The organism is Ensifer sp. NM-2 (assembly GCF_003024455.1).
In the GTDB taxonomy this organism is placed as follows: Bacteria; Pseudomonadota; Alphaproteobacteria; order Rhizobiales; family Rhizobiaceae; genus Ensifer; species Ensifer canadensis.
The window spans coordinates 1-53,716 of the sequence record NZ_PVZR01000015.1 but is presented as its reverse complement, the minus strand read 5'-3'; the positions used below and the strand labels follow the sequence as shown (position 1 = coordinate 53,716).

Annotated in this window: 58 protein-coding genes, 1 tRNA gene, 2 pseudogenes and 1 riboswitch; of the genes and pseudogenes, 30 read left to right on the top strand and 31 right to left on the bottom strand. The window is 62.3% G+C overall.

The window, feature by feature from the left end; genetic code table 11:
• Positions 1 to 50: 50 nt before the first annotated feature.
• Both C6558_RS25495 and C6558_RS25490 read right to left on the bottom strand, forming a co-directional pair.
• Positions 51 to 317: a hypothetical protein gene (locus C6558_RS25495; RefSeq protein ID WP_025427909.1), complete on the bottom strand. Its 267-nt coding sequence runs from the start codon at positions 315 to 317 to the stop codon at positions 51 to 53.
• 338 nt (positions 318 to 655) lie between these two features.
• Entirely contained in the window at positions 656 to 1,279 is a 624-nt protein-coding gene (locus tag C6558_RS25490) for a DUF1236 domain-containing protein (RefSeq protein ID WP_025427908.1), read from the bottom strand.
• Between the two features lie 243 nt (positions 1,280 to 1,522).
• Here C6558_RS25490 and C6558_RS40360 point away from each other — a divergent pair, with 243 nt between their 5' ends.
• Both C6558_RS40360 and C6558_RS25485 read left to right on the top strand, forming a co-directional pair.
• A complete protein-coding gene (locus C6558_RS40360) occupies positions 1,523 to 1,687 on the top strand; it encodes a hypothetical protein (RefSeq protein WP_198956840.1) in 165 nt (54 codons plus the stop codon).
• A gap of 271 nt (positions 1,688 to 1,958) precedes the next feature.
• Positions 1,959 to 2,600: an MBL fold metallo-hydrolase gene (locus tag C6558_RS25485; protein WP_025427907.1), complete on the top strand. Its 642-nt coding sequence runs from the start codon at positions 1,959 to 1,961 to the stop codon at positions 2,598 to 2,600.
• 106 nt (positions 2,601 to 2,706) lie between these two features.
• Here C6558_RS25485 and C6558_RS25480 read toward each other — a convergent pair whose 3' ends face one another.
• Both C6558_RS25480 and C6558_RS25475 read right to left on the bottom strand, forming a co-directional pair.
• Entirely contained in the window at positions 2,707 to 3,159 is a 453-nt protein-coding gene (locus C6558_RS25480; protein WP_025427906.1) for a BA14K family protein, read from the bottom strand.
• Positions 3,160 to 3,301: 142 nt separating this feature from the next.
• Positions 3,302 to 3,517, bottom strand: coding sequence for a cold-shock protein (locus C6558_RS25475; RefSeq protein WP_025427905.1), 216 nt, complete (start codon positions 3,515 to 3,517; stop codon positions 3,302 to 3,304).
• A gap of 219 nt (positions 3,518 to 3,736) precedes the next feature.
• Between C6558_RS25475 and C6558_RS39725 the strand changes: the two genes are divergently transcribed.
• The gene (locus tag C6558_RS39725; RefSeq protein WP_128090426.1) at positions 3,737 to 4,144 is read left to right on the top strand and encodes a hypothetical protein; all 408 of its coding nucleotides are present in this window, start codon (positions 3,737 to 3,739) and stop codon (positions 4,142 to 4,144) included.
• A gap of 77 nt (positions 4,145 to 4,221) precedes the next feature.
• Here the strand turns inward: C6558_RS39725 and C6558_RS25465 are convergent, their stop codons facing one another.
• Positions 4,222 to 5,118, bottom strand: coding sequence for a DMT family transporter (locus C6558_RS25465; protein WP_025427904.1), 897 nt, complete (start codon positions 5,116 to 5,118; stop codon positions 4,222 to 4,224).
• 104 nt (positions 5,119 to 5,222) lie between these two features.
• Here C6558_RS25465 and C6558_RS25460 point away from each other — a divergent pair, with 104 nt between their 5' ends.
• A complete protein-coding gene (locus tag C6558_RS25460) occupies positions 5,223 to 5,675 on the top strand; it encodes a hypothetical protein (protein WP_038576303.1) in 453 nt (150 codons plus the stop codon).
• Between the two features lie 35 nt (positions 5,676 to 5,710).
• Here the strand turns inward: C6558_RS25460 and C6558_RS25455 are convergent, their stop codons facing one another.
• The 3 genes from C6558_RS25455 to C6558_RS25445 form a co-directional block, all read right to left on the bottom strand.
• On the bottom strand, positions 5,711 to 6,859 hold the full coding sequence (locus tag C6558_RS25455; protein ID WP_051509213.1) for a PQQ-dependent sugar dehydrogenase: 1,149 nt from the start codon (positions 6,857 to 6,859) through the stop codon (positions 5,711 to 5,713).
• A gap of 125 nt (positions 6,860 to 6,984) precedes the next feature.
• The gene (locus C6558_RS25450; protein WP_025427901.1) at positions 6,985 to 7,653 is read right to left on the bottom strand and encodes a class GN sortase; all 669 of its coding nucleotides are present in this window, start codon (positions 7,651 to 7,653) and stop codon (positions 6,985 to 6,987) included.
• A complete protein-coding gene (locus C6558_RS25445; RefSeq protein WP_057208765.1) occupies positions 7,643 to 9,988 on the bottom strand; it encodes a marine proteobacterial sortase target protein in 2,346 nt (781 codons plus the stop codon). The genes C6558_RS25450 and C6558_RS25445 overlap by 11 nt, the downstream gene beginning before the upstream one ends.
• Positions 9,989 to 10,446: 458 nt before the next feature.
• Between C6558_RS25445 and C6558_RS25440 the strand changes: the two genes are divergently transcribed.
• Positions 10,447 to 11,649, top strand: a complete 1,203-nt coding sequence (locus C6558_RS25440; RefSeq protein WP_084814561.1) for a pyridoxal phosphate-dependent aminotransferase — start codon at positions 10,447 to 10,449, stop codon at positions 11,647 to 11,649.
• 135 nt (positions 11,650 to 11,784) lie between these two features.
• Here the strand turns inward: C6558_RS25440 and C6558_RS25435 are convergent, their stop codons facing one another.
• The 3 genes from C6558_RS25435 to C6558_RS25425 all read right to left on the bottom strand — a co-directional run bounded on the left by C6558_RS25435 (position 11,785) and on the right by C6558_RS25425 (position 13,918).
• Complete coding sequence (locus C6558_RS25435) at positions 11,785 to 12,090, bottom strand: hypothetical protein (RefSeq protein WP_025427898.1); 306 nt, start codon at positions 12,088 to 12,090, stop codon at positions 11,785 to 11,787.
• Positions 12,091 to 12,266: 176 nt separating this feature from the next.
• On the bottom strand, positions 12,267 to 13,133 hold the full coding sequence (locus tag C6558_RS25430) for an NAD(P)-dependent oxidoreductase (RefSeq protein WP_057221059.1): 867 nt from the start codon (positions 13,131 to 13,133) through the stop codon (positions 12,267 to 12,269).
• A 23-nt stretch (positions 13,134 to 13,156) separates the two neighbouring features.
• Positions 13,157 to 13,918: an SDR family oxidoreductase gene (locus tag C6558_RS25425; RefSeq protein ID WP_025427896.1), complete on the bottom strand. Its 762-nt coding sequence runs from the start codon at positions 13,916 to 13,918 to the stop codon at positions 13,157 to 13,159.
• A gap of 114 nt (positions 13,919 to 14,032) precedes the next feature.
• On the opposite strand from C6558_RS25425, the gene C6558_RS25420 reads away from it, so the two are divergent.
• From C6558_RS25420 to C6558_RS25410, 3 genes are all read left to right on the top strand, one after another.
• Positions 14,033 to 14,938, top strand: coding sequence for a LysR substrate-binding domain-containing protein (locus C6558_RS25420; RefSeq protein ID WP_025427895.1), 906 nt, complete (start codon positions 14,033 to 14,035; stop codon positions 14,936 to 14,938).
• A 93-nt stretch (positions 14,939 to 15,031) separates the two neighbouring features.
• Complete coding sequence (locus tag C6558_RS25415) at positions 15,032 to 15,790, top strand: AraC family transcriptional regulator (RefSeq protein ID WP_025427894.1); 759 nt, start codon at positions 15,032 to 15,034, stop codon at positions 15,788 to 15,790.
• A gap of 30 nt (positions 15,791 to 15,820) precedes the next feature.
• Entirely contained in the window at positions 15,821 to 16,582 is a 762-nt protein-coding gene (locus C6558_RS25410) for a sulfite exporter TauE/SafE family protein (RefSeq protein WP_025427893.1), read from the top strand.
• A gap of 74 nt (positions 16,583 to 16,656) precedes the next feature.
• On the opposite strand, the gene carA is transcribed toward C6558_RS25410, so the two are convergent.
• Positions 16,657 to 17,862, bottom strand: a complete 1,206-nt coding sequence (carA, locus tag C6558_RS25405) for a glutamine-hydrolyzing carbamoyl-phosphate synthase small subunit (RefSeq protein WP_025427892.1) — start codon at positions 17,860 to 17,862, stop codon at positions 16,657 to 16,659.
• A gap of 324 nt (positions 17,863 to 18,186) precedes the next feature.
• Here carA and C6558_RS25400 point away from each other — a divergent pair, with 324 nt between their 5' ends.
• Positions 18,187 to 18,636 carry a GatB/YqeY domain-containing protein gene (locus C6558_RS25400; RefSeq protein ID WP_025427891.1) on the top strand — a complete coding sequence of 150 codons (450 nt, stop codon included), beginning with the start codon at positions 18,187 to 18,189 and terminating at the stop codon, positions 18,634 to 18,636.
• Here C6558_RS25400 and C6558_RS25395 read toward each other — a convergent pair.
• A complete protein-coding gene (locus C6558_RS25395) occupies positions 18,617 to 18,874 on the bottom strand; it encodes a hypothetical protein (RefSeq protein WP_025427890.1) in 258 nt (85 codons plus the stop codon). The genes C6558_RS25400 and C6558_RS25395 overlap by 20 nt on opposite strands.
• A 236-nt stretch (positions 18,875 to 19,110) precedes the next feature.
• Between C6558_RS25395 and dnaG the strand changes: the two genes are divergently transcribed.
• Positions 19,111 to 21,129, top strand: coding sequence for a DNA primase (gene dnaG, locus C6558_RS25390; RefSeq protein ID WP_084814562.1), 2,019 nt, complete (start codon positions 19,111 to 19,113; stop codon positions 21,127 to 21,129).
• Positions 21,130 to 21,186: 57 nt separating this feature from the next.
• Here the strand turns inward: dnaG and C6558_RS25385 are convergent, their stop codons facing one another.
• Complete coding sequence (locus tag C6558_RS25385) at positions 21,187 to 22,026, bottom strand: hypothetical protein (protein ID WP_025427888.1); 840 nt, start codon at positions 22,024 to 22,026, stop codon at positions 21,187 to 21,189.
• Between the two features lie 198 nt (positions 22,027 to 22,224).
• On the opposite strand from C6558_RS25385, the gene recQ reads away from it, so the two are divergent.
• The 4 genes and pseudogenes from recQ (at position 22,225) to tdh (ending at position 27,469) form a co-directional block, all read left to right on the top strand.
• Entirely contained in the window at positions 22,225 to 24,102 is a 1,878-nt protein-coding gene (gene recQ, locus C6558_RS25380; RefSeq protein ID WP_025427887.1) for a DNA helicase RecQ, read from the top strand.
• 239 nt (positions 24,103 to 24,341) lie between these two features.
• Positions 24,342 to 24,628: pseudogene (locus C6558_RS25375) on the top strand (GIY-YIG nuclease family protein).
• Between the two features lie 411 nt (positions 24,629 to 25,039).
• Complete coding sequence (locus C6558_RS25370) at positions 25,040 to 26,230, top strand: glycine C-acetyltransferase (protein ID WP_107027890.1); 1,191 nt, start codon at positions 25,040 to 25,042, stop codon at positions 26,228 to 26,230.
• Between the two features lie 204 nt (positions 26,231 to 26,434).
• A complete protein-coding gene (tdh, locus tag C6558_RS25365; protein ID WP_107027889.1) occupies positions 26,435 to 27,469 on the top strand; it encodes an L-threonine 3-dehydrogenase in 1,035 nt (344 codons plus the stop codon).
• Positions 27,470 to 27,636: 167 nt separating this feature from the next.
• Here tdh and C6558_RS25360 read toward each other — a convergent pair whose 3' ends face one another.
• The gene (locus C6558_RS25360; protein ID WP_025427884.1) at positions 27,637 to 28,095 is read right to left on the bottom strand and encodes a hypothetical protein; all 459 of its coding nucleotides are present in this window, start codon (positions 28,093 to 28,095) and stop codon (positions 27,637 to 27,639) included.
• A 320-nt stretch (positions 28,096 to 28,415) separates the two neighbouring features.
• Between C6558_RS25360 and C6558_RS25355 the strand changes: the two genes are divergently transcribed.
• The 3 genes from C6558_RS25355 (at position 28,416) to C6558_RS25340 (ending at position 31,754) form a co-directional block, all read left to right on the top strand.
• Complete coding sequence (locus tag C6558_RS25355; RefSeq protein WP_025427883.1) at positions 28,416 to 28,760, top strand: GFA family protein; 345 nt, start codon at positions 28,416 to 28,418, stop codon at positions 28,758 to 28,760.
• 459 nt (positions 28,761 to 29,219) lie between these two features.
• The gene (rpoD, locus tag C6558_RS25345; RefSeq protein ID WP_025427882.1) at positions 29,220 to 31,277 is read left to right on the top strand and encodes an RNA polymerase sigma factor RpoD; all 2,058 of its coding nucleotides are present in this window, start codon (positions 29,220 to 29,222) and stop codon (positions 31,275 to 31,277) included.
• A gap of 183 nt (positions 31,278 to 31,460) precedes the next feature.
• Positions 31,461 to 31,754, top strand: coding sequence for a GYD domain-containing protein (locus C6558_RS25340; protein ID WP_025427881.1), 294 nt, complete (start codon positions 31,461 to 31,463; stop codon positions 31,752 to 31,754).
• Positions 31,755 to 31,798: 44 nt separating this feature from the next.
• Here C6558_RS25340 and C6558_RS25335 read toward each other — a convergent pair whose 3' ends face one another.
• On the bottom strand, positions 31,799 to 32,593 hold the full coding sequence (locus C6558_RS25335) for a DUF2066 domain-containing protein (protein WP_158268959.1): 795 nt from the start codon (positions 32,591 to 32,593) through the stop codon (positions 31,799 to 31,801).
• Positions 32,594 to 32,627: 34 nt separating this feature from the next.
• Positions 32,628 to 33,041, bottom strand: a complete 414-nt coding sequence (locus C6558_RS25330; protein ID WP_025427879.1) for a lysozyme inhibitor LprI family protein — start codon at positions 33,039 to 33,041, stop codon at positions 32,628 to 32,630.
• Between the two features lie 234 nt (positions 33,042 to 33,275).
• Here C6558_RS25330 and C6558_RS25325 point away from each other — a divergent pair, with 234 nt between their 5' ends.
• Positions 33,276 to 33,845, top strand: a complete 570-nt coding sequence (locus C6558_RS25325; RefSeq protein ID WP_025427878.1) for a transglycosylase SLT domain-containing protein — start codon at positions 33,276 to 33,278, stop codon at positions 33,843 to 33,845.
• 26 nt (positions 33,846 to 33,871) lie between these two features.
• Here the strand turns inward: C6558_RS25325 and C6558_RS25320 are convergent, their stop codons facing one another.
• Entirely contained in the window at positions 33,872 to 34,324 is a 453-nt protein-coding gene (locus C6558_RS25320) for a VOC family protein (RefSeq protein WP_025427877.1), read from the bottom strand.
• 227 nt (positions 34,325 to 34,551) lie between these two features.
• On the opposite strand from C6558_RS25320, the gene C6558_RS25315 reads away from it, so the two are divergent.
• The 4 genes from C6558_RS25315 to C6558_RS25295 all read left to right on the top strand — a co-directional run bounded on the left by C6558_RS25315 (position 34,552) and on the right by C6558_RS25295 (position 36,834).
• Positions 34,552 to 34,905, top strand: a complete 354-nt coding sequence (locus C6558_RS25315) for a DUF1428 domain-containing protein (protein WP_025427876.1) — start codon at positions 34,552 to 34,554, stop codon at positions 34,903 to 34,905.
• Between the two features lie 201 nt (positions 34,906 to 35,106).
• Positions 35,107 to 35,529 (top strand): secondary thiamine-phosphate synthase enzyme YjbQ, encoded by a 423-nt coding sequence (locus C6558_RS25305; protein WP_025427875.1) that lies wholly within the window; start codon positions 35,107 to 35,109, stop codon positions 35,527 to 35,529.
• A gap of 164 nt (positions 35,530 to 35,693) precedes the next feature.
• Positions 35,694 to 36,098: a ketosteroid isomerase-related protein gene (locus tag C6558_RS25300; RefSeq protein WP_025427874.1), complete on the top strand. Its 405-nt coding sequence runs from the start codon at positions 35,694 to 35,696 to the stop codon at positions 36,096 to 36,098.
• Positions 36,099 to 36,435: 337 nt separating this feature from the next.
• A complete protein-coding gene (locus C6558_RS25295) occupies positions 36,436 to 36,834 on the top strand; it encodes a hypothetical protein (protein ID WP_025427873.1) in 399 nt (132 codons plus the stop codon).
• 662 nt (positions 36,835 to 37,496) lie between these two features.
• On the opposite strand, the gene C6558_RS25290 is transcribed toward C6558_RS25295, so the two are convergent.
• The gene (locus tag C6558_RS25290) at positions 37,497 to 38,246 is read right to left on the bottom strand and encodes an SIMPL domain-containing protein (protein ID WP_057210308.1); all 750 of its coding nucleotides are present in this window, start codon (positions 38,244 to 38,246) and stop codon (positions 37,497 to 37,499) included.
• A 161-nt stretch (positions 38,247 to 38,407) separates the two neighbouring features.
• Here C6558_RS25290 and C6558_RS25285 point away from each other — a divergent pair.
• The 3 genes from C6558_RS25285 (at position 38,408) to C6558_RS25270 (ending at position 41,097) form a co-directional block, all read left to right on the top strand.
• A tRNA-Ile gene (locus C6558_RS25285) sits at positions 38,408 to 38,483 on the top strand.
• A gap of 1,063 nt (positions 38,484 to 39,546) precedes the next feature.
• Positions 39,547 to 39,894, top strand: a complete 348-nt coding sequence (locus tag C6558_RS25275; protein ID WP_038576297.1) for a hypothetical protein — start codon at positions 39,547 to 39,549, stop codon at positions 39,892 to 39,894.
• Positions 39,895 to 40,074: 180 nt separating this feature from the next.
• Positions 40,075 to 41,097, top strand: a complete 1,023-nt coding sequence (locus tag C6558_RS25270; RefSeq protein WP_051509175.1) for a glycoside hydrolase family 26 protein — start codon at positions 40,075 to 40,077, stop codon at positions 41,095 to 41,097.
• Positions 41,098 to 41,217: 120 nt separating this feature from the next.
• Here the strand turns inward: C6558_RS25270 and C6558_RS25265 are convergent, their stop codons facing one another.
• The 3 genes from C6558_RS25265 to C6558_RS25255 form a co-directional block, all read right to left on the bottom strand.
• On the bottom strand, positions 41,218 to 41,457 hold the full coding sequence (locus C6558_RS25265) for a DUF982 domain-containing protein (protein WP_025427868.1): 240 nt from the start codon (positions 41,455 to 41,457) through the stop codon (positions 41,218 to 41,220).
• Between the two features lie 298 nt (positions 41,458 to 41,755).
• A complete protein-coding gene (locus C6558_RS25260; RefSeq protein WP_025427867.1) occupies positions 41,756 to 42,466 on the bottom strand; it encodes a GntR family transcriptional regulator in 711 nt (236 codons plus the stop codon).
• A gap of 205 nt (positions 42,467 to 42,671) precedes the next feature.
• A complete protein-coding gene (locus C6558_RS25255; RefSeq protein WP_025427866.1) occupies positions 42,672 to 43,466 on the bottom strand; it encodes a DUF1194 domain-containing protein in 795 nt (264 codons plus the stop codon).
• Positions 43,467 to 43,626: 160 nt separating this feature from the next.
• Here C6558_RS25255 and C6558_RS25250 point away from each other — a divergent pair, with 160 nt between their 5' ends.
• Positions 43,627 to 44,937: a glucoamylase family protein gene (locus tag C6558_RS25250; protein WP_025427865.1), complete on the top strand. Its 1,311-nt coding sequence runs from the start codon at positions 43,627 to 43,629 to the stop codon at positions 44,935 to 44,937.
• A complete protein-coding gene (locus C6558_RS25245) occupies positions 44,934 to 45,797 on the top strand; it encodes a (2Fe-2S)-binding protein (protein ID WP_025427864.1) in 864 nt (287 codons plus the stop codon). Before C6558_RS25250 ends, C6558_RS25245 begins: the two co-directional genes overlap by 4 nt.
• Before the next feature lie 75 nt (positions 45,798 to 45,872).
• Here the strand turns inward: C6558_RS25245 and C6558_RS25240 are convergent, their stop codons facing one another.
• From C6558_RS25240 to C6558_RS25230, 3 genes are all read right to left on the bottom strand, one after another.
• Positions 45,873 to 46,667 (bottom strand): CbtA family protein, encoded by a 795-nt coding sequence (locus tag C6558_RS25240; RefSeq protein ID WP_025427863.1) that lies wholly within the window; start codon positions 46,665 to 46,667, stop codon positions 45,873 to 45,875.
• Between the two features lie 197 nt (positions 46,668 to 46,864).
• On the bottom strand, positions 46,865 to 47,041 hold the full coding sequence (locus C6558_RS25235) for a CbtB-domain containing protein (RefSeq protein WP_025427862.1): 177 nt from the start codon (positions 47,039 to 47,041) through the stop codon (positions 46,865 to 46,867).
• Between the two features lie 42 nt (positions 47,042 to 47,083).
• A riboswitch (cobalamin riboswitch) is annotated at positions 47,084 to 47,353 on the bottom strand.
• Positions 47,352 to 48,044, bottom strand: a complete 693-nt coding sequence (locus C6558_RS25230) for a TetR/AcrR family transcriptional regulator (protein ID WP_025427861.1) — start codon at positions 48,042 to 48,044, stop codon at positions 47,352 to 47,354. Its footprint overlaps the riboswitch before it by 2 nt.
• A 103-nt stretch (positions 48,045 to 48,147) precedes the next feature.
• On the opposite strand from C6558_RS25230, the gene C6558_RS25225 reads away from it, so the two are divergent.
• Positions 48,148 to 48,978: an NAD(P)H-binding protein gene (locus tag C6558_RS25225; RefSeq protein ID WP_025427860.1), complete on the top strand. Its 831-nt coding sequence runs from the start codon at positions 48,148 to 48,150 to the stop codon at positions 48,976 to 48,978.
• Entirely contained in the window at positions 48,975 to 49,454 is a 480-nt protein-coding gene (locus tag C6558_RS25220) for a DUF1772 domain-containing protein (protein ID WP_025427859.1), read from the top strand. The genes C6558_RS25225 and C6558_RS25220 overlap by 4 nt, the downstream gene beginning before the upstream one ends.
• 46 nt (positions 49,455 to 49,500) lie before the next feature.
• Here C6558_RS25220 and C6558_RS25215 read toward each other — a convergent pair whose 3' ends face one another.
• The 4 genes from C6558_RS25215 to C6558_RS25200 form a co-directional block, all read right to left on the bottom strand.
• Positions 49,501 to 50,298 (bottom strand): SDR family NAD(P)-dependent oxidoreductase, encoded by a 798-nt coding sequence (locus tag C6558_RS25215; RefSeq protein ID WP_025427858.1) that lies wholly within the window; start codon positions 50,296 to 50,298, stop codon positions 49,501 to 49,503.
• 110 nt (positions 50,299 to 50,408) lie between these two features.
• On the bottom strand, positions 50,409 to 50,972 hold the full coding sequence (locus C6558_RS25210; protein ID WP_057210270.1) for an SRPBCC family protein: 564 nt from the start codon (positions 50,970 to 50,972) through the stop codon (positions 50,409 to 50,411).
• Positions 50,969 to 51,343 (bottom strand): helix-turn-helix transcriptional regulator, encoded by a 375-nt coding sequence (locus C6558_RS25205; protein WP_225906551.1) that lies wholly within the window; start codon positions 51,341 to 51,343, stop codon positions 50,969 to 50,971. The genes C6558_RS25210 and C6558_RS25205 overlap by 4 nt, the downstream gene beginning before the upstream one ends.
• A gap of 44 nt (positions 51,344 to 51,387) precedes the next feature.
• On the bottom strand, positions 51,388 to 52,179 hold the full coding sequence (locus C6558_RS25200) for a crotonase/enoyl-CoA hydratase family protein (RefSeq protein WP_025427855.1): 792 nt from the start codon (positions 52,177 to 52,179) through the stop codon (positions 51,388 to 51,390).
• Between the two features lie 95 nt (positions 52,180 to 52,274).
• On the opposite strand from C6558_RS25200, the gene C6558_RS25195 reads away from it, so the two are divergent.
• Positions 52,275 to 52,856 carry a TetR/AcrR family transcriptional regulator gene (locus C6558_RS25195; protein WP_038576295.1) on the top strand — a complete coding sequence of 194 codons (582 nt, stop codon included), beginning with the start codon at positions 52,275 to 52,277 and terminating at the stop codon, positions 52,854 to 52,856.
• Positions 52,857 to 52,872: 16 nt separating this feature from the next.
• On the opposite strand, the gene C6558_RS25190 is transcribed toward C6558_RS25195, so the two are convergent.
• A complete protein-coding gene (locus C6558_RS25190) occupies positions 52,873 to 53,259 on the bottom strand; it encodes a hypothetical protein (RefSeq protein ID WP_025427854.1) in 387 nt (128 codons plus the stop codon).
• Between the two features lie 269 nt (positions 53,260 to 53,528).
• Positions 53,529 to 53,716 (bottom strand): annotated as a pseudogene (locus C6558_RS25180) (IS110 family transposase); the annotation flags it as partial.

The window sequence follows — 53,716 nt, the reverse complement described above, 5'->3', positions numbered from 1 at the left end:
GGCGGCCCAGGGCCGCCTTTTGTCTTGCTACGGATATCGTTCGGAAGGCGTCAGGCTTGTTTTCCGAGGAATTGCCCGACGATGCCGCTCAACACACCGCCGCCGACGAGGCCGCCGAGTGCCTGCATCGCAAGACCAGTTGCGGCCGCTTCGCCACCGAGCATCTGGATCAGGAACCCCCCGCCGAGGCCGCCGATAGCGCCGACGATCGTGCGTGCGACGACACTGAATGCCCCTTGCTTCAACACTGCGCTGGCCGCGTTGCCGCCGGCCGCCCCCGCGATCAATTGGGTAATGATTGGCATTAATGCTTCCATTGATCCCTCCGTATCCAGGCCCGTCGAAGACGAGCCGCCAAATGCCGATGATCCGGCAAGGACAGGTTGAGGCCGAATTTAGACTCTTGTCAATTTGGGGAAGTCACGGCTGCCTTCTGTGAAGGCGTTACTCGCTAAAATGTTGCTGTTTCATGCCGGAAACCGCGCTTTTCGAGCTTCGAAAGCCGAAAAATGACAGAATTACTGCAGTGTTCGAGGATCGTTTCAGCCGCCCGTGGCTAAAAAAGACTGGTGATTCGCTGCAGTGCAAACGAAAACTCCAGCGGCCAAGCCGCTGGAGTTGGTTGTGTATTCGCCCACGTGGAGGCGTGTTTCGTTTAGCGATAGACGTAGACGATGCGGCGTGTTGTCGGCTCGACCAGAACCGGCTGGCCGTTGATGCTGACATAGTCGTAGCTATAGTCCGGCACGCGGCGCACTTCGACTGTCTGCGGCAGCTCGGCGCCGACCACGACTTCGCCGTCGAGATAGACGGTTTCGCCCGGGTTGGTGGTGATATAGGTGCGCACCGTATCCGGCGGCGCGATCGGATCGACCTCTTCGACAGGGCCGAGCAACTCGTCACCGGGTGCAGGCATTGGCGGATCGCCGGCCTGCGCCTCATAGGTCACGACGGGAACCGCCAGGTCGGCGCGTCGATCCTGAACGACGACAGCAGCGCCGCCGAGATCGGTGGTCAGATATTGGGCATAGACCCAGCCACGAAGGCCGTTGACGTCGACACGGCACCACTTGCTGCCTTCGATGCAGCCATCAAGGACTGCGGTGCTGCCGCGTGTTGCCAGGCCAACGGTGGGATATTGCGGGCCCGGGCCAGCGCGGACATTGAGGTCAGTGACGGTTGTGGCGGTCATGGCTGCGAAGGCTGCCGAGGTGCCAGCTACGAGTACGAAACCCGCAGCCGCGGCAGTTCGCAACAGGGTGCTGGTAAGGTTCTTCATCATCATGCTCCTTCGTTATCCCTGATGAGCAAACGCAGCGATGGTGGGGATGTTCCCGCGGTAACGTCACGAAATGTGAAGATGCGACATACTAACCCTGTCGCAGTTCAACCCGGCGTTACGCCGAGGGAACTGTTTCGCGATCAAAGTATTTTTCCTGTCGATGTCGGGCAGGCGCCCGAGGGAACGATCAGCGATATGCCCGCGCAAAGAAGGTGAGCACGGGCAGGAGAGGGAGGTTCAATGTCGAATTCAGCTGTTAATCCGGTAAATCCTGCCATCAACGGCTTGCGCCCGGTGGTGGCAATCGTCGTTGCGGCCGAACTGCTTGTCTCGGCCTTGCTGCTTACCACCGTGCAGCTCCCCGCACCTCAGTCTCCATCAGCGGAAATTGCCAGCATGCGTTAAAGCGCGTCGCGATCTCCACTGCATGTTTCCTTAGATCGTATTCGATTTAAGGCAGCATGCAGTCATTTAAGTGCTACCGCGACCTTTGCGCATCTAATATGACGCGCGGCGCTCAAGGATTCGCTTGCTGCGCTTTAAGCTCTTGTTTTTGCGCATGTCGTCATCGCAAAACTGCTGAACACTTTTGTGCGACATGCTTTAATTCGCGCTGTGTCTGATGCCGTTTGGCGCTATAGGTGTGCCAACGACATCTAAGTGAGGCGCAGACGGCATGCTACAGGCGGGCATCATCCCGGTTACTCATTTCCAGCAGAACTGCACGGTTCTCTTCGATGCTGAAACCAAGGAAGGCGTGATCGTCGATCCCGGCGGCGACGTCGATGTGATCCTCCAGACGATCCAGGAGAACGGCATCACGCTGAAGGCGATCTGGCTGACGCACGGCCACATCGACCATGCCGGCGGTGCCAAGGAACTGAAGGAAGCGCTCGGGCTTTCGATCATCGGCCCGCACAAGGACGATCTGCCGCTGTTGTCGCGGCTGGAAGAGCAGGCCGAGAAATTCGGCCTGGCGATGAAGGTCGAGAACGTCGTACCCGACCAATGGCTGGAGGACGGCGATACCGTCTCCTTCGGCAATCATGTGTTTGAAGTGCTGCATTGCCCCGGCCATGCGCCTGGCCACGTGGTCTATTTCAACCGGGTGCAGAATTTTGCCCATGTCGGCGACGTGCTGTTCCACGGCTCGATCGGTCGCACCGATCTTCCCGGCGGCAATCATCAGCAATTGCTCGATTCCATCCGCGACAAGATCCTGCCGCTCGGCGATCAGGTCGGCTTCATTTGCGGCCATGGCCCCGGTGGACAGATTGGTGAAGAGCGGCGCACCAACCCCTATCTGCGTGGTCTCTGACCCCGAAAAGACGCGGGCCCCGGTTCGGGAATATAGGCCGTAATGAAAAAGCGCATGCCCCGGGAAAAGGCATGCGCTTTTTGTTTATCGCATCGCGGCTTTTCAATCAGCCTGCGTCGCAGAAGTAGCTGCGGCCGTCGTAGCCGCGGAACGTACCGTTGTCCGGGTTGAACGAGCGGTAGCGCTGCGAGCAATAACGATACCAGGACGGGGTCCAGGGCTCGAGCGAACCGTAGCCGCCGCCGCCGTAGCCGCCGCCATAGTTGTCGACGACAACCGGACGCGCGCGATAGACAGGGCGCGGACGATAGACCGGGCGCGGCTCGTAATAATCGGGCTCCGGGTCGACATAGACGCGCTCGCTGTAACGCGGCTGCGAAGCAATCGCGCCGCCGATGATCACGCCGGTCGCCAGGCCAAGAGCGCCGAGTGCAACGGCGTCACCGTTGTCATAGTGCCTGCGGCGGTTCCAATCACCAGCCTCAGCCGTGCTGAGGGTCGGGAGAACCGAGGCGGCGGCGATGACCGAGAGAACCGTCGCTTTGATGAACTTGTTCATGGCTTCAATCCTGTGCATGGTCCGGAGCGTTTCCGGCCTTCATGATGAAAGAGTGTTAACCACGCCAAACTGAACGGGGCCTGAACAAAAAAACCCGGCATCGCTGCCGGGCTTCAACTTGAATCTTTCAGCAGAACCGGTGTTAGCCGGAGATCTGCAGGTTGACCGCCTTCGGGCCTTTGCCGCGGCGATCCGGTTCGGTGTCGAAGCTTACCTTCTGATTTTCCGACAGGCCGTTCAGGCCGGAAGCCTGGACAGCGGAGATGTGTACGAAGATATCTGCACCACCGTTGTCAGGCTTGATGAAACCAAAGCCCTTGTCGGTGTTGAAGAATTTAACAGTGCCAGTTTCGGCCATGCGTCAGGTCCTTTTCTCTCCACCCGTTTGACGGACGGGTAGCATTGCAGTTTGCCCGATTGGGCGTTGGGCAGGCAGTTCTCGATATTTGAGGAAAGGTTCCTGTTACCGCAGCCAGCCATCGGAAAGGTTGCAAACTCGCGTCCCCCCCAGTCTGGCCACCCGGAGTTTTTGCGTCTCCGGCCCGCTTTTATTTCAAGATCTTCCCATGCTCGTAGATTGCCCGAACAGAGTAAGATTGATGGGTTTATTTTGAATTGGCAAGCAAAACTTTTTAGAAGTGGTATTGCGTCTTGCCATTGCTCAAAATTCGGTCAGTCGCCGATTTTTCAGGTGATATTGAAGGTGCATCGCAAGCTGTTGAAATCACAGCTTTTTGAACGAATGTGCCGAGAAGTTGAGTGCTTTGCGCCGTTTTTCGCCGCAATCGGCGACGCCGCGATGGCTGCCAAACAGGTCCATTCATTTGTCAAGCGACTGATATGGTTGAAGCTTCTTGCCAAAGTGATGCTGTCGGGCACCGTGGCGGTTCGCTTTGCAGAAATCCTGCAAGTAATAACCGGGAATCGGCAGGTTGCATCGCGGCGCTTTAAAGTGAAGCAACAGCTTTGCGGGGCGGGGCAATAACAAGTAACGCAGCAGTTCAGTACCCGCCAAAATCAAGGGTTATAGTTCTGCAGGTCCCCGCGCATGCCTATCTCGTCTCAGGCTGCGGCTTCCTTCCGGCCACCTTTCGTGATCTCGGGCACGATCTCGACGACCAGCATGGCGGCAAAGATGATGGCGCAACCGACATAGCCGATGGGCGTGATGATCTCCCCGAGCAGCAGCACCCCGAAGAGGGCTGCAAACAGCGCCTCGCTCGACAGGAAGATCGCTGCCTGCGGTGCCGTGGTGTAGCGCTGGCCGACGACCTGGCAGATGAAGGCGACACCACTGGAGAAGATGCCCGCATAGAGGATTTCCGGCAGCGCGCCCTTAACCGCCTCCATGCTCAGGGGCTCGATCGCCAAAGCGACGACGCAGCCGAGTACGGCGCAAACGGCAAACTGCGTCATCGACAGCAGCATCGGCCGGCCGCTGCTCGGTGCGAAGATGCCGACAAGCATCAGCTGCAGTGCCCAGAACAGGGCGCAGACAACAGTCAGATAATCACCACCGGTCAGGCTCGACAGAGCGCCACCACTCAAAAGGAAGATACCGAGCAGGGCCATCAGCGCGCCGGGCCAGATGATCCAGTGCGGCCTGCGGCGGAGGAAGATGATGGTCAGCACCGGGACGAAGACGACGTAAAGCCCGGTTAGAAAGCCGGAGTTGGTGACGCTGGTGGTGAGCAACCCGTATTGCTGCGTAACGGCGCCTGCAAAAAGCGCGAGCCCGACAAACACGAAGTTGCGAAGGGTCCTGCCGGTCAACGGCTGCGGCGCCCGCCTGGTTTCAACGACGGCGAGCGGCAGCGCGACCAGGGTTGCGATGGCAAAACGAAGCGTGATGAACCAGAGCGGTCCGATCGCCTGCATCGCCGTCGACTGGGCGACGAAGCCGGCACCCCAGATGGCGCCGGAAAACAGCAGGAATAGATTGGCCTGGACGCGGGTCATCATTGCTCTCCTCAGATGCTTCGCCGTCTATCAGTTGCGATTTTTCCGGGCAAGGCTCATCGTCGGCGGCCGGCTGATCTGCGCGGCGTGCCGGCGACGGTTGCATGGTGGAGATGGGGACGGTGGAGATGGGCGAGAGCGGTTATTCGGGAACGCCGCTTGTCCGCAAGCTGGGCATGAGGGGCGGGCAGTCAGCGCTGTTGCTTGGCGTCCCTGACGATCTGACCGATATTGCCGGCTTTCCAGGGTTCTCCAGGTGCGAAACCGCCGTCGACGGCCCGGCGTCACGTCGGCACGACTACATCCACGTCTTCGCCGTGGAGAGGGCAAAGCTTGAAGCGCTGGCACTACCGCTTGCGGCGAGCCTCAAGGCCGACGGCATGATGTGGATCTCGTGGCCGAAGCGCGCATCGAAGGTTCCGACGACGCTGACGGAGGACGTCTTGCGCGAGATCTTTCTGCCGCTCGGGCTCGTCGACACCAAGGTCTGCGCCGTCGATGCGGTCTGGTCCGGATTGAAGTTTATGTTCCGCAAGGACGTTCGCGCCGATCTCTGATCCCGAATTTGGATTTATACGAGCGCCGGTTGGTATTACTGCGTCGGTGCCTTGGAGACCCTGAGCAAGGCGCCATCCTCTTCGTCCGTCACCATCAGCAGTGCGCCGTCCGGCGCCACCACGATGTCGCGGATACGGCCGAACTCGCCGTCGAACAGCCGTTCCTCGGAGGTCACAGCGCCGGTGTCGTCCCGCTCCAGCCGGGCGAGGAGCTGATACTTCAGCGCCGCCACCAGCAGGTTGCCATCCCACTCCGGAAACATCTTGCCGCGATAGACCGCGAGCGCGCCTGGCGCAATCGAGGGATCCCAGTAGTAGATCGGCTGGTCGAAGCCGTCCTTGGCCGTGCCTTCGCCAATCTCGGCGCCGGAATAGTCCTTGCCGTAGGTGATCACCGGCCAGCCGTAGTTATGGCCGGATTGCGGGTTGTTGACCTCGTCGCCGCCGCGCGCGCCGTGCTCTGCCGTCAGAAGCGTGCCGTCCTTCGGATCAATGGCGATGCCCTGCGGATTGCGATGCCCCTTGGACCAGATTTCCGGCAGGCCCTCGGTGCCCCCGCGATAGGGGTTGTCGGCGGGAATGCTGCCGTCGGCGTTGATGTGCAGGATGGCGCCGGCATGATCGTGCAGATCCTGGGCGCGCTCGCGCTCGCCGCGGTCGCCGATGCCGAAGAACAGGCTGCCATCAGGCGCGAATGCGATGCGCGAGCCGAAATGCTGGCCGTTGCGGGTCAGCTTGTTCATCCGGAACAGTTCCTTGACGTCGGTCAGGTCCGAATTATCCGCCGACAATGCCGCCCGCACCAGGACCGTTCCGAAACCGCCGTCTCCACTGGCCGCGAGCGTCAGGTAGAGCGTGCGGCTGGTGGCAAAATCGGGGGCAAGGGCGATGTCGAGCAGGCCACCCTGGCCCTGCTCGGCCACCTCAGGCACGCCGGAAAGCGGCGCCGAGGCCTTGCCGTCGCGGATGATGCGCAGCCGACCGGCGCGCTCGCTGACGATGTAACTGCCGTCCGGCAGCACCTCGACGGACCAGGGATGTTCGAGCCCGCTCGCCAGCGTTTCGACGAGAACGTCGCCATGCTGGGAGGGAAACTCACGCGTTTCCTGTGCTGCGGCAGCAAACGGGGCGGCAAACGAAACAAGGCCGGCGAGGAGCGGCAGCGCGCGAATTGTTCCCGCCATCCGGGTCGTTTCCAGCCTTGATGCCTGCGCCTGCCACATTCGATATCTCCGATCAGTTCATGCCGCCACACGCCAAGCTGGAGTGGTCACCCGGTTCGTTCAAGTCAAATCGGATCAAAATGGCTTTATTTCGAAACCGAGCCTGTCGTCAGCGGCACCGGATGCTGCTCGCCGACCAGTTCGGCGGTCACGATGTAGCGCATCGGTCCCGGCTCGATCGCATCGAAAGGGAAGCAGGTGGCAAGCGCCAGCTTGTGGCCACTGGCCGAGGCGTTGATGCCGCTCTCGTCCCAGCGCGCGACCCGGCCTTCGCCGGCGCGGAAGAGAAAGCGCCGCCCGTCCTTGCGGGTCAGCACCAGCAGGTCGCCCGCGGACACATCCTTCAGCCAGCGGAAATGCGTGTCGCGGTGGGCGGCGATGACCGAGGTGCCTTCGTCGCCGGGAAGGGGGGTGTTTGTGAGCCAGGCAGGTCCGAAGGCAAGCGCCTGGCCGCTTGCGCCCTTGAGCACGATCGCCGAGCGGTTGATGCGCGGCGCCATGATTTCCGCTGTCGTTTCGAAGTCGGCCCAGGGCCAGGGCCTGCCATTGGCCTCGCCGTGCAATTGCGCCTCGAAGCTCTTTTTCAAGAGGACTTGAGAGACCTCGGCCTTGGCCTTCATGTAAAATCCCTTGCCGACCAGCATCAGGCCGGCAAGGGCGAACAGGGCAATGAGCGCGACCACGATCGTCTCGATCGCCGAAAGACGGGCGAGGAAGCCCGGGCGTGGCCCGGGCAGGTCGTCGTCAGCGGCCATGGCGTCGAACCCCTGATGTGACGAGGGCGGCGATCTGCCCACGCCAGAAGACGAAGGTGCTGCCGGCAGCAAGGGCAAAGGCGAGCAGCATCAGCCCGATGAGGATCTGCTTGTCTGCTTCGGTTGCCGTCTGCGGCAGGTTCACCTGTTTGTTGGCTTCGGCAATCAGGCCGGCGGCGCGCGCCGTCGGTGCCGCCAGCATGCGGTCGGCGGTCAGCATTGCGAGCTTCGTCTGGCTTTCGGCCGAAGCCTCGCGCTCGTCGACCTTTTCTGTCGCATCGGACTTCTCGCCGAAAACCTTGCCGAAGTCCCAGCCGGCCGGCAGGTTGAGCGGCACAGCGGTTTCCGTCAGGTTTTCGCCGGCGGGCCGCGACGGTGTCGCATCGACGGCGACAAGGCTGGTGACGCGCGAGACCAGGTGATGGGCGAGCGCGACGGTTTCGATCTGCCTGTCGAGCGTTGCCGGGTCGGCGATCGTCGCCGCGCTTGCCTCGAGATCGTCGATCTTACGGCGGGCCCAGAGCTTGGCGACGCCTTCGCCGGTTGCCGCCTTGGCGATGTCCATCTCGACGCGCCAGGGCTGGTCGCCGGCCTTGCCGACGATGCGAAGCTTGCCTTCCGGCGCGGCGCCGTCGAGTTCGGCCGTCAGCACGACCGGCTCGCCGCGATAGAGATCGGGCATCGGGTTCGGGGTGATGTCGCCCGTGGCCGCACCCTCGAAAGTGGCGGAGATGTCGGTCATAACAGGGCTCTCGAGCTTGGTGAAAAGCTCGCCCATACGGGCGGCCACCTGGCTCTCGGAACCGATCAGCGTGAAGGTGCCGCGGCCGTACTCAGCCGCCTTGGTCATGAAATGGCTGTTGGGCGCGGACCCGATGCCGACGGTGAAGACGCGCGCGTCGCCGCGGTTGTTCTGGATTTCCTGGAAAAGCTGGCCTTCATTGCCGATGGCGCCATCGGTGAGGAAGACCACCTGGCGAAGGGCGCCAGCGGCAACCGGTCCCTGCGTGCGCAGGGCCGCTTCCAGCGCCGGCAGCATTTCGGTGCCGCCGTCGGCGGTCAGGCCGCGCACGAAGGAGATCGCGTCCTCGCGCTTGTCAGGTGTCGCCTCGACGAGCCCAGGGAAATGCACAGTCATCGTGTCGTCGAAGCGGATGACGTTGAACCGGTCTTCCGGCTTCAGCCGCGAGATCGCCAGCGCCAGGCTTTCCTTTGCCTGCTCCATCGACGGGCCGGCCATCGAGCCGGAATTGTCGATGACGAAGACCACCTCGCGCCGGAGTGGTTTGTCAGTCGCGGTCGCAGTGACCGGCGGGGTGACGAAAGACAGGAGATAGGTCTTGCCGTCGACGGTCTCGCGGAAGAGGCCAGCATAGGGGCTCTTGCCTGCGACAGCCTTCCAGCTGAGTTCGAAATCCCTGTCGGCCGGAACGCTTCCTGCTTTCAACGTGATCTTGCGAGTAAGCTGGTCGAGGGTGGTCGTTTCGATCTCGTGAAAGGCCGATGTCACTTCGCCGATCGGGAAGCCCGCCTTCAGGTTGATCGTCAACGTCACCGGGTTGATCCTGGCGTTCTCGCGCGGATCAAGCACCGGCGGCTCGATCTTTTGGCGATCGGGGACCGGATCGCTGACGGCATAACCGGAGCGGCTGTCGAGATCGACGGTCTGGACGACCGGCTGCGGATTGTAGCGAGGGGCGACCACCATCGGGAAGCGGAAGGTGAAGGCGTCGTTCGACTGGCGCACACCGCTTTGATATTCGATCTGCACCACCACCGTTTCGCCAGGGCCGATATTGGCGACCTGATTGGTGAAGAGGTTGGGGCGTTGCTGCTCGAGCAGCGCCGCCTTCTTGCCCTCGGCCTTTGCCTGCTCGTAGATCTCCTTGGCCGCCTGGCGCGGCTTGATCTGACCCTCGATGAAGCGGTCGCCGATCTGCATCTTCAGCGTGTCGACGGCGGAATCATCGGGAAGCGGGAAGACATAGGTGCCTTCGACCCATCCCTTGCTCGGGTTCTGGAACCGTTGCGTCACCCGGGTGCGCATGATCGGGCCGTTGACGTCGATCTGAACGTCGGTCGCCAGTCGCGGCGCCTCGACGAAATAGCCGGGCTCCTTGGAGGGGAAGAGCAGGGCGCCGGTGCCCATGTCGTTGGGCCTGACATAGCCGGCCATCTGCTCGGGCCTGGCGTTTGCTGTCTGGGCCGAGGCCTGGGTCATCAGGCCGAGGATCATCACGATGCAGGCGGCGAGCGCTGCGAGCGCCAGATACATGCCCCAGCGCGCTTCGTTTTGCCGTGTCCGTGATTCAGCGATTTCGTCGTCGAGAAACATTGCATACCCCCGTCATGCCATGCGTTCGGATCATGGAAGGAAAGGTCCGGAAATCGGCTGTTGCGGGACGGAATTGCGGCGTTCCGCGACAGTTGTTGTGGCCAAAATATGGCTTTTCGAAAAAAGTCGAAATCCGCTGTTTTTTCTGAATAAATCGGGACCGTGGCACGTGTCTGACTGACCGCGCCTTCATCGGATGGAAGCCCCGGTTTCTTGTCGGTATGCGGACCGTTCTGGCCGGGGCTGCCATCACCTCAGGCGGAGCGCGTCGATCGTGATTGCTGATCACACTCATGAAACTTTGTCATGGTGACGCATTTTGCCCGCATTCCGGCGGTTTTTCAGGCTCTGGCGCTTGCAAGACCGGGCGTCTTTCGACATAGACCTAACCGCTATGGAGCCTGACTTTTTCGTTCCGTAGCGCTCACCGCGTCTCGAAACGATCAGGACCTTTCATCATGGCCTTCCTTGCCGATGCCCTTTCCCGTGTAAAGCCTTCCGCCACCATCGCCGTTTCGCAGAAAGCCCGCGAGCTGAAAGCGAAGGGACGCGACGTGATCGGCCTTGGTGCAGGGGAGCCGGATTTCGACACGCCTGATAATATCAAGAAGGCTGCGATCGACGCGATCAACCGCGGCGAGACGAAGTACACGCCGGTATCCGGCATTCCGGAACTGCGCGAAGCGATCGCCAAGAAGTTCAAGCGCGAGAACAACCTCGACTACACCGCCGCCCAGACGATCGTCGGCACCGGTGGAAAGCAGATTCTTTTCAACGCCTTCATGGCGACCCTGAACGCGGGCGATGAAGTCGTCATCCCGGCGCCCTACTGGGTTTCCTACCCGGAGATGGTGGCGCTGTGCGGCGGCACGCCGGTGACTGTTTCGGCGACGCAGGAAAACAACTTCAAGCTCCAGCCTGCCGACTTGGACAAGGCGATCACGCCGAAGACCAAGTGGTTCATCTTCAACTCGCCGTCCAACCCGTCGGGCGCTGCCTACAGCCACGCAGAACTCAAGGCGCTGACCGACGTCCTGATGAAGCACCCGCATGTCTGGGTGCTGACCGACGACATGTACGAGCACCTGACCTATGGCGACTTCAAGTTCGCGACCCCTGTCGAAGTCGAGCCCGGCCTCTACGACCGCACGCTGACCATGAACGGCGTCTCCAAGGCCTATGCCATGACCGGCTGGCGCATCGGCTACGCCGCCGGCCCGCTGCAGCTGATCAGGGCCATGGACATGATCCAGGGCCAGCAGACCTCGGGCGCAACCTCGATCGCGCAGTGGGCTGCCGTCGAGGCGCTCAACGGCACACAGGACTTCATCCCCGAGAACAAGAAGATCTTCGAAGGTCGCCGTGATCTCGTGGTGTCGATGCTGAATCAGGCCAAGGGCATTGCGTGCCCGACGCCGGAAGGCGCCTTCTACGTCTACCCGTCCTGCGCCGGCCTGATCGGCAAGACCGCACCGTCGGGCAAGGTCATCGAGACTGATGAAGACTTCGTCTCCGAGCTGCTCGAAGCCGAAGGCGTTGCCGTCGTGCATGGCTCGGCCTTTGGCCTCGGCCCGAACTTCCGCATCTCCTACGCGACGTCGGAAGCGCAGCTGGAAGAAGCATGCCGCCGCATCCAGCGCTTTTGCGGCGCCTGCAAGTAAGCTCAGGCATTCCATCTCATGAAAAGCCCGCCGGCAACGGCGGGCTTTTTTGTTCGTAAACGGATTCAACGGGCGGTCAATTTGATTCAAGCGCGGCGGCTAAGGCGTTGAAATCAGAGTCGAACTGCCCTTCGTTCAAGCCCCCGGAACCTCGTCATCGCCGACGACGCCGCCCTCGCTTTCGAGAATGGAGAGGCGACGTGCCTCGGAACGGGTAAACTTCAGGCAGACGCCGATGCCGCGTTCGCCTTCCGGCAGAAAAATGGCGCCGGCATTTTCGAGTGCATGCGTCAGCGACACGATCACCGCGTCGGCGGGCTTTTCCAGCTTGCGCTCGAACTTCAGGATCGTGTCTTCGTCGACGCCTGAAAAGCTCGCCAGCATCTCGCGCGAAATTTCGATCAGAGCCCGGGCGGCGCGGCACTGTGGACCTGTAATCATCGTCACCTCCAGTTGCGGCGAGGATGCGTGAAGCCCGGCGGCGGGTCAACAGCAAGCGAGGGCCCGCGACCTTTCGACCGCGGACCGTTTTGCTCGAGCCGGTTGGTTATGACGATGTTTAGGCGAGCGGCGGACGCTGCTTTCGCCGGCGCCTGCCACCCGTGGACGACAGAACCCTATTTTGCCCGCATTCCCTCGATGATGCCGGAGATCTCGTCGGCACCGAAGCCGCCGGCGAGGCGCTTTTGCGCCAGTCTTTCGATCGGATCCATGAACGCCGGATCGATGCCCTGGCTGCGGCTTGCGGCGACGATATTGGTGATCGCCACCGATTGCATCGCAAGGTTCGACATCACGTCGCGGGCGTGGTCGCCGCTGTCGATCCGCTCGGCAAGGTCGGGCAGAGCCGTCATCATCGCTGCCAGCCAGGGCTCGACGAAGGCTAGGAACTGTATTGCCGTGACGCCAACGCTGCCGGCAAGCGCCGTTGCGTGCAGATAGCCGCCGAAGAGGCCGTACATCGCCGACAGCAATGCGAGGTCGTTGACCGCGGCGAGAACAGGATCTTCGCCGAGATAGTGGCTCTGGCCAAAGGCAGCCAGTTGCTCCTTTGCGCCCTCAAACGCATCGGCGCTGCCGCTGTAGAGAATGAAGGCGTGCGACGAGCCGATCATCGGCGGCGTCGCCATGATGCCGCCGTCGAGATAGAGCGCACCGTATCCGCCAAGACGGCCGGCGATCGCCCGGACCTCGTCCGGGCGACCATCGGTGAGGTTGACGACGGTCTTGCCGGCCAGCAAGGGAGCGGCGTCGGCAAGCGTGGCTTCGGCGGCGGTATAATCGGTGAGGCACAGCACGATCACGTCGCTGACGTCGATGGCTTCCTGCACCGTTTCGGCTCGGCGCGCGCCGCGGGCAACAAGTGTGTCAGCCCGCGCCTGGGTGCGGTTCCAGACCGTCGTTACGTTACCTGCTTCGATGAGGGCGTTTGCGAGGGCCGTGCCCATGGCGCCGAGGCCGATGATGGTGATGCAATTGGACATCCGATTCTCCGTTCTGGCTTGTTTCAGGCAGCCGGCGACAATTGCTGGCCGAGACCGCCATCGACCGTCAGCCTCGCGCCAGTGGTAAACGTCGCGTCGAAGGCGAGGAACAGCACGGCGCGGGCCACTTCGTCGGCGGTGCCGTTGCGGCCCATGGGCGTGATCGCGTCCCCCAGCGCCTTGAACTCTGCACGCTCGGCATCGGTGATGCCGGCAACGCCCTTGGTCGGCGTGTCGATGAAGCCGGGGCTGACCGAGTTGACGCGGATGCCGCGTGGCAACAGTTCGGCGGCAAAGACGGAGGCAAACGAGATCAGTGCCGCCTTGCTGCCGCTATAGACAGCCATGCCCGCATGACCGCCGACATCGGCGACAGAAGAGGTGAAGACGATGGAGCCGCCGTCGCGGATGAGCGGCGCCAGCCGCTGCACGGTGAAGAAGGCGCCCTTGGTGTTGATGGTGAACTGTCGGTCGTAGGAGGCCTCCGTCACCTGGTCGAACGGTTCGAGCAGCGACGTGCCGGCGTTGACGTGCAACAGATCGATCGACCCCAGCTTTTGGCCGACGGTCGCCCCGAGCACGGCGATCTCGCCGAGGTCGGAGATGTCGGATTTTACCGCATGGACACGCGCCCCGAAGCGCTCCTGGATCTTGGCGAGGTTGGCCGCATTGTTGCCGGTCAAGAGTACTTCCGCGCCGCCGTTGACGAGCCGTTCGACTGTCGCCAGGCCCATGCCATGCGTGCCGCCGATGACGACGGCTTTCTTGTCCTGATAGCTACCCATGATCTTTTCCTTCGATGTGAGTTCGATGGAGAAGAGATAAATTCATGGACGATATTGCGGAAGACGGGCAAATGTGGATGTATCGTCCACATTTGTAGACATCGGAAAATGGCCATGCGCAATCTCAACGACTTCATCGTCTTTGCCCATGTGGTCGATCACAAGGGGTTCGCGCCGGCCGCGCGCGCGCTCAACATGCCGAAATCGACGCTGAGCAAGCGCGTGGCCGAACTGGAAAAGACACTCGGCGTCAGGCTGATCAACCGCACGTCGCGCCGCTTCACCGTGACCGAGATCGGCGAGGACTTCTATCGACATGCCGCGGCGATGCTGATCGAGGCGGATGCGGCCGAAGCCATCGTCAAGGGCCGGCTCGCTGAGCCGAGCGGCACGGTCAGGATCACCGCCTCAGTGCCGACGGCGCAGATGACGCTGGCAGGCCTTCTACCGCCGTTGGCGCTCGCATACCCTAAGATGCGCGTGATGGTGCACGCGACCGACCGTTTCGTCGACGTCGTCCAGGAAGGCTTCGACATCGCCGTGCGCGATCACTTCGCGCCCTTGCCCGATTCGGGTCTTGTGCAGCGGCGGGTGGCAACGGACGCCATCTGGCTGGTGGCGGCACCGGCCTATCTCGAAAGCCGCGGGGCCCCGCGCGAACCGAGCGAGCTTTCGCGTCATGACGGACTTCTGGCGTCGTTGACCGCCGAGGGATGGACGATGCGCAATGATGCGGGTGTGGTCGTCCGGGTCCGTCCGGAGCCGCGTTTCCTTGCGGACGAATCCAATGTGCTCCGTGCGGCCGCCGTTTCCGGCCTCGGCATCACCGCGCTGCCGCGCAAACTCTGCCGGGCGGAAATCGAGGAGGGCAGCCTCGTTCGTGTCCTGCCCGATTGGGAAGCGGGCAGCGTCACCACGACCCTGCTGATGCCGCATCGGCGGGGGCAACTGCCGTCGGTGCGCGCGGTGGTCGACTTCATCGCCGAGCATCTGCCCGGCGCGCAAGGGTCGGCCGCATAGCTGCAATGATTGGCCAGATGGCGTGCATCACTGCCGTTGCGCGTCGGGCGGCCCCAACCTATCCTTCGCCCGAACGGATGCCCGAGTTGTCGAATGATCCCGCACGAGAACCATCAATGGACTTATTGGCTGGGCCGGGCGTCGCCTGAAGTCGAGTACGCCTTCTGGGCTGGCGGGCCTGCACCGGCACTTGGCATGCATTTCCACCCCGAAAGCCAGCTGACGACGGTGCATTCCGGCTGTCGCGCCTTTCAGGTGGGAAGCGTGATACTCCGGGTCGAGGCGGGGCAGTGCCTGCACATTCCCGCCGGTATGCCGCACCGAAGCCTTGCTGCCGAGCCCGAGGGCGCGCAATGCCTCAACCTCTACGCTGCCCTGCCGGATGCAGGCTGTGGCCCCACAGTATACTCGCTTCGTGAACTCGGGCTTTCCGAAGGGGAGGCCGATCCGCTCGCGCTGCTCCGCGGCGTTGGGGAACGATTGCAAGCGGGTGGCAGGTTGCCGGGACATGCGAGCGACGATCTCTGGCTTGGCGATATCGGTGTAAGCAGCATGACGGTCGGCAAGATCGCCGTTCGTCATGGTCTGAGCCGCGAAGGTTTCAGTCGTCGGTTCACGCGGCTGATCGGTATGTCGCCGCACGCCTATCGGCTGATGCACCGCCTGAACGCGGCCCGGCGCGATCTGCGATCGGAAACGTCGGTGGCCGACATCGCAGCAAAATATGGTTTTGCCGACCAGAGCCATCTCGGCCGTCATTTCCGCCGCGTCTTCGGCGCCACACCACGCGCCTATGGCGAAAACATGCGGGCGGTCACAAACGTTCCAGACGTGGTCACGGCCACAGGCTAGATCTCTTCGCATCATTGCGAAAGGCATGGCATGGACGGACTGATCGCGCCTCTTCTGTTTCTCGCCGGCATAGCCGGCGGCATCATCAATGCGCTAGCAGGGGGCGCAACGCTGATCACCTTCCCGGCGATGCTTGCCGCGGGTCTTCCGCCTGTTGTTGCCAATGCCTCGAATGCCATTGCCATCGCACCTGGGCACCTGCTGGCGGCGATTGCCGATCGCGAGAAGCTGCCGACCTTCGATCGGCGCATGCTGGTCCTGCACGCCCTCTGCGTCGTTGGCGGCGTCATCGGCGCACTGGTTCTGCTTGCGCTTCCCGATCGCCTCTTCGTGCTGCCGGTTCCCGGGCTCATCGGCCTTGCCACGCTGCTCTTTGCGTTTGCGCCGCGCATCGGCCAGTGGACCGTAACGCATCGCGGGAAGGGACAAGCATCAAGGACCGAAGGAATGGCCGCGCTGTTTGCCACTTCGATCTATGGCGGTTTCTTTGGTGCGGGGCTCGGCATCCTCCTGACGGCGGTGCTTTCGCTGCAAGAGCCGGGCGACATCCGCAAGGTCAAGGTGATGAAGAACCTGCTCGGCAGCTGTGTCAGCCTCGCGGCGATCGTCATCTTCATCGCGAAGGGCATGGTGCAATGGCCTGAGACGCTGACGATGTTGTCGGGCGCGCTGATCGGCGGCTATGCCGGCGGTCATCTGGTGCGGGTGCTGCCGGCCCAAGTCGTGCGGCTGTTCGTGATCCTCTCCGGCGCGGTCATGACCTGCGTCTATGCCGGCCGCTACTGGTTTTAAGGATGGCAGAAAGTTAGGGTTCAAATGAAAAAGGCCCGCTTGGAGCGGGCCTCTATGCTGTCTCGGTCGCGCGCTCAGCGCTCGGCAAGCGCCGGTTCGCCCTTTTTCTCGCGCACGAGGTTCATGAACCGGCGGAAGAGGTAGTGGCTGTCCTGCGGGCCCGGCGAGGCTTCCGGGTGATGCTGCACCGAGAACACCGGCTTGCCGGCGACGCGCAGGCCGCAATTGGTGCCGTCGAACAGCGAAATGTGAGTCTCTTCAACACCTTCCGGCAGCGACTTCGAATCGACCGCGAAGCCGTGGTTCATCGAGACGATCTCGACCTTGCCCGTGGTGTGATCCTTGACCGGATGGTTGGCGCCATGGTGGCCCTGGTGCATTTTTTCGGTCTTGCCGCCAAGCGCCAGCGCCAGCATCTGGTGACCGAGGCAGATACCGAACACCGGGATATCGCTCTTCAGCAGGTCCTGGATGACAGGCACGGCGTATTCGCCGGTTGCCGCCGGGTCGCCCGGGCCGTTGGAGAGGAAGATGCCGTCCGGCTTCTGGGCAAGCACCTCTTCGGCGCTCGTCGTTGCCGGCATCACGGTGACGCGGGCGTTGAGGCCGGTGAAGAGGCGCAGGATGTTGCGCTTGACGCCGTAGTCGAGGGCGACGACGTGGTAGTCGGCCTCGGCATCGCCGAGCGTCGAATAGCCTTCGTCCCAGACCCAGGGCTTCTCGGTCCACTGCGAGGACTGGCCGGAGGTCGCGACCTTGGCAAGATCGAGGCCTTCAAGCCCGCTCCAAGCCTTGGCTTCCTTCTTCAGCGTCTCGATGTCGAAGACGCCTGAGGGATCGTGGGCGATGACGGCGTTGGGCATGCCGTTTTCGCGGATCCAGGCGGTGAGTGCCCGGGTGTCGATGCCGCAGAGGCCGATGATGCCGCGGGCTTTCAGCCAGGCATCGAGGTGCTTGACGGACCGGTAGTTCGACGGCTCGGTGATATCGGCCTTGAAGATCACGCCGACCGCGCCGTGGCGGGCTGCCGGCGTCAGGTCTTCGATGTCCTCGTCATTGGCGCCGATATTGCCGATGTGCGGGAAGGTGAAGGTGACGATCTGGCTGAGGTAGGAAGGATCCGTCAGGATTTCCTGGTAGCCGGTCAGTGCCGTGTTGAAGCAGACTTCCGCCTGCACCTTGCCGGTTGCGCCGATGCCCTTGCCTTCGATGACGGTGCCATCGGCAAGAACGAGCAAAGCGGTGGGTTTTTCAGTGGTCCATGCGGGTGTCGCGGTCATCGTTCCTATCCCGTTGCGGCGCGAGGCGGGGCTTGAAAGCCCGACGGCTGATCGCCATTTTATGTGCTCAGGCATGGACGCGCGGAATCCCCGCGAAAAGTGCTCACATGCCAATGTCGTGCAGGTGCGGGAAAATAGCCAAAGCGCAAAGCCCGGTCAACCAGCCGCTGTGAATTGTCTGGAAATAAAATTCCTTTTAATTCAAGCGGTTGTGTAATCCGTTTGATTGCACCTGCCACACTGGTTTAAGACGACGACAACATTGACGCATCGAACCGGTTCCGGGCAAGAGCACCGCGGGCCGGCTTCGACATGGAGAAAGACATGCGCGACCAGTTCGCTGAGGTACTGAAAGAAGCCCTGAAGGCCAAGGACACGCGGCGCACCTCAACCGTGCGGCTGATCCAGGCTGCGATCAAGGATCGTGATATTGCCAACCGTGGCCTGGGCAAGGATCCGGTCGGCGACGACGAGATCCTGCAGATCCTCGCCAAGATGATCAAGCAGCGCGAGGAATCGGCGCGCATCTACGACCAGGGCGGCCGGCCGGAGCTTGCCGAGCAGGAGCGGCAGGAAATCGTCATCATCAACCAGTTCCTGCCGGCTCAGTTGCCAGAGGATAAGGTCAAGGAACTCTGTGCTTCGGTGATCCAGGAAACCGGCGCGCACGGGCTTCGCGACATGGGCAAGTGCATGAACGCGCTCAAGGAACGGTATCCCGGCCAGATGGACTTCGCCAAGGCCTCCGGCCTGGTCAAGGACCTGCTGAAGTAACCGACTGCGCCCGCTCGTCTGCGGCGGGCGCCGTTGCGGCATTGAAATTGCCGGTGAGCCTTTCATGGGCCTGATCGATCAGCGCGAACTTCTCCGCCTGATAATCCCAATATTCCCGGATGAAACCCTGCGACAGCCAGAGGCTGCTGCGACCCGGCGGGCCATCCCATCCCATGCCGCTGGGCACGGCGTTGAAGAAGCCGGCGCTGGATGCAAGTGCTTCGACGGTGATGGCCATGATGCGGGATCCGAGGTCGGGAGGCGAATTCATCCTGTTGTGCTTGGTCGGAGTCAGGGTCGATGCACGGCCTGGGTGTAGAAACATGTTCGCGCTAGACGCGCATCATCCGATGACCTACAGCAAGCGGGGTTTGCAATTGCCTTTTTACAGCCTGTGAATTGCGGGCAAGGCCGGTCAGCGCTGTGGCGTCCGGCGGTTTCGCCGCCTATATGGAGGATTGACCAGAGGTACCCATGCGCTTTTCACAGTCCTTTCTTGACGAGATACGCGACCGCGTGCCGATTTCGGACGTGATCGCCAAACGCGTCACCTGGGATCGGCGCAAGACCAATGTCTCGCGCGGCGACTACTGGGCCTGCTGCCCGTTCCACGGCGAGAAATCTCCGAGCTTCCACTGCGAGGACCGCAAGGGCCGCTACCATTGCTTCGGCTGTGGCGTTACCGGCGACCACTTCCGCTTCCTCACCGATCTCGAAGGCCTGAGCTTCCCCGAGGCGGTGCAGCAGATCGCCGACATGGCCGGTGTTGCCATGCCGCAGCCCGACCCGCAGGCCGAGAAGCGCGAAAAGGAACGCACCAGCCTGCTCGATGTGATGGAGCTGGCGACCCAGTTTTTCGAGGACCAGCTACAGACGGCCAATGGCGCCAAGGCGCGCGCCTATCTGCGCGAGCGCGGGCTGACCGGCCGCACCATCGAGACCTTTCGCCTCGGCTTTGCGCCCGACAGCCGCAATGCGCTGAAGGAATTTTTGGCCGGCAAGGGCATCGGCAAGGAGCAGATAGAGGCCTGCGGCCTGGTGGTGCATGGTCCCGAAGTGCCGGTTTCCTACGACCGCTTCCGTGACCGCATCATGTTTCCGATCCTGTCGTCGCGCGAAAAGGTCATCGCCTTCGGCGGCCGCGCCATGTCGCCGGATGCGCCGGCGAAGTATCTCAATTCGAATGAGACCGAGCTCTTCCACAAGGGCAACGTGCTCTACAACTTTGCCCGGGCACGCCGTGCAATGTCCGGGGGCAGCCGCCCCGGTGATGCCGGGCAAAACGAAAGTGCTACGGCGACGATCATCGCGGTCGAGGGCTATATGGACGTGATCGCGCTCCACCAGGCGGGCGTCGAGAATGCCGTTGCGCCGCTTGGAACAGCACTCACCGAAAACCAGCTCGATCTGCTCTGGAAGATGACGTCGCAGCCGGTGCTCTGCTTCGATGGCGACGGCGCCGGCATCCGCGCTGCCAACCGCGGCGTCGATCTGGCGCTGCCGCATCTGAAACCCGGCCGCTCGGTGCGCTTTGCCATGCTGCCTGACGGCAAGGACCCGGACGATCTGGTGCGGCAAGAGGGGCGGGCGCCCTTCGACCAGGTGCTGGCCAATGCAAGGTCGCTGGCCGAGATGGTCTGGCAACGTGAAATCCAGGTCGGCTCGTTCGATACGCCGGAAAAACGCGCCGAACTTGAAGCGAGGCTGAAGCAGGTCACCGCCGTCATTGCCGACGAAAGTGTGCGGCGCCACTATGGCCAGGACATGCGCGACCGGCTGCACGCCTTCCTGCAGGCCTCAAGCCCCGGTCGCGGCGGCGAGCGGCGGCAATTCGAGCGCGGCGGCCGCCAGGGCGGCGGCCAACGCGGCGGGCAGGGTGGACGCCAGCCCAACACCTCGGGTCCGACGGCAATCTCGGACCGGCTGGCGCGCTCGTCGCTGGTCAGCGGCCAGCAGGCGGTGCCCTCGTTGCGCGAAAGCGTGCTGGCGCTCACCATCGTCAACCACCCGCAACTGCTGTTTGACGAATACGACGAGATCTCGACCATCGAGTTCGACCACCGCGATCTGCAACGCTGCTGGGCGGCGGTGCTCAATGCGGCTGCCGCCAACGGCCCGCGCCTGACGCGTGAAGGGCTGGTGGAACAGCTGGAAGCCGAAGGCTTTGCGCCCTTGATCGCGGCCATCGACCAGCAGATCCGCTATGCCCGGCTGTGGACGGCGACAGCTGCTGCGGCACCCGAGGATGCGCGCGAGGGTTACCTGCAGGCGCTGGCGCTGCACCAGCGCTCCAAGGCGTTGCATTGGCAGCGGCGCGAGCTGGAGCGGGAACTGGCGCATGCGACCGAGGAGGGAGACCTCGAGGCCGTGCCTCAGCTCCTGCGCACACTTCAGGAAGTACAGTTCGAAGTGACGCGGCTTGAAAACCAGGAAGCGATCATCGAAGGCTTCGGTGTGCTCTCCGGCCGCGTGAAGGGACCGGCGGCCCGGTGACCGCCGAAAAGTCGCGCGCCCACGCCGAAATCCGGTCCGGTCTCAACAGTATGCCGACTATTCGCGCCAATGTTCGGCCACCCAGGGAGCTGGGCGGATATAGTGGCGCAGGTAGCGGATTGGATTCTTTTCACGCCGGTCACCGGAAAACAGGCGCCGGATATGCCCGAGCGGCGTGTCCACGCGGCCGCGATAGCCATACTGTCCGTCGATCGCATGCTGCGGCAGCAGGCTGCGGGGGAAAAGCACCACGCGTGCATCGGTCGGCAGGCGCGGCGCGAAGAAGTAGTTTAGGGGGAGCGGCCAGTGGCAGTCCTGCCGGAAATGCAGCACCCAGCGCCTTGGGAAAAGTTTTACGCCGCCCGGCGCGTTGCGCGTCACGAAACGCTGCTCGAAGCGGTATTCATTGGCAACGGCTTGCGGATCGGCCAGGAACTTCTGCTGCAGCGGCACCAGCTTGCCGACCGGGAAGCGAAACAGCGAGGTCTGGCCGAGCCGTTCGAACGGCGTCGTCTGGTTGCGCGCCAGGATCACATCGTCGGGTTCTCCGACCTCGAAGAAGGCGTCGAGCGACCCGACGATGACGATATCGAGGTCCAGAAACAGCACCGGTCCGCTGAGGTTGCCCAGCTTGGCGCCCCATAGCCGAGATTTGTTCCAGATGCCCGGCGTCTTCTCGGGCATTTTTCCAATGTCCAGCGGCGGCAGATCCTCGCAGAGAATTTCCGGGTGCAGACCCTCGCGATTGTCGGTGAAGCAGGTGAAGGTGAAGGGCGGGGTGATGTTGCGCGCCGCCATGGCATAGAGGCGGTTGATGAAGGGCGCGCCGTATTTGGTCCCCCAGTTGATGCAGATTAACTGCTTGACGCCGCCGCTTGCCGCCAGAATGCTAGACATCGTTACTTTCCAGTTTTTTCAATCCACGAGATTGCCGGTGACCGGAAGGGTCGCATCGGCGGCGAGTTCAGCTAACAGGTCCGAAGCCGCCCGTCCAGCCGCCGCGATTTGCCTTGCTCTATTCCGTTGACCGGAAGGCTATGGCATTGCGGTCGCTTGGGGCGATGATGATCAGGTGATTCCCGTAAAGGAGATATGATGGAGATTGGGCAAAGGGCGCAATGCGCCAAGGGCGTCGCCGGCCATCTCTTCGACGGAGCCGCGCCGGCACCTTTGGATGTGCTCAAACGCGTCTATGGCTACTCCGCCTTTCGCGGCCGGCAGCAGGAGGTGGTCGAGCATGTGGCCGCCGGAGGCGATGCAGTCGTTCTGTTTCCGACCGGCGCCGGCAAGTCGCTCTGCTTCCAGATCCCTGCACTCTGCCGTCCCGGCCTCGGCGTCGTCGTTTCGCCGCTGATCGCGCTGATGCGCGATCAGGTCGAGGCGTTGAAGCAGCTCGGCGTCAATGCGGCGGCACTCAATTCGTCCCTGACGCGCGAAGAAGCGGTGGCCGTGCGCCGGCAGATTGCCGATGGCACGCTTGACCTCCTCTACGTCACGCCCGAGCGCATCGTCACCGATGGTTTCGCCGATCTCATCGGCAATGCCCGCATTGCGCTTTTCGCCATCGACGAGGCCCATTGCGTTTCGCAGTGGGGTCATGATTTCCGGCCGGAATATCGCACCCTCGGCCTGCTTGCCGAGCGCTATCCCGGCGTTCCGCGCATCGCGCTGACGGCGACGGCCGATCCGCATACCCGCGAAGACATTATCGAGCGCTTGTCGCTGCAGGGCGCCGAAGTCTTTACCACCAGCTTCGACCGACCGAACATCGCCTATGAAATTGTCGAGCGCGACCAGCCGCGCCAGCAGTTGCTGCGCTTTGTCTCCCGCTTCCGCGGATCGTCCGGCATCGTCTATTGCCTGTCGCGGGCAAAGGTCGAGGACACTGCGGAATGGTTGAACGGGCAGGGCATTCGAGCGCTGCCCTATCACGCCGGCATGGACCGGACGCTGCGCGACACCCATCAGGACGCGTTCCTCAAGGAGGAGAGCCTCTGCCTGGTCGCAACCGTCGCCTTCGGCATGGGCATCGACAAGCCGGATGTGCGCTATGTCGCCCATCTCGATCTGCCGGGCTCGGTCGAGGCCTATTACCAGGAGACCGGCCGCGCCGGACGTGACGGCCAACCGTCCGAGGTCTGGATGGCCTATGGCATGGCCGACGTCTTGCAGCGCCGCCGGATGATCGACGAGGGCGCAGTGGCGGACGAAATCAAGCGCATCGAGCGCGGCAAGCTCAATGCGCTTTTGGCGATCTGTGAGACGGCTGGCTGCCGCCGACAGGCGATCCTCGCGCATTTCGGCGAGGCGCATCCCGGTCGTTGCGGTCATTGCGATACCTGCCTGAAGCCCGTGGAAACCTGGGACGGCACCGAGGCCGCGATCAAGGCGCTCGCCGCCGTCTACCGCACCGGCGAGCGCTTCGGCACCGGCCATGTCGTCGACGTGCTGATGGGGACCGTCAACGAAAAGACCGAGCGTTTCGGCCATGTCGACATCCCGGTCTTCGGCGCCGGCAAGGATCTGCCGGCGCGTACCTGGCAATCGGTGTTTCGGCAATTGCTGGCCGCCGGTCTCGTCAGCGTCGATCACACGGCCTTCGGCGCAGTCAAGCTCGAAGCGGAGGCCCGCGCCGTGTTCAAGCGCGAGCGCCAGGTGCTGTTTCGCAAGGACCGCCCGCAGACGGGCAAGGCGGCGCGGCAGGCGAAATCGGGCAGCCAGCGCGAGCGCGCCGACCTTGCCGGTTCCGACCTCGAACTGTTCGAACTGCTGCGCGCCGAGCGCTTCACCATCGCCAAGGACCTGAACGTGCCGCCCTACGTCGTCTTCCCGGATGCAACGCTGATCGCGCTCGCCAAGGAGCGCCCGCGCGGCTTCGACGAGCTGCTCGACATCCCCGGCATCGGCGAAAGCAAACGCGAGCGGTACGGCGAGGCATTTCTGGCCGTGATCGACGGGTATTTGGAGGGGTGAGGCCCGACGATTAGCTCTCGCGGTTGGGCTTTGTCCCGATTCTCGTATCTTTTCGGCACTGGTGCAGTACGAAGTTGGGGGAGTTCCGCCCTCAGACCAGCTAAGTCGCGCCGCCGACGCGGCGCGGCTGGATTCCTGTGACAAGCACAGGAATGAGGGCGTGGCGGGCGGTCGAAATTCTTTCACCCAACTACAATTTTTACTTGTGCAATAAGCGCGATATCGCCAATTTCCCTTTCATGAGGGGCTATGTCTACATCCTCGCGTCCAAGCGAAAGGCACGCTTTATGTTGTCGTGACGAAGGATCTCGCCACCCGGCTTTACGAACATCAGAACGACCTGACGCCCGGCTTCACATCGAGATACGTCAAGACGCTGGTCTGGTTTGAGGAGTTTGATTTGCTGACCGCGGCGATAACTCGGGAGAAAACGATCAAGAAATGGCCTCGAAAGTGGAAGTTGAACCTGATCGAACGCATGAACCCGGATTGGGAGGATATCTCGCCCTATCTGCATGCCCTCTGACCAATGATCCCGTCTCATTGTCCTGAGCTTGGGATAATATTGCCGCGATTGTTGGGGACCAGATTCTGAATACGCTGGCTGCAACTACGTCCCCTCCCTCATTCCTGTGCTTGTCACAGGAATCCAGCCGCGCTGCGTCGGCGGCGCGAATGGATGGTGCTTGATGGGACAAAGGGTGCCAGCTTCGATCTTCGACCGCTCAAAAGCTGGAGTGGCCGAAGCAATATGTCTCGCACCGCCAAGGGCGCGACATAAAATTTCAGACCAGCGGGTCTGTTGCGAAAGGCCCTGTCGTTTTCCCTCACTACTGCCTCTGCGCATGGCCTGGCCGCTGGAATTTGCTGCAACGGGAAAGCTGTCGTGGTACTCGTCTGGCACGAAACGTCCTTTTCACAGTGAAAGCGGCCCGCCATGACCAATGCTTTTCTTTCCCACCTCCGCTCCGAACTCGATGGCTTGAAATCATCAGGCCTTTACAAGTCGGAGCGGGTGATCGTCTCGAAGCAGGCGGGCGAGATCGAGGTTGCCTCGGGCGAGCGGGTGCTGAACTTCTGCGCCAACAACTATCTCGGCCTGGCCGACAATGCGGAACTGACTGAGGCCGGCAAAAAGGCGCTCGACCGTTACGGCTACGGCATGGCCTCGGTGCGCTTTATCTGCGGCACGCAGGAAGAGCACAAGCAGTTGGAGGCGCGCATCTCCGCCTTCCTCGGCCTGGAAGACACGATCCTTTATTCCTCCTGTTTCGACGCCAATGGCGGCCTGTTCGAGACGCTGCTGGGCGAAGAGGACGCGATCATCTCCGACGCCTTGAACCACGCCTCGATCATCGACGGCGTGCGCCTCTCCAAGGCCAAGCGCTTCCGCTATGCCAACAACGACATGGCGGCGCTGGAGGAAGAGCTGAAGAAGGCCGAAGGCAGTCGCTTCAAGCTGATCGCCACCGACGGCGTGTTCTCGATGGACGGCATCATCGCCAATCTCGGGGGCGTCTGTGACCTCGCCGAGAAGTACGGCGCCATGGTCATGGTCGATGACAGCCATGCGGTCGGCTTCGTCGGCAAAAACGGGCGCGGCTCGGCCGAACATTGCGGCGTCGAGGGCCGCGTCGACATCATCACCGGCACGCTCGGCAAGGCGCTCGGCGGTGCCTCGGGCGGCTATACGTCGGCCAAGGCCGAGGTTGTCGACTGGCTGCGCCAGCGCTCGCGGCCCTATCTGTTTTCCAACACGCTGGCGCCGGTGATTGCCGCCGCCTCGCTCAAAGTGTTCGACCTGATCGACAACGGCGATGGGCTGCGGGCGCGGCTGTCGGACAATGCGGCGCTGTTTCGTGACCAGATGTCGAAGCTCGGCTTCACGCTGGCCGGCGAGGGCCATCCGATCATCCCGGTGATGCTCGGCGATGCCGCACTGGCGCAGGAGATGGCGGCGCGCATGCTCAAGAAGGGCGTCTACGTCATCGGCTTCTCCTTCCCGGTGGTGCCAAAGGGCCAGGCGCGCATCCGCACGCAGATGTCGGCCGCCCACAGCGAAAACGACGTGCGCCGGGCGATCGCCGCATTCGAAGATGTCGGCCGCGAGCTCGGTGTGATCAAGTGAGTGTAGAGCTCTGCCCCTCACCCTAGCCCTCTCCCCGCAGGCGGGGAGAGGGGACGTGCCCGGCAAGAGGTTGAGCCTGCGGGCAGTCCGAGATGGGCGCAAGGGGTGCGGCATAGCCCTTCTCCCCGCGATCGCGGGGAGAAGGTGGCGGCAGCCGGATGAGGGGCAGGCCCCAGGCGGGCAGTTGATTTTGGAGACAACCAAATGACGAAGATGATGAAGGCGCTGGTCAAGACGAAGCCGGAGGTCGGGCTCTGGATGGAACGCGTGCCGGTGCCGGAGGTCGGACCGAACGACGTGCTGATCAAGGTGAAGAAGTCGGCGATCTGCGGCACCGACGTGCATATCTGGAACTGGGACCAATGGGCCCAGAAGACCATTCCGGTGCCGATGGTCGTCGGCCATGAGTTCATGGGCGAGATCGCCGCGGTCGGTTCGGCCGTCACCAAATACCATGTCGGCGAGCGGGTCTCGGGCGAGGGCCATATCGTCTGCGGCAAGTGCCGCAATTGCCGCGCCGGGCGCGGCCACCTCTGCCGCAACACGCTCGGCGTCGGCGTCAACCGGCCGGGCTCGTTCGGCGAATTCGTCTGCCTGCCGGAATACAATGTCGTGCCGATCCCGGAAGACGTTCCCGACGAGATCGCCGCGATCTTCGATCCCTTCGGCAATGCGGTGCACACCGCACTGTCGTTCGATCTGGTCGGCGAGGATGTGCTGGTGACCGGCGCCGGGCCGATCGGCATCATGGGGGCGCTGGTTGCCAAGCGCTCGGGCGCGCGCAAGGTGGTGATCACCGACATCAACCCGACGCGGCTGGAGCTTGCCCGCAAGGTCGGCATCGACTACGTCGTCGACGCCTCCAAGGAAAACCTCGCCGACGTGATGAAGGCGATCGGCATGACCGAGGGCTTCGACGTCGGGCTGGAAATGTCGGGGGCAGCACCCGCCTTCCGCGACATGATCGACAAGATGAACAATGGTGGCAAGATCGCCATTCTCGGCATCGCGCCGGCCGGCTTCGAGATCGACTGGAACAAGGTGATCTTCAAGATGCTCAACCTCAAGGGCATCTACGGCCGCGAGATGTTCGAGACCTGGTACAAGATGATCGCCTTCGTCCAGGGCGGGCTCGACCTGTCACCGGTCATCACCCACCGCATCGGCATCGACGAGTTCCGCGACGGCTTCGAGGCCATGCGCTCCGGCAACTCCGGCAAGGTCGTCATGGACTGGTAAGCGGGACGCTTCGGCGCAGTGCCGGAAACCACCAGGCCGCGCGTTCCACGGATGCGCGGCTTTTTCGTCAGCGTTTCCCGTTTAGACGGAATCGCAGAAACGCTATATCTCTTTGTTTTTGCGCATTTCCTGACGGAAAACCGCTGCGCACTTCTCCTGGAAATGCTCTAGTTGGCAAGGCCGAACTGGATCTCGATCTCGTGGTAGCGGGCGCCCGGGCCGGCCCAGCGATGATAAATCTCGCGGCTCTCGCCGGAGAAATTGTGTCTGCTCATCTCGATCTTTTCCACCAGTGGCGCATAGCCCTGGGTGAAGAGGCTTCGCATCGGGCCTTGATGCAGGGTCGAGGCTACCATGATCGGCTCGAGCTCGATCATATCCAGCGCGCCGCGATAGCCCTCGCCACGCTCGACGGGTCGGCAGATGCGCCAGTCAAAGACGGTTCTGGCGTTCTTCGGCAGGTTCTGCGCGATGAAGATCCAAGGCCCTGCGGGCTTGCGCCCCGCCCGGCCGATCTCCGCCTCGATCAGCGGTGCCAGCTCGGCGGCTGCATGCCTGACGTCCGGGATTGTGATCCTGCGCGCAATGCTGATGACGCGCATGGCGTCGGTTTCCTTGATGTTCATTCTGGCCTCCGTTTCCTGCAGCGCCGCGCGTCTTTTCAGACGCGCAAAGGTCGCTGTAGCGCTTTGAATTGCCGCATGTTTTTGTCCATAAATCGGGTACGATTTAAGGAAACATGCAGTAGGGCGGAAGGTCTTTCGAGATCGGGTCGCGGGCAAGCGAAAAACCGGAATAATGTTGCGAACTCTAAGACGAAGTCCGCCGTTTCAGGAATTGTTTTGCGTCTTGTTGATCCGGCTTGTTCGTCGGCTGCGGTGCACTATCTTTGCCGACGCTGCCGATGTCTGCGATCAGCGGTTGAGACGATCAGAGGAGCCCGTGCATGCGCTATGAGGGAAGCTGTCATTGTGGAAAGATTGCCTTCGAAGTTGAGGGGAACTTCGCCGAGGCGATCGATTGCAATTGTTCGATGTGTCGCCGGCGTGGCGGATTGCTGGCCTTCGTTTCGCGCGACAGTCTGAGGCTGAAGACGCCGGAAGCTGATCTCTCGACCTATGAATTCAACAGGCATGTCATCAAGCATCATTTCTGCAACCATTGTGGCATCGCACCCTTCGGCGAAGGGGCCGGTCCGAACGGACCCATGGCGGCCGTCAACCTGCGCTGTCTGCCGGAGTTCGACATTGAGGCAGTGAAGATCGTCAAATATGACGGGCTTTCGGTGTGAGGGTGCCAACGCGTATAGTCATGGTTGCGCCGTTGGCCAAGGCACAACGGAGCCTTGCCGATAAGCGGTATCGACCCTTGTCTTTTGACGGGCAGCGCCTACATGTTCAGCGGACGCTGATAAACACCAAAAAACATGAACTGAGGCGATTTTTGCCGAATCGGGCGGTTTTTCAGCGGAAATGCTTGACGGGATCGAAAATTCTGGGAATCACCATTTCCAAGCAAGAAATGGCGAAATGACACGGCGGTTAGGATATCATGCCAGTAGTGCTTCAGTGGCAGGACTGTCGGAGCTTGCCCGCTTTGCCACGATCGCTATCGTGGTTAATCAGGAATTAAACATCATCCCGTTACGTCAGGGGAAATGATTCGGTGGCGGGTGCGCGGCGCACCCGGACCTTCGAGCGGCATTTGCACCGGGCTCACGCCGGTTGCGACAAGGAAAGCGACGAACTAAATGGCAACCAAAGTCAAAGAAAACGAAGAAGCTGACGTTGAACGCGAAGGCGCTCCGGACGGCCCGCTTCTCGATCTTTCCGATGACGCTGTCAAGAAGATGATCAAGGCCGCCAAGAAGCGCGGCTATGTGACGATGGACGAATTGAACTCCGTCCTGCCGTCCGAAGAAGTCACCTCCGAGCAGATCGAAGACACGATGGCGATGCTCTCCGACATGGGCATCAACGTCATCGAAGACGAGGAAGCTGAGGAAGCCGCCGGCGGCAGCAGCGACGACGAAAGCAGCGACGACGACAACGACGGCGAAGGCGGCGAACTGGCCCCTTCCGGCGGCACGGCGCTTGCGGCGACGAAGAAGAAAGAGCCGACCGACAGAACCGATGACCCGGTGCGCATGTATCTGCGCGAAATGGGTTCGGTAGAGCTTCTGTCGCGCGAGGGCGAAATCGCGATTGCCAAGCGCATCGAGGCTGGCCGCGAGACGATGATCGCTGGTCTCTGTGAGAGCCCGTTGACGTTCCAGGCGCTGATCATCTGGCGCGACGAACTCAACGAAGGCCAGACGCTGCTGCGCGAGATCATCGATCTCGAAACCACCTATTCCGGTCCCGAGGCAAAGGCTGCTCCGCAGTTCCAGAGCCCGGAAAAGATCGAGGCTGACCGCAAGGCTGCCGAGGAAAAGGAAAAGACCCGCAAGGTTCGCGCCGCCAACGACGACGACATCACCAATGTCGGCGGCGATGTCATGCCGAGCGAGGAGGAAGAGGAAGACGACGACGAGTCGAACCTCTCGCTCGCCGCCATGGAAGCGGAACTGCGCCCGCAGGTCATGGAAACCCTCGACATCATCGCCGAGACCTACAAGAAGCTGCGCAAGCTGCAGGACCAGCAGGTGGAAGCCCGCCTGGCTGCCACTGGCACGCTGTCGCCTGCCCAGGAGCGCCGCTACAAGGAGCTCAAGGACGAGCTGATCAAGGCGGTCAAGTCGCTGTCGCTCAACCAGAACCGCGTCGACAGCCTCGTCGAGCAGCTCTACGACATCTCCAAGCGCCTGATGCAGAACGAAGGCCGCCTGTTGCGCCTGGCCGAATCCTACGGCGTCAAGCGTGACTCGTTCCTCGAGCAGTATTCCGGCGCCGAACTCGACCCGAACTGGATGAAGTCGATCAGCAACCTGGCCGGCAAGGGCTGGAAGGAATTCGCCAAGAGCGAAAACCAGACGATCCGCGACATCCGCCAGGAGATCCAGAACCTTGCGACCGAAACCGGCATCTCGATCGCCGAATTCCGCCGCATCGTCTCGATGGTGCAGAAGGGCGAGCGCGAAGCGCGCATCGCCAAGAAGGAAATGGTCGAAGCGAACCTGCGCCTCGTCATCTCCATCGCCAAGAAGTACACCAACCGCGGCCTGCAGTTCCTCGATCTCATTCAGGAAGGCAACATCGGCCTGATGAAGGCGGTCGACAAGTTCGAATACCGTCGCGGTTACAAGTTCTCGACCTATGCGACCTGGTGGATCCGTCAGGCGATCACCCGTTCGATCGCCGACCAGGCCCGCACGATCCGCATTCCGGTGCACATGATCGAAACGATCAACAAGATCGTTCGCACGTCGCGCCAGATGCTGCATGAAATCGGTCGCGAACCGACGCCGGAAGAATTGGCCGAGAAGCTCGCCATGCCGCTCGAAAAGGTCCGCAAGGTCCTGAAGATCGCCAAGGAGCCGATCTCGCTCGAAACCCCGGTGGGCGACGAAGAGGATTCGCATCTCGGCGATTTCATCGAGGACAAGAATGCGCTGCTGCCGATCGATGCCGCCATCCAGGCGAACCTGCGCGAAACGACGACCCGCGTTCTTGCCTCGCTGACGCCGCGCGAAGAGCGCGTCCTGCGCATGCGCTTCGGCATCGGCATGAACACCGACCATACGCTCGAAGAAGTCGGCCAGCAGTTCTCGGTTACCCGCGAACGTATCCGTCAGATCGAGGCGAAGGCGCTGCGCAAGCTCAAGCATCCGAGCCGCTCGCGCAAGCTGCGCTCGTTCCTCGACAGCTAAGCGGTCGAAGGTCGAACCATCAAGAAGCCGGGCGCTCAGCCCGGCTTTTTTGTTGTTCCGATGCTTTCTTGTAGGTGTCTTCGCACAGGACTATACTTCCCCTTTCGGAGCAATTGGGGCACCCGGCTTGAAGCACGGGCAGTCGCACCGTGGGCGTGAAGCGTGCCCTCATGGAGGTGTGAAATGACCACTTATGTCGTGCTCCTCAACTGGACAGAGCAGGGCGTTAAGAACGTGCGCGAGTCTCCCAAGCGGCTCGACGCGGCCAAGAAGATGCTCGCCGACATGGGCGGCTCCTTCAAACATTTCTTTCTGACCATGGGCGAGTACGACATGGTGGCTATCTGCGAGGCGCCTGACGATGCGGTGGCGGCGCGCTTTGCCATGACGCTCGGCATGGGTGGCAATGTGCGCACGCGGACGCTCAAGGCCTTCCCGGAAGCCGCCTATCGCGAGTTGGTCGCGTCCCTGGGCTGAGATCAGCAGGCGCTGAGCGCAACAATCGGCAATACGATGCTTATCTACGGCGCGCCGTTGCCGGAGAGTATGCGCGCGGCGCCGCGCATGGCATCCCGAAAGGCCTCGTCGAAGCTGACGCCGCGGATCTGCCAGCGATACTCCCTGCCGTTTTCGGTGATGCGCCAGTCGGCGATCCAGCCGCGGGCGGCATCGGACCATACGAGGGTGCCGGCGAGGGGCACTTCCGCGCCGATATCCGTTGCGAGCTGTTTGAGCTCGGCCGGCCGCTGGCGCGATAGATGGACGAAATCAAGGTCTTTGCTTGTAAGCGTTGCAGCATCGGGCAGCCGCACCGAGAGCGCCAGCGGTACTGCCGCGACGGCAAGCGAATCCGCCATATACGGGCTCTCGCTGCCGTCGCGCGTCAGCACGAAGCGGCGCCTCTGATCGTGAACGGCAAGCAGCACGGCGATTGTCGGCCGCGGCGACAGCCACGGCTTGCGCCCGAGCTTTGCCAGGAGCGGATCGATGGTGGTGGGATCGAAACGGCAGGTAAGGTCATGCGGGCGGTCATGCGTTCCCTGCTCGTCATGAATCGGGACGCCTTCCAGCCGGTCGCGGTAGGAGAACGAGGCGACGAACTCTGCGGCTTGCACCTGCAGGGCGGCAAGTGCCGTGCTCCCCGTGAGCGTGAAATCGCCGGAGACCTTGACGAGAACCTCGCTCAGGCATTCGCGAAAGCCGATCTGCCGGTTCTGCTCGCCGGTGCCTGTGACGATCGCATCGCTGACATAGAGCGCCGTCCGGTCGGCGGCTTGCGCGCCGGTCCACAACAGCCCGATGATCGCTGCGGTCATCACAAGCGTTTTGGCTAGCCTGCCCATCAGCCCGTCAGTTTACCGGCGGCAGCGGGCAGCTGAGGTCGCCTTCCTGACAGCTGAGATAGCCCTTGAAATCCTTGACGCGGTTCTGGGTCAGGTTATCGCGGCACAGAAGGACGATCATCGGATAGGCGGTGCCGCCCGTAACCCCGGCGGCGGAAAAATCGCATTCGGCATCACGGAAGGCGATCCATGCCTTTTGTGCGGCAATGAGCAGCTTGGTGGTGTCCTGGTCGTCCTTCAGGCGCGCCTCGATCTGCTTGTAGAGGGTGTTGAGTTCGGTGTCGGAGGCCTTGAGGGATTTATCAGCGCATTCGTTCATCGTCGCCTGGTCGCTGGCATTGGCGCAATCGTCGGCCCATGCGGCGGGTGCAAGGCCCACCAGTCCGACAAGGGTTGCAAACATCAAAGCAGGAAACCGCATGTCTTCGCTCTCCTCGTTTCGCGCCTGCCGCCGTCGACGCGCGCTCGCATGATCTTCGGAAACCTGCGGACGCGCAAAGGACGCCGTAGCACTTTGAACCTGCTGCATAATTTATCCTTAAATCGGATCCGACTTCAGGACGTATGCGGTAGCCCCGCAATCAATCGTATTCGATTCAAAACCGATCCTTAACGTTTACGTTTTATCAATCTCTCGGAAACGAGAGGTTCGAAGATGCGTTGCGTTTTTGTCGTCGTCCTCCTGTTGCTGGCCGGTTGCGCAACGGTGCCGAGAGACACCCGGAACGCGTGCGCGGTTTTCGAGCAGCGAGATGGCCTTTTCAACAATTGGCGCCGCGCCGCCTATCAGGCGGAGCGCGAATATGGCGTGCCCGTTCCGGTGCTGATGGCGACGATCTATACGGAATCCGGCTTCCGCCATAATGCCAAGCCGCCGCGCACAAAACTCTTCGGCTTCATTCCCTGGACGCGCGTTTCATCGGCCTATGGCTATTCGCAGGCGCTCGACGGCACCTGGGCGCGCTACCAGAGCGAAACCGGCCGCTGGACGGCGCGGCGTTCGGATTTCGGCGACGCCATCCGCTTCATTGCCTGGTATCACCGCGAAAGCAGCCAGAAGAACGGCATCGCGCTCAACGACGCCTATCGGCTCTACATCGCCTATTATCACGGGCATGCCGGTTATGCCCGCGGCAACTGGAGCGACACGGCCAAGACCGGCGCCAAACGCGCCTCTGGCATGGCCTCGCTCTATAGCCGCCAACTCAACGGTTGCGGAAGCTGATGTCATATCAGCAGCTGGCATAGGGCTCAGCCGGCGGCGGCCTTTTCAAGCCCGGCGACGTCGATCTTGACCATGCCCATCATCGCCTGCTGGGCGCGGCCGGCGCGGGCCGGATCAGGATCGCTCAGGTGCTGCATCAGCGCATCCGGTATGATCTGCCAGGCAAGGCCGAAGCGGTCCTTCAGCCAGCCGCAGTGCTGCGGCGTGCCGCCGTCGAGCAGGCGCTCCCAATAATAGTCGACCTCCGCCTGATCGGCACAGCGCACGAAGAACGAGACGGCTTCGGAAAACTTGAAATGCGGCCCGCCGTTGAGCCCCATGAACGCCTGTCCCTCAAGCTCGAACGAGGCGGTGAACGCCTTACCGTCAGGCCCTTTCTTGACGTCGGTGACGCGGGAATTGCGGAAGATGGAGGTATAGAACTGGATGGCGTCTTCGAGCTGGTTGTCGAACCAGAGAAAGGGCGTGATCTTCTGCATGACTGTTGCTCCCTTGGGCGGTGGTCTTCCCAAGGACGAACGAAAAGCGGATGTGCCGACAGGCGACCCGGATTTTTTCTCAAAGCCTTGAGTGGCCGCAACAGGCCGGCCGGCAAAGGCGGCGAGGGCACCCAAGCATTCATCATCTGAAAAAATCGCTGGTTTTGTCGGAACCTTTCCATCCCGTTCGTCCTTTGTTGGTCGAAGCAACCGAGGAGGATATCGACATGAGTTACGTGGATGGTTTCATCGTTGCCGTGCCCAAGGGCAATATCGAGGCCTACAAGGACATGGCGCGGCAGGCGGGCGATGTGTGGATGGAGCATGGCGCACTCTCCTATGCCGAATGCCTCGGCGACGACGTGCCCTATGGCGAGGTGACGTCCTTTCCCCGCGCCGTGCAGGCCAAGGACGACGAGACCGTGGTCTTTTCCTGGATCGTCTACAAGTCGCGCGCCGACCGTGACGCGATCGTTGCCAAGGTGATGGCGGATCCGCGGCTGCAAGGCGATGCCTGGAAGGATGTGTTCGATGGCAAGCGCATGATCTATGGCGGATTCGAGGCTTTTCTCGAGAAATAGACTTGGCGGGAGGCCTACAGCGCCGCGCGTCTTATTAAACGCGCAAAGGTCGCTGTAGCCCTTTGAATTGCTGCATGTTTTATCCTTAAATCGAATAGGATTTAAGGAGACCTGCAGTGGGCTTGACTTGGCAGCGGCTTTTGCCAAACCCGTTCAGGTGGCGGCGCGCTTGCCGCCGCCAGCCGAGGAGAACCAACGCCGATGCCGCAGACCACGATCGTCATTTCCACCCGCGGCCAGGGGCTCTACGAGTTCACCGACGAGGCGGCAGACTTCGTCAGCGCCAACGGCGCGGGCGAGGGGCTTTTGACCCTGTTCGTCCGCCACACCTCCTGCTCGCTGTTGATCCAGGAAAACGCCGATCCCGACGTGAAGCGGGACCTCCGCGAGTTCTTCGCCCGGCTGGTGCCGCCATCCTCCGATCCGTCGATGCGCTGGGTGGTGCACACGCAGGAGGGGCCAGACGATATGCCCGCTCACATCAAGGCGGCGCTGACGCAGGTGTCGATCGGCGTGCCCGTCAATGCGGGCCGCATGGCGCTCGGCACCTGGCAGGGGCTCTATCTCTTCGAACACCGCGACCGGCCGCACCGCCGCGAGATCGTGCTGCATCTGGGGCCATGACATCTGCCGATTGACCGCGGCAACGTCTTGAAGGGGACTGTCACCCCTCCATATTGGTTAGGGAACGGGGTGCGAACGAAATTTGCCGGCGCGTTCGTTCGATCGTCGTTTCCTCGTCTGCCGTCCGAAAGGCATGGCCATACGCAATCAGCATCGAGGTAGATATGACCGACGCGCAGACCATTGCCAGCCGCTTCATCGAGGCGCTCAACGACCGCGATTTCCACGCCTTGGCGCGGCTTGTCGACGAGGACGTGGCGCTTGATTCGCTGACCGGCCAGCGCACCGTCGGCGTCGAGCCGCTGCGGGCAAGCATCATGACCTATCTCCGGCATTTCGACGAAACCTATGGCGACATCGTGCTGATGCGCGACAATTTCGGCCAGCGGATTGCCGCCGATGTGACGGCGCGCGGCACCTATCGTGAGACGCTGGAGGGCTTTCCCGCCGCATCCGGCCAAACCTATTCGATCCCCACCGTCTTCGTATTCGAGATCGAGGACCAGTCGATCACCCGGCTCAGCCATTATCGCAACATGCGGGCTTTCGAAGCCGAACTTGCCGGCTGATCGGCAGCGACGCATCACGGCCGCCTCAAGGAAATCGTGGCGATCTTTTTATGCCGCCCGTCGCGCGCGGTATCGCAATCCTGCGTGCCGGGGATTCCATTAATCAACTGCTATTTCTAGCGAAAATCCGGTTCTGGTGCGGCAGCACCGCGCCGTTGCGGCTCGCTTAAAAGTCGAACGAATCTTTGTCTCCCGCCGGTTTTCGTCAGGTGCCCGCAATCTGAACCCCGCATGAATGTGCAGTTCCGCTAGCGTTCAGTTTGGCGCCGCTATTGTCCGATCAATCGCTTGGGACGGTGATTGCAGATTGAACCCTTCAAGCCCTCGGAGAAAGACCATGAAGAATACCCTCATCAACGCAGCCGCCGCCGTCGTCATCGGTTTGACCGGCCTCGTGGGCGCCGCTTCCACCGCTTCCGCAGAAACCGTCGAATTCGGCTTCGGCTCGGGCGGTGGCGTCCAGGTCCAGTATCGCGACTACGACGGTGGTTATGGTGACGAGCGCGACTGGGGTCGCGAGCGCCGCGGTCCGGACCGTGGCTGGGATGGCGGTGGCCGCCGTAGCCGTTGCGCCCCCTGGATGGCCGTCGACAAGGCCCGTGACCATGGCCTGCGCCGCGCCCATGTCGCCGATGTCTCGCACCGCCGCGTCGTCGTCGAAGGCAGCCGCCGCGGCTATCGCCAGACGATCGCGTTCGCCAACGTTCGCGGCTGCCCCTTTATCGGCCGCTGGTAATCCAAGCCTTTTCCGTCCTGTCTCCCCCGGCCGGCGGAAATGCGCCCCCTCACGCCCCAGGCGTGAGGGGTTTTTCTTTGTCTGAGACACATCGCAGAAGAGCAGGGCTGGGCCGCACGCCACAAGTCTCTGGTCCACCTGGCGCTGTTGCGAAGCCGCGACCCACTTTGCGTTGTTTGGCGGGAGGGCTGCCTCAGTGGCCGGGCAAAGCGTGGCTCTGCCAATCAAAGCGCGCAGCAATTCCAAGTGCTACAGCGACTTTGCGCGTCTGATACGACGCGCGGCGCTGTCGTGCGTGGGACCGTATGCGCTCCATCCGGTGAGCAGCATACCGCAGAGCGATGCCTTGGCATCGGCCGCGACGCTGGTTAGCCGACAGAGGGTCCACCCGGAGGGGGTCGGTGCTTCTGGCCTCCAGACGGGGTCGATAATCCTCAGCGGCCGGGTTCTCTTGTTTTACCCATGTCGTTATCGCAAGCCTGCGGCACACTTTCGCGACATGCTTCAATCTCAAGCCGGACAGAAAAAGCCCCGCGCGGTTGTAACCGCACGGGGCTTTGCTATGCGACTGATGCCCGCCTAAGCGAAGCGTCGTACCGAGCCAACTGCAGGCCCGCAAAACCCGCCCGCACTTTCCGCGGGACGGGCCTCAGCGGTCGGTCTTACTGCTTGATCGCGAAGGTGACGTTGACGGTCACGTTGTAGCTGTTTTCGCCCGTTGCCATCGGCACGGAGTCGGCTGCGTATTCCTTGGCCATGCCGGCGCGCATCATCGGCACCGGCTCCGGGCGGAAGCCCTGTTCGGTGATCTCGACGATGTTGCCGAGCGAGACGCCGGCAGCTTCGGCCAGAACCTTGGCCTTCTCGATGGCGTCGGCAACGGCTGCCTTGCGCGCTTCGGTGATGGTGCCTTCCGGCTTGTCGTTGGTGAACTGGATGCCGCCGCCCTGGTTGACGCCCAATGTCACCGATTTGTCGACGATGTCACCGAGCTTGGCGAGGTCGCGCACGCGCACGCTGACGCCGTTGGCCACCTGGTAGCCGATCAGCTCCGGCGGGCGGTTGCCGCCGTCATTGTTGGGCGGGTAGTTGTATTGCGGGTTGACCGAAAAGCCGCTCGTCTGCAGGTCGCGCTCGGCAATGCCGCCGTCCTTCAGCGCAGCCAGAACCTCGGCCATCGTCTTGTTGTTGGCGTCGAGCGCCTCGCGGGCGGTCTTGGCGTCCTTGACGACGCTCAGCTGCAGGATGGCCATGTCAGGCGCGATCGATGAGCGGCCTTCGCCGGCCACGGTGATGATCGCTTCGCGCTTTTTGGCGGGATCTTGCGCGTGCGCGCCGGCAGCGGCAATACCCGCAAAGGCGGCGGCCAAGGCAGCAATGGAAAGCGTGCGGGCAGTGCGTGTGGAAGTCATGGTTCGTGTCTCTCCGGTTGTTTCTGTCCCTGCTGCTTTCATGCTTAGCGATTGTGTGGGCATTGCGGCAATGACTTGTCGTCAAAAAGGTTTTCGGCTAGAGCCATTGCCGATCACGAACTGCCATTGGTTCGCTGAGTCCCGGATCTTTGATCCGGCGTGGGCCTGTAGCTCAATGGTTAGAGCCGGCGGCTCATAACCGCTTGGTTGGGGGTTCGAGTCCCTCCGGGCCCACCATTGTAACCTACCGGCGAATGTTTGCGAGATCTGCGTCTCAAGCCTGTTAAATCATTGCGTTCGATGAAGCGTAAAGCGGGCGTGAGGTCTCTATCCTCGTGCAACGCGTAGGATGTGAGCGGAAATCCTGTAAAATGCTAACAACACGCGCTTGATTGCTGAAGCTATATGCAAGGCAGACGTGAAACGCCTAAAAATTGCAATGGCCGACAAAGCGAGCCTGATAAGGACGTCTCTCATGAAAGGCTCGCGCCGGCCCGGGACCTCGCGCCCACCAGGGTTCTTTCCGCGACCTAAAAATGGCTCAACAGCAGTCGCGCTGGAGAACCGCGCTCCTGGCTGCTCTACGGTTAGATACTTCTCATCTGTGAGATAACCGCCGAGCGGTCAAAAAAATGCCCGCCGGAGCGGGCAGTTTTGGAGTGGGCGCATACGCTCAAACATGTTGCGCCTGGAAGCCAAGGTGCGTCACAGAGGTCAACACTGTGTAAACAGCCGGCAGCCAGAAATGAGGGGGACTTTGGTCGGGCCCGGTTTTGCGCCGAGCGTCCCGCGGACGAACGGCTGTTGCGGCTTGACAGGTGATCGGCGCGCATGGCGGCGATGGCGGCTGGTGCGGCAGGCGCTGCGAAGGGAAGGAAGACAGGCGCGCAACTGGCGCATGGTCGACGTCGGTGTGCGGTCGAAATCGGTGCGCGTGGGTTGGCGGCCCGGCCTGATGATCTCACAGCGTTTCTTTGTTGCGGCCACGTATCGCGCCTTGGCTGGGCGGCGGCTGGCGAGGCGAAGGCCCGTGCCTGCCGCGCCGATTTCGGTCGTCCGTACGTGTGAAAAGACATCGCTAAGAAAGAAACTCTTAATTTTAGCTGTCAATAATAAGAAGTGGGGGTTGAACTTCTTGGGTGATTCCCGCTACTGCATGTTTCCTTAAATCCTATTCGATTTAAGGATCAAAACATGCAGCCATTCAAAGTGCTGCAGCGACCTTTGCGCGTCTAACAAGACGCGCGGCGCTGTAGGGAAGTTGCCAAGCGGCGCTGGCCGCTTCTTCGAAAGGATGCTTATGCGAAGCCTAACCGCCTTGGGCGGCGCACGCCGCACCACCGTTTCGGGTTTCAAGTATCTCGTACCTGCCTCGCTTCTCGGTCTTCTGCTTGTCTCATCCGGCTGTTCGTCGGCGAGTATGGCTGAAAGCCCGCTGTTTGCGTCTGCCGGCTCCAAGGCAGCCGTAAGCGCACCGAGCGCGGGCGCGAAGCAGGGCAAGCTGATCAAGGTTGCGGAAGAGGACGATATCGTGGAGCCGCTGCCGGCAAGACGGCGCGTTTCCGCCTATCTCGGCCGCGCGCCCTATATCTGCTCGCCGAGCGGTTTCGGCCATACGTCGCGCTGCTTCCTCAGAAGCTCGCTGTAAAGCCATTCCCATAGGGCGGAGCGCCACAGCACCCCGTTTCATTCCGAGTGCCGTTAGACCGTTTCCGCGTTGGATGCACGAACGGAAATACTCAAGCTCCTTGTGTTCCAGGCAACTCCGGGCGGAACCTTCCCGGGCTTTTCCTGGAAATGCTCAAAGTCCTCCTGCCGGAGACAGCTCTTGTCGATTGCGATGTTCAGATCGGTGTTTTTGGCCGGCCTCATGGCGCTTCTGCCGGTGGCGGGTGCCTCGCGGGTTGCGGCTGCCGATCTCGGCGGCACGGTCGATCGCGTGCTGACGACGGGCTCGATCAGCTCGGCGGCGCGGTCTGCCGGCACGCCCGGCGGCGAGGTCGCGATCGGCGTCTACGATCCGCATGACGCGGTCACGGGCAGCGCTGCGCTCACGATCGAGCATGTCTTCATCTATTGGCAGGCGCTCGACAAGGCGATGCTGAAGCGCAAGATCGCCATTGCCGAGGGCCAAGGGCGGGCGCTGATGATCTCCGTCGAGCCCTATACCCATGCGAGCAACTGGCGGGCGGGCGGCGAGCGGCTGTTTGCCGATATCGGCCGCGGTCGTTTCGACCGCGAGATCGGCGATATCTGCCGGCGTGCCGGCGCGGTTGCAGCGCCGGTCTACATGCGCTGGGGCCACGAGATGGAGGACCCTGACGGCCGCTATCCCTGGGCGCGGCGCGACATGGACGGCTATAAGAAGGCGTTTCGCTATTTCGTTAGAAGCTGCCGGGAGCTGGCGCCTGACGCTCGCTTCGTCTGGTCGCCCAAGGGCCATCGCAACCTTGCCGGCTACTATCCCGGCGACGATGTCGTCGATGCCATCGGCATTCCCGTGTGGGGTCTGCAGAAGATGGATGTGGACTATTGGGGGCGGGAGCGCAGCTTCGGCGAGACGCTTGGCGAAAAATACCGCCGCGTCGAAGGCTTTGGAAAGCCTGTGATGATTGCCGAGCTTGGGGTTGCCGGTTCAGCGGATTACAAGCGCGCCTGGTACGCAGAAATCTTCGATCGCAGGACTTATCGCGCGCGTTTCCCGCTGTTGACGGCCGTGGTGTTCTTCAACGACAGGGAGCCTTACAAGTGGCCGCTTGGCTATGGCTCGCCGGACTGGCGGCTGGACAAGGCCGCGCTGGCAGCACTTGTTTCCGACAAGGTCGAAATCGTCGGCCGGCCGACGCAATAGCGGCTGATGCATGTCGCGCAAAAGTGTGCAGCGGTTTTGCGAAAACGGCATGCGGTTTAAGAGCGGTGGACGCACCGGCCGTTCAGCCGGTGCGTGAATGTCGGAAAACTGGAGTTTTTCTCAGGCAAGCAGAAGGCCCGATTCACGGGCGGCCGCGGTGAAGCATTGGCTTGCCCTGTTGACGCTGGTCAGCCCGTCAAGCGCATCCAGGCAGCGCTGAAGGGCGGCACGATATTCCCGTCCACGTCTGCCCGGCCATTGCCGCAGCAGTTCGAGCGCCTCCCAGACCGTCCTGACGACGGTCTGCCGCTTGGACGACAGTTTCAGGTGGATCGGCGTTGCGAAGGTTTTTTCGCTCATCTTGCATTCCTCGTTCATAGTCTTTTGAGCGCGAGGCCAACGCCGGGGAGCGCCAATGGTTCCCTCCGCGGCTGCACTTTTTTAACCATGACGATGCCGACCCGATGTGTTCGGCCAGATGGGGGGCCGTCGGAAGCCCTGGAAGACAAGGCTTTCGGACGAGAGCCGGCACGCTTTCGCCGTGACAATTTTTGCGAAAGATTTTTTCGAATGATGGAGGCGTGGGGAGCGGCGAGGGGCCTGCGGCCGGGTGCAGGCCGTCTCCCTGAAACCGTTCAAGCGTTTTGGCTGTCAGCGATCAGAGATCGAGCGCGGCCCTGAGGTCGGTCGGCTTGCGCTCCCTGAGGTCGAGATCGGCCTCGATGTGATCGATATGGCGGATCATCAGCGCACAGGCGGTGTCGATGTCGCCGGTTTCGATCGCAGTCAGGATGTCGCCATGCTCGTCGTGGCCACAGGTCGAGACGCTCGATTGTCCATAAAGCGCGATGACGAGCGAGGAGCGCGCCACCAGCTCATCCATGAAGCGCCTGAGAATGACATTGCCGCTGAGATCGGCGAGCGCCAGGTGGAAATCACCCGAGGCCTTGATCTCGGCGCGGCGCGCCGACCGGCCGCGCTGTGCGGTCAGTTGATGTTCGGCGGCAAGCAGGCGGCGCAGCTCATCGATATCAGCCGCGCCAATGCGCGGCGCGGCGGCGCGCACGAGGCCCGGCTCGATCAGTCGGCGGGTCGCAAAAATCTGGCGGGCTTCATCCGGCGAGGGATGGGCGACGAAGGCGCCGCGGTTCTTCTCGACAGTGACCAGCCCCTCATAGGCGAGCGACTGCAGCGCGGCGCGCACCAGCGTACGGCTGACGTTGAACAGATCGCCGACATCGCTTTCGGACAGCTTGGTTCCGGGCGCAAGCCGTCGTTCGACGATCGCATCGCGCAGCTTGTCGCGAATCTGTCGGGTGCTGGTGTCGGTGGACGCGTCGGCCGCCGCAGGATGGGTGGTCAGGGACATGAAGGAAATCGATCCACGATTGAACGCGGCATCTTATCGACGCGCGCGCCCTACAGCGCCGCGCGTCTTATTAGACGCGCAAATGTCGCTGTAGCACTTTGAATGGCTGCCTGTTTTTATCCTTAAATCGAATAGGATTTAAGGAAACATGCAGTAAGGAAACGACAATCTGGCATGGCAAAGCGTCGTTGCCAATGTGGGCCGACTACTTGTCAAGTTCGGGATAGACGCGGTCGATGAAGCCTGGCCGGAGCTTCTCGCCGATCAGGCAGTCGGGCGCGGGCAAGGCATCGACGAGGCGCACACGCGGCGGTGGCGGCAGGCCGCTGACCTCCAGGATCAGCTTCTGGCGGATGGCGATGGCGAAATCTTCCGGCTCATGCACCGGCAGCACGAAGGAGCCCGGGCCGCCGACGACGCACTCGGCATAATACTGGTCGAGCGGCCCGGTCGAGACGGACGGTCTAATCAGGATCGCCAGGCCATTGATGATGATGCCGCGGGCAATGGCGATGTCGCGGGCGGGAATGACCGGTGGGCCGATATTGTTGGGTCCGTCGCCAGACACGTCGATGATGCGGCGCATGCCGGCAAAGGCGTTGGAGTCGATCAGCGCTGTGCCGTAAGTGAGCGCGTTGGAGATCGAGGTGCCGCGGCGGGTGCCGACGGGGCGGGCCTCGATCAGCGCGGCAAAGGCGTCCGCTTCGGCGGCGTTGGAGATCACCTGCCAGGCAACGACGGAGGATTCGTTGACGGTGCCGGCCCATTCGAAATAGCCAAGGGCGATCCGGCCATAGCGACCGCTCGTTACCGCATTGAGGAAGTCGGAATGGCGCAGCGCCTGCACGTAGCCGGCGCGCTGGACGCGGGCTTCGTCCAGATCCATCGAGCCGGACATGTCGACGGCCAGCACCAGTTCGACATCGACGTCGGTGTGCGCGGCGGTCGATTGGGTCGGGCCACCAGTCAGGGAAAGGATCAACGCCAGCATGGTTAACATCGCTTCAACCCGTCATTGCGAGCCGCGTCATCTCAGGAAATGTAGCACAGGATTGGCTTATCGCGACTGTTTGGGGTTGGCTGACCTTCAATAAAAGGTGATATCGACAGGGTTTACTGCCGATCGATACCGTGCCGACGGGCCTGCATGAGCTGAGGATATGCTTCAACAGACACGGAATACGGAGCGTTTTCAGGTCGATAGGCTGCAGTCCGCCGCTTTCGACTATTTCCTGCGCTATAGCGATGCCGGCACCGGGCTTGTCGCCGATACGTCGCTTCCCGACGCGCCCTCAAGCATCGCTGCCACCGGTTTCGGGCTTTCCTGCTACCCTGTTGGCGTCGAGCGCGGCTGGATCGGGCGCGGCGAAGCGGCCGGCCGGGTGCTGATGACCCTGCGGTTTCTGGCGCAAAGCCGGCAGGGGAGCGATGCGCTCGCCACCGGTTATCGCGGCTTCTACTATCACTTTCTCCACATGAAGACCGGCGAGCGGGTGTGGCAGTGCGAGCTTTCCACCATCGATACCGCGCTGCTGATTGCCGGCGTTTTGACCGCAGGCGCCTATTTCTCCGGCGACAGTGCGGGGGAGCGGGAAATCCGCGCGCTTGCGGATAAGCTCTATGCCCGGGTGGATTGGCGCTGGGCGCTCGGCCGTGGCGAGATACTGACGATGGGCTGGCGACCGCCCGGGCGGTTTCTTAAGTATCGATGGCAGGGCTACAGCGAGGCACTGCTGCTCTACGTGCTCGCGCTCGGCGCGCCGCACCATGCAATCGGCCCGGAGCACTACCGCGAATTCACGGCCGCCTATGCGTGGACCACGGTCGACGGTGCGCCGCATCTGCAGGCCGCGCCTTTGTTCGTCCATCTCTTTCCGCAAGCCTGGTTGGACCTTCGCGGCATTGGCGATGCGCCGATGCGTGACGAGGCGACTGATTATTTCGACAATACCTGCCGGGCGATCGCGCTGCAGCGAGCCCATGCCGAGCGCAATCCCGGCGATTTCGCCGGTTACGGCGGGGATATGTGGGGCCTCAGCGCCTGCGGTGGACCGGCGGGGCGGCAGCGGCTTGTCGATGGGCGTTGGCAGCGGATGCTCGGCTATGCGGCGCGCGGCGCGCCCGGTGGTCCTGACGATGGCACGCTGGCACCTTGGGCACCGGTTGCCTGTCTGCCTTTCGCTGCCGATGCGTCGCAGTCGGCACTCGCCGAGCTCGAGAACTGTTACCCGGACATTCTGTGCGAGAGCCGGTTTCCCGGCGGGTTCAATCCGAGCCTGCCCGGTGTGGGCCCGGAGGGTTGGGTCGACGACCGCGTGGTCGGGCTTGACCAGGGGCTTGTCGTGATGATGATCGAGAATGCCAGAAACGGTTTCGTCTGGGAGCTGACGCGCAGCATTCCGGCCATACGGCGCGGATTGCAGCGGGCGGATTTTCGCGGCGGCTGGCTTGAGACCAGGGAGACGGCATGAGCTTGGGCCACGAGCGGCAGGACGAGCGCCCGGCGGAGGACGAGGCGGACGCGGCGTTGCGCCAGAGCGCCCTTGGCGTTCTCGCGCACCTGCAGTCGTCTTTCCCCGAAGTGGGCTTTTCGCTCGGGGCCGCCGGCGACGTATTTCTTCCCGAGGCGCGGTTCTGGGTGGAGGAGGGCGTCGGGCTTGAAGACAGCCTTGCCTATCAGGATCGCTTTGCCGAGGGCATGGACGACAAGATCCGCGCCGCCCATCTGATTGCCTTTTACAGCAACCAGCTCACGCTCGCGCTTGGCGGCCTCTATCTCGGTGGGGGCATCGTGGCAGCCGTTCGCGGCCTTCGCTTCGAAGAATTTTCGCGGGCCTATGGCGAACGGCTTGTCGCGGCCAAGCGGTTTCATTTCAGCCTTGCCTTGCCCGCAGCCGGGGATCATGCCCCGGCGACTGCGGACGTCTTCGGCGAAACCTTCGCTGCGCATCTGGCGCCGATCGTCGTCATGTTGAAGCGTCGCACCGGCCTGTCCTCGGGCGCGCAATGGCGGCTTGCGGCGGATTCGCTTGCCGGTGGGTTCCTGGAGATCGGCCGCGTCCTCGGCGACGAGGAGACCGCGATGGCGAGGGCGCTGGCGATCGTCAAGCGCGCGGGTACGTCGCTATTTTCCGACAAGCTCCGTTACGAGGACATCGTGATCGAGATCGGCGGCAATCATGCGCTGTCGCGCACCTATCGCCTGCGCGGCGGCTGCTGTCTCTATTATCGAACGGAAGGTGGCAGCTTCTGCGACAGTTGCGTGATGCTGGCGCCGGACGACCGCCGCGCGCGGTTGCAGGCGCATCTGCTGGCATTGCAGGCGCGCTGAGACATCTCGACGACAAAGCCCCTGATATCGGCGATATCAGGGGCTCCGGGTTGATGGCGAAATCTGGCCGGTCTGTTACGCCTTGGCGAAACGATCGTTGATGAAGCCCGACACGACGCCGAGAACAATCCAGAACGCGAGCGTGGTGGCAAGGGCTGCCACGGCGAATTCAGCGCCGAGCACGGCCGGCACATTGCTGGAGATGTCCGACGGTTGCGGCGCGCCATAGACATGCGGTGCCGCGATCAGCACGAGGCCGATGATCTTGGCGGCGATCTCTTGCCGCAAGACCAGCAGATAGAGACCGGCGGCAGACAACAGCACGGTTGCACCCCACCAGACCTGGCGGTCGCCGAGTTCCGCGGCCGGGAAGCCCGGCAGTTCCGGCGGCAGACCGATTGCCGGCAGCATGTGCACGGCAAGCCAGCCGCAGGCGCCCCAGAGCGCGCCGTTCCTGAGCGTGATCGGGTAGCCGATGACGAGGCTGACGCCGGCGAGCAGCAGCGCGAAGCCGGAGCCGGTCACCAGATTGGCGATCAGCGTGCCGGAAAAGCGGCTCATGCCGAACATGATGCCGCCTTCCTCGTGTTCGCCCTCATGGGCGTAGGCAGGCGTGATCGGCGACAGGGCGTCAAGCAAAGCGCCAATCGGCGAAACCGCCTTCAGCGACGAATGCTGGTCGTGGTTTGCTGCGGCCGGATCGGCCGTTCCCGGCTGAACGGCTGGTTGTTCGCCGGCGGCCGGTGCCTCGCCTTCGAATTCTTCCGCGTGCAGGATCAGCGGTACGACGCGCAGTTCCTGGGCGCCGGTCATGAAGACACCGGCAATCAATCCAGCCACGATCGCGGCCAGAAGCGTTCTGACAATCATTTTCGATATCCCTCGATATCGGCGCGCCATGCATCTGGCAGGCAGCGCCGTGTCCCACTGGCAAATATGCGAACGGCTCCGTCCGGCAGATCTTCAATCTGCATCAGACGCGAGCAAACGCGTCCGGCTGTCTGCCGGAAGCGTTTTTGTCCGCAGCTATGTCGATGCGGAACGCAAGTCGCGTCCCGGAACATCGCTTAGTGGCAGGGGAAGCCATAGGAGTGGCGGGTGTCGTGCGCGGTATCGTGCAGCACGGCCGAGTTCGCCAGGCCTGCGCCGAAGACGAGGAAGCCGCCGATGAGGAGCGCGATGATACCTGCGGTCAGACGATCGCTGAGGGAGAGCGGAATGCTCGAAACTGTAGATGTAGCCATGACAACCTCCGTGATGGCGTCGGGATCTTTCCCGGTTTGGGCCCTATGCCCGCATCGACTGGCAGGTTTCCTGGCTCAGGACGTCGGGTGAGATCACCCTGGATTTGCCTCGCCTTCCCAGAGCAAGGGCCGCCCTCTCGCGGTCTTGTCTCCAGTGGCTTCTTCCGGATCGCTCCGGAACGGCGCATTCACGTCGCTCTACAGTCGCGGGGTCGGCCGTGATTTGAATGCCCAGCATGGGTCCATCCGTCACGTTCCCGTTTACTCCCGAAACGCGTTCGCGTTGCGGGAACCAATCGATCCACGATGATTAGGATCGCACCCCGGAGATGTCAATTAGACTTGCGCCGCCGCCCGGTCCATCCGCGACAAAATCACGAAGGATCATGCGTTTATAGGCTTCGACGATCTGGTCGCCCTCTGCTCTGGTGACGGAGACCGCAAGCCGCATCGTGCAATCGCCGAGATGCATGATCAAAAAGGCGGCGCTGTCGATCGTTTCGCGCGGCGTGTCGGGCGCAAACCGAGCCCAGACGTCGGCCAGAAGCTGGCCGCCGGCACGGCTTTGCAAAAGGTCGATCTCGCGCAGCGCCTTGTCGGCCTGCATCGCTGACCAGATGTCGCGCATCACAGGCTCGGCCAGGAACATATCGTAATAGATGTCGAACAGCATGGAGAAGGCGTCACGCAGTTCCGAGATCGACGTCACCTTGGCAAGCTCGGCCCCGATGCATTCATTGCAGACCGCATTGTAGCGCTCGGCCAGCGTGCGCACGATCGCCGCCTTGTCGGGGAAGTACTGGTAGAGGGAGCCGATCGAGATTCCAGCCTTTTCAGCGACTTCGCTCATGCGCATGGCGTCGCTGCCCTTCTCCTGGATGATCGCCGTGGCGCAGGAAAGGATGTGCTCGACGCGCTCGCGGCTGCGCTTCTGGCTGGGCGTGCGGCGCAGCGCCGGCTCGTCGTCAGCGGGGATTGTGGAAGGGCTTGCATCGGGAATCATGAGTAATGCTCACATTTTGACTTGACTCCTAAAATACGAGGATTTATCACATTTGCAAATGTGAGAGATGCTCATGTTTTGCAATCAACCTCAGGAGGAAGCGATGACTGACAAACTCACACTGGTTCTGGGCGGTACGGGCAAGACGGGGCGGCGGGTGGCGGCCCGCCTTGAGGAGCGGGGTATCGCGGTGCGCATCGGCGCCCGTTCGGCATCGCCTTCCTTCGACTGGACGGATGAGGCGACCTGGGCGCCCGTGCTTGAAAATGTCGAGCGCATCTATATCAGCTACCAGCCGGATCTGGCGGTGCCGGGCGCCGTCGAAACCATCCGCAAATTCTCGAGGCTTGCCGTTCGCTCGGGCATCAAGCGGCTGGTGCTTCTGTCGGGGCGCGGCGAGGACGAGGCGGAAGCGGCCGAGCGCGAACTGCAGGCCTCCGGCGCCGACTGGACGATCATCCGGGCAAGCTGGTTCTTCGAGAATTTCAGCGAGGATTTTTTGACCGATTCCGTTCGCAGCGGATCGGTGTTCCTGCCGCCGGATGAGATCACCGAACCCTTCATCAGCACCGACGACATCGCCGACGTGGCAGTTGCAGCCCTTCTGGACGAGGGGCATGTCGGCAAGGTCTATGAGCTGACAGGCCCGCGGCTGATGACCTTTGCCCAGGCCGTGGCCGAGATCGCGACGGCTGCCAACCGCCGGATCGGCTATCAGTCCGTGCCGGTTGCCGACTTCACGGTGCAGTTGCGGGCCGACGGATTGCCTGATGACTATGTCGAACTCATCCGCTATCTCTTCACGTCGGTGCTCGACGGGCGCAATTCGCAAGTGACGTCCGATGTCGAGCGCGTGCTTGGGCGCAAACCGCGCGACTTCGCCGACTATGCCCGGGAGACCGCTGCAACTGGTGTCTGGAGTATCGCCGCATGATCCCGCTGATCCCCGCTCTGGCGTTTGCCGCCGCAATCGGCTCCGGCCTGATGGCCGGGCTGTTCTTCATCTTCTCGGTCTGCATCATGCAGGCTTTGTCGCGGCTGCCGGCGGAGCAGGGGATCGCGGCGATGAACGCCATCAACGTGGTGATCCAGAATCCGCTGTTCCTCAGTACCTTCATGGGCACGGCGCTTCTGGGGCTCGCGCTGGTCGTCGCGGCCTTCATCTGGGGCGGTAACGGCAGCCTGCTGCTGGCGGCCGGCGGCATCGCCTACGTCGCCGGCGTGCTGATCGTCACCATTATCTTCAACGTGCCGATGAACGATGCGCTGGCGGCTGCCACGTCTGGGCAGGCTGCCACCGAAATCTGGCAGCAGCACTACCTGACCGACTGGGTCTGGTGGAACCATGTGCGCACGATTTCCTCGATCGGCGCTCTGGCGCTGTTCATTCTGGGTTTTGCGCGCAGCTGAAGAGAACGACCGACGCGACCCTGTGAAGGTCCGCCGGTCGTTCATTTCAATCAACCAGCGAGCCGCAGGTGAGGTTGGCGATCGCGCCGGTCATGGCGCCCGCCCGGTCCGAGGCGACGAAGGCGGCATAGTCGGCGACCTCGTCGAGCCTCGGGAAACGGCCGAGCAATGTGCCGGACTTTGCCCGACCGTCGAGCATCTCCTCCACAGTGGTATCGAACCGGTCGGCAAACCCTTGAAAGACGGCGCGCGCATGCGAAGCTGGCAGTGCCTCGGGAATGGCATCCGGCCGCAGGCAGATGACGCGGATGCCATGGCTGCCGAGTTCGCCGGCGAGAATGCGCGAGAAGGTCTCGATGGCGCCGCAGGTGGTGCCGTAGCCGAGGAAACCCGAGCCGGACATGCGCGAGCCGGGCGTCGAAAGCGTCAGGATGACACCGCTGCCGTTTCTTTCCATCTGCGCTGCTGCCGCCTTGGCGGTGATGAAGTTGGCGCGGGTATAGGCTGCAATCGGGTGCTCGAACTGTTCCAGCGTCAGCTCAGAAAGCGGCGGGCCCTGAATGTGGGCAAAGCCGACAGCGGTCAGGACCACGTCGATCCTGCCGGTTCGGTCGACAACCGATTGCGCATGCCGCTCGACGGCGGCTTGATCCATCACGTCGAGGACGTCGAACTCCGCCTTTCCACCCGCCGCCCGTATTGCCTTGGCCGTACGATCCAGGGTTTCGGCCGTTCGTCCAACGAGAAAGACACTCGCGCCTTCGCGGGCAAAGGCACGCGCCGCAGCACCGCCGATGGCGCCGCTGCCGCCATAAACAATCGCACTCTTATCCTGAAGCAACATTGTAGCCTCCCTTGATCCTGTTGGGGTGAATGGGCGTGCGGCATGGGCCCCTGGATCGATATCGATCCAAGGGAGAAAACCGTGCAGCAAGTATGATGTGTTAACGGGTACTAGCGCGCAGCGATCTGCCGCGCATATTCCTGTTCGAGCCTAGTATGCTTGTTCCAGAAGCCATGCGAGGTGCGGTCGGAAACCACATCGGCGAGAATGTCGAGATGGGTGTGCCAGCCGGCAGCCACGCTTGCCATCATCTCCTGTGTCGCGATGCGCGAATGGGTGACCACCAGCAGCACTTCTGAGCCCTTGGCCTCCAGATCGAAGCGCACCTGCGACGGCGTCGGCGTGCCTTCGCCCCAGGTATAGGCCAACAGGTACGGCGGCTTGCAGGCGATGATGCGGCCATGGATACGGCTTTCGCCGGCAAGGGCGGCATATTTGGTTGGCGGCTCACCGCAATCCGTGCCGAGGTCCTCATGGCGGAAGATATGTTCGACCGTCGATTCGGCTATAGCACCTATGGTGCCCGACGCCATCCACTGGCGGCGCTTGTCCTCCTCCGTCAGGTAGGCCCAGATGCGCTCGATCGGGCCGGGCAACAACCGCTCGATGCGTGCCGCATCCGGCGCGACGATCCGGGCATATCCGCCGTCGTCCATGCCGGCTTGCGGTGTCATCGCTTCTTCTCCGTTTGCTGCGGCGTCGTGGTCTGCCTGTCTGCGGCCTTCGCGGCGTCCTCGGCCAGAAGCAGTGCCTCCAACACATCGATGCGTTGACGCCAGAAGGCTTCGTAATGGCGCATCCATTCCATGCCGGCATGCATCGGCTCGGCGTCGAGCCGGCAGACATGCGCCCGGCCGCGCACTTCGCGCCGCACGAGACCGGCGCCTTCGAGCACCTTGATGTGTTTCGATGCGGCGGCAAGCGAGATCGAGAAGGGTGCGGCCAACTCGCCCACCAGCCGCTCACCCGCTGACAGATCCTGCAGCATCGCCCGCCGCGTCGGGTCGGACAGCGCATGGAATACGGCGTCAAGCCGATCGTTCATATATTCAACCATGTCGTTGAATATCGCCGATCTCGCGGTTATTGTCAACCGATTGGTTGAATATCTCTGTGCCGATCCTTCCAGGCGACCAACGCCTCTGTGAGGTCCGCGGTCGGCACCATGCGGGCAAATTGTTCGCTTTCCACCAGAAGCCCCTCTGATATCGACATGTTGAGGCCGCGGGTGACGGCGGTGATGATCGTCTGGACCACAAGCGGTGAATGTCGCAGGATGCGTCTGGCAAGCGCGCGGGCGGCAGGCATGAGCTCGTCGTGGGCAACGACGCTGTTGACCAGCCCCAGTTCGAGCGCGTGTTCGGCCGAAAAGTCGTCGCCGGTCAAAAGCAGTTCCAGCGCGCGTTTGCGGCCGGCAAGCCGGGGCAGGCGCTGGGTGCCGCCAAAGGTCGGCGGCATGCCCAGCCTGATCTCGGGCTTGGCGAAACGGGCGCGATCGCTGGCAACGGCAAGATGCACGGCCTCGGTGATTTCGCAGCCGCCGCCATAGGCGAGACCGTTGACGGCGGCGATGATGGGCTTGGGAAATGCCTCCAGCCTTGCGGTCAGGCGCTGGCCGCGGCGGACGAAATCACGCACGGCGGTGTTCGCCCCCTTGGCAACGCTCCCGGAAAACTCGGGAATGTCGCCGCCGGCGGAAAAGGCCCGTTCGCCAGCACCGGTGATGATCACCGCGCCGACGGTGTCGTTCACCTCGATCATGTCGAGCAGACCCAAAAGCCAATCGATCAGTTCGTAGTTCAGCGCATTGAGCTTGGCCGGTCGGTTCAGCGTCAGAAGCGCGATGCCATCGGAAATCTGCAGCAATACGGTGTCGGACATGGTGTTCTCCCTTCCTCGCGTCGAGCGAGGCATTGACGAAAGAAGGCTAGGTGAGGGAAGATCAAAAGTATATTCACTAGTCGGTATACATCGATATGGCAAAACCAGAGCGCACCACCCGGGAAGGCATCATCGATGCCGCCTCGAAACTCTTCTATGCCGAGGGCATTCGCGCCGTCAGCGTCGACGCGGTGGCTGAAGCTGCCGGGGTGACGAAACGCACGCTCTATTACCATTTCGGGAGCAAGGACGAGCTGATCGCCGCCTATCTCGAAGGGCGCGACCAGCCGAACCTGGCGCTCTTCCGCAGATGGTTCGATGCAGCAGACGGCGATCTTGCCGCGAAGGTCGAGGCGATCTTCGTCAATCTCGCCCGGGCAGCGCGGCATTCGAAATGGAAGGGGTGCGGCTTCCTGCGCACGTCGGCCGAGCTTGCGAACATGCCCGGCCATCCCGCTATCCGCATCGGTGCCGCCCACAAGAAGAAGTTCGAGGCCTGGCTGACGCAGATGTTTGCCGTGGCGGGCATCGATGATGCAGGCGAGCTGGCGCGCCAGATGCTGTTGCTGCTCGACGGCAGTTTTGCAGTCGTGCTCCTGCACCGGGATGCGAGCTATATGGAGAGTGCCGGCAAGGCGGCAGCGACCCTCGTGCGTGTGGCGACGGCTGCCCGCTGATCTCGGGTTTCTGTCGTCAGGTTTTTTCGTCAGCTTCGACCTTGATGGTGCCGCAGGGATCGAGCACGACGCCGTCTTCGAAAGTGCCGGAGACCAGCCCGCTGACATCGACCCGGTCTCCCGGCTTCAAGGCGCTGTTGTTGTATTCCAGGCAAACGACGCGGGTCCTGGTTTGTGGGCAAAGGGTGGTGACGGCGATCGGATCCTGAACCTCCAACGACACGACCTCGGCCGTCAGCTCGACATCGGGCCACTCCGGCGGTTGCTTCTGCCAGCCCGCAACCATATGGAAGATCGCTTCGCAGCTGGTAACGTGCGGGCCGCCATCTTCGGCGATGGATGGCGCCGGCAGCAACAGAAGCGGCAGCAAAGTGCTGCGGGCGATCCGTTTCAGGTCAAGCATTGAGGTCTCCAATGAAAGAACACAAGGGGCGAAACGCCTTCGATTGGCGGCTTTTCCTTGGGTTCGGTTGGTTATTGATCGGCATTTTCGCCGATCGGCTAAATCTCTTCCTTCCGCGCGACAGGCATCTGCCGTTCGGTTCTTGAACCAGTCTCCAATGCGTGACCCTGATGCCGTGCTGGCTTCGGTCACAGAGTGGCGTTCGGCTCCCGGCTTCCCATTCTCCTTGAGGAGCGCAGCCCAGTCCTGCCGGGCTCGCTAGACGACAATCAGGACAGCCGGGATATCGTCGACGCGCCTTCCGTGGTGCTGGTGCCGCGCGGCTCGTAAGCGCGCTGGTCACGCAGGATCTGGAAGGCGATCGTCAAAAGCTTGCGCGCGATCGCCACACGCGCCTTGTTGGTTCCTCTGATCTTCAGATGCTCGTACTGGTCATGAAGTTGCGCATCGCTGGCGA

Bases quoted from the DNA above. Each gene is read 5' to 3' on its own strand.
- C6558_RS25335 (WP_158268959.1), bottom strand. From the start codon at position 32,593: ATGACCGCAGCGATCATCGGGCTGTTGTGGACCGGCGCGCAAGCCGCC.
- C6558_RS25420 (WP_025427895.1), top strand. From the start codon at position 14,033: ATGCGCAATCTCAACGACTTCATCGTCTTTGCCCATGTGGTCGATCAC.
- C6558_RS25445 (WP_057208765.1), bottom strand. From the start codon at position 9,988: ATGTTTCTCGACGACGAAATCGCTGAATCACGGACACGGCAAAACGAA.
- rpoD (WP_025427882.1), top strand. From the start codon at position 29,220: ATGGCAACCAAAGTCAAAGAAAACGAAGAAGCTGACGTTGAACGCGAA.
- C6558_RS25200 (WP_025427855.1), bottom strand. From the start codon at position 52,179: ATGTCCGACACCGTATTGCTGCAGATTTCCGATGGCATCGCGCTTCTG.
- C6558_RS25225 (WP_025427860.1), top strand. From the start codon at position 48,148: ATGACTGACAAACTCACACTGGTTCTGGGCGGTACGGGCAAGACGGGG.
- recQ (WP_025427887.1), top strand. From the start codon at position 22,225: ATGGAGATTGGGCAAAGGGCGCAATGCGCCAAGGGCGTCGCCGGCCAT.
- C6558_RS25220 (WP_025427859.1), top strand. From the start codon at position 48,975: ATGATCCCGCTGATCCCCGCTCTGGCGTTTGCCGCCGCAATCGGCTCC.
- C6558_RS25290 (WP_057210308.1), bottom strand. From the start codon at position 38,246: ATGACTTCCACACGCACTGCCCGCACGCTTTCCATTGCTGCCTTGGCC.
- C6558_RS25325 (WP_025427878.1), top strand. From the start codon at position 33,276: ATGCGTTGCGTTTTTGTCGTCGTCCTCCTGTTGCTGGCCGGTTGCGCA.
- C6558_RS25305 (WP_025427875.1), top strand. From the start codon at position 35,107: ATGCCGCAGACCACGATCGTCATTTCCACCCGCGGCCAGGGGCTCTAC.
- C6558_RS25340 (WP_025427881.1), top strand. From the start codon at position 31,461: ATGACCACTTATGTCGTGCTCCTCAACTGGACAGAGCAGGGCGTTAAG.
- C6558_RS25440 (WP_084814561.1), top strand. From the start codon at position 10,447: ATGGCCTTCCTTGCCGATGCCCTTTCCCGTGTAAAGCCTTCCGCCACC.
- C6558_RS25235 (WP_025427862.1), bottom strand. From the start codon at position 47,041: ATGGCTACATCTACAGTTTCGAGCATTCCGCTCTCCCTCAGCGATCGT.
- C6558_RS25490 (WP_025427908.1), bottom strand. From the start codon at position 1,279: ATGAAGAACCTTACCAGCACCCTGTTGCGAACTGCCGCGGCTGCGGGT.
- C6558_RS25300 (WP_025427874.1), top strand. From the start codon at position 35,694: ATGACCGACGCGCAGACCATTGCCAGCCGCTTCATCGAGGCGCTCAAC.
- dnaG (WP_084814562.1), top strand. From the start codon at position 19,111: ATGCGCTTTTCACAGTCCTTTCTTGACGAGATACGCGACCGCGTGCCG.
- C6558_RS25205 (WP_225906551.1), bottom strand. From the start codon at position 51,343: ATGAACGATCGGCTTGACGCCGTATTCCATGCGCTGTCCGACCCGACG.
- C6558_RS25460 (WP_038576303.1), top strand. From the start codon at position 5,223: ATGGTGGAGATGGGGACGGTGGAGATGGGCGAGAGCGGTTATTCGGGA.
- C6558_RS25415 (WP_025427894.1), top strand. From the start codon at position 15,032: ATGATCCCGCACGAGAACCATCAATGGACTTATTGGCTGGGCCGGGCG.
- C6558_RS25230 (WP_025427861.1), bottom strand. From the start codon at position 48,044: ATGATTCCCGATGCAAGCCCTTCCACAATCCCCGCTGACGACGAGCCG.
- C6558_RS25260 (WP_025427867.1), bottom strand. From the start codon at position 42,466: ATGTCCCTGACCACCCATCCTGCGGCGGCCGACGCGTCCACCGACACC.
- C6558_RS25245 (WP_025427864.1), top strand. From the start codon at position 44,934: ATGAGCTTGGGCCACGAGCGGCAGGACGAGCGCCCGGCGGAGGACGAG.
- C6558_RS25190 (WP_025427854.1), bottom strand. From the start codon at position 53,259: ATGCTTGACCTGAAACGGATCGCCCGCAGCACTTTGCTGCCGCTTCTG.
- C6558_RS25355 (WP_025427883.1), top strand. From the start codon at position 28,416: ATGCGCTATGAGGGAAGCTGTCATTGTGGAAAGATTGCCTTCGAAGTT.
- C6558_RS25275 (WP_038576297.1), top strand. From the start codon at position 39,547: ATGCGAAGCCTAACCGCCTTGGGCGGCGCACGCCGCACCACCGTTTCG.
- C6558_RS25195 (WP_038576295.1), top strand. From the start codon at position 52,275: ATGGCAAAACCAGAGCGCACCACCCGGGAAGGCATCATCGATGCCGCC.
- C6558_RS25240 (WP_025427863.1), bottom strand. From the start codon at position 46,667: ATGATTGTCAGAACGCTTCTGGCCGCGATCGTGGCTGGATTGATTGCC.
- C6558_RS25480 (WP_025427906.1), bottom strand. From the start codon at position 3,159: ATGAACAAGTTCATCAAAGCGACGGTTCTCTCGGTCATCGCCGCCGCC.
- C6558_RS25210 (WP_057210270.1), bottom strand. From the start codon at position 50,972: ATGACACCGCAAGCCGGCATGGACGACGGCGGATATGCCCGGATCGTC.
- C6558_RS25265 (WP_025427868.1), bottom strand. From the start codon at position 41,457: ATGAGCGAAAAAACCTTCGCAACGCCGATCCACCTGAAACTGTCGTCC.
- C6558_RS25475 (WP_025427905.1), bottom strand. From the start codon at position 3,517: ATGGCCGAAACTGGCACTGTTAAATTCTTCAACACCGACAAGGGCTTT.
- C6558_RS25430 (WP_057221059.1), bottom strand. From the start codon at position 13,133: ATGTCCAATTGCATCACCATCATCGGCCTCGGCGCCATGGGCACGGCC.
- C6558_RS25385 (WP_025427888.1), bottom strand. From the start codon at position 22,026: ATGTCTAGCATTCTGGCGGCAAGCGGCGGCGTCAAGCAGTTAATCTGC.
- C6558_RS25215 (WP_025427858.1), bottom strand. From the start codon at position 50,298: ATGTTGCTTCAGGATAAGAGTGCGATTGTTTATGGCGGCAGCGGCGCC.
- tdh (WP_107027889.1), top strand. From the start codon at position 26,435: ATGACGAAGATGATGAAGGCGCTGGTCAAGACGAAGCCGGAGGTCGGG.
- C6558_RS25315 (WP_025427876.1), top strand. From the start codon at position 34,552: ATGAGTTACGTGGATGGTTTCATCGTTGCCGTGCCCAAGGGCAATATC.
- C6558_RS25320 (WP_025427877.1), bottom strand. From the start codon at position 34,324: ATGCAGAAGATCACGCCCTTTCTCTGGTTCGACAACCAGCTCGAAGAC.
- C6558_RS25295 (WP_025427873.1), top strand. From the start codon at position 36,436: ATGAAGAATACCCTCATCAACGCAGCCGCCGCCGTCGTCATCGGTTTG.
- C6558_RS25400 (WP_025427891.1), top strand. From the start codon at position 18,187: ATGCGCGACCAGTTCGCTGAGGTACTGAAAGAAGCCCTGAAGGCCAAG.
- carA (WP_025427892.1), bottom strand. From the start codon at position 17,862: ATGACCGCGACACCCGCATGGACCACTGAAAAACCCACCGCTTTGCTC.
- C6558_RS25465 (WP_025427904.1), bottom strand. From the start codon at position 5,118: ATGACCCGCGTCCAGGCCAATCTATTCCTGCTGTTTTCCGGCGCCATC.
- C6558_RS25395 (WP_025427890.1), bottom strand. From the start codon at position 18,874: ATGGCCATCACCGTCGAAGCACTTGCATCCAGCGCCGGCTTCTTCAAC.
- C6558_RS25450 (WP_025427901.1), bottom strand. From the start codon at position 7,653: ATGGCCGCTGACGACGACCTGCCCGGGCCACGCCCGGGCTTCCTCGCC.
- C6558_RS25410 (WP_025427893.1), top strand. From the start codon at position 15,821: ATGGACGGACTGATCGCGCCTCTTCTGTTTCTCGCCGGCATAGCCGGC.
- C6558_RS25485 (WP_025427907.1), top strand. From the start codon at position 1,959: ATGCTACAGGCGGGCATCATCCCGGTTACTCATTTCCAGCAGAACTGC.
- C6558_RS25330 (WP_025427879.1), bottom strand. From the start codon at position 33,041: ATGCGGTTTCCTGCTTTGATGTTTGCAACCCTTGTCGGACTGGTGGGC.
- C6558_RS25435 (WP_025427898.1), bottom strand. From the start codon at position 12,090: ATGATTACAGGTCCACAGTGCCGCGCCGCCCGGGCTCTGATCGAAATT.
- C6558_RS25360 (WP_025427884.1), bottom strand. From the start codon at position 28,095: ATGAACATCAAGGAAACCGACGCCATGCGCGTCATCAGCATTGCGCGC.
- C6558_RS40360 (WP_198956840.1), top strand. From the start codon at position 1,523: ATGTCGAATTCAGCTGTTAATCCGGTAAATCCTGCCATCAACGGCTTG.
- C6558_RS25455 (WP_051509213.1), bottom strand. From the start codon at position 6,859: ATGGCGGGAACAATTCGCGCGCTGCCGCTCCTCGCCGGCCTTGTTTCG.
- C6558_RS25250 (WP_025427865.1), top strand. From the start codon at position 43,627: ATGCTTCAACAGACACGGAATACGGAGCGTTTTCAGGTCGATAGGCTG.
- C6558_RS25495 (WP_025427909.1), bottom strand. From the start codon at position 317: ATGGAAGCATTAATGCCAATCATTACCCAATTGATCGCGGGGGCGGCC.
- C6558_RS25370 (WP_107027890.1), top strand. From the start codon at position 25,040: ATGACCAATGCTTTTCTTTCCCACCTCCGCTCCGAACTCGATGGCTTG.
- C6558_RS25425 (WP_025427896.1), bottom strand. From the start codon at position 13,918: ATGGGTAGCTATCAGGACAAGAAAGCCGTCGTCATCGGCGGCACGCAT.
- C6558_RS25255 (WP_025427866.1), bottom strand. From the start codon at position 43,466: ATGTTAACCATGCTGGCGTTGATCCTTTCCCTGACTGGTGGCCCGACC.